Origin of the sequence: Pseudoxanthomonas sp. z9 (genome assembly GCF_006542425.1) — a bacterium.
Classification (GTDB): domain Bacteria; phylum Pseudomonadota; class Gammaproteobacteria; order Xanthomonadales; family Xanthomonadaceae; genus Pseudoxanthomonas_A.
In genome coordinates this window covers 1-57,671 of sequence record NZ_VFID01000001.1, presented here as the reverse complement: position 1 = coordinate 57,671, position 57,671 = coordinate 1, and the positions used below count along the sequence as shown (strand labels likewise).

Here is a 57,671-nt window from a genome sequence, read left to right as displayed (position 1 = left end):
TGGCCGCTGGCGTAGATCACGCAGCCGTCCAGGCGCGGCGTGCCCAAGCGTGCGCCGGCCTGGCGGATGGCCAGCAGTTCGGCGTGCGCGGTGGGATCGTGATCGCGGTGGATGCCGTTGGCGGCGCGGGCTACGATCTCGCCGTCCCGCACCAGTACCGCGCCGAACGGACGACCTCCGTCGGCGATGTTGGCCCTGGCCAGCGCGATCGCCTCGCGCATGAAGTGTTCGTGGTCCATGCCGCCTCCTGTCGCGGGTCGCGGAAAAAGCGAACCCCGCCTGGGCGGGGTTCGCGGGGATGGCAACGACGGGCGCGGAATCAGTCGCCCTGCTGCTTCTGCATGTGCTCCCAGCGCTCCTGCGCGTCGATGGTGCGCTCGGCGGTCAGGCGCGCCTCCAGGCGCTCCAGGCCGATTTCCTCGCCAGTGTCGACGCAGTAACCGTAGTCGCCGGCGTCCACGCGCTTGAGCGTGCTGTCGATCTTGCCGATCAGCTTGCGGTAGCGATCGCGGGTACGCAGTTCCAGCGAGTTCTCGGTTTCGCGGGTGGCGCGCTCGGCTTCGTCGCCGATGTCGCGGACCTCGTCCTTCAGGTTCTCGATGGTCTGCTTGGATTCCTCGACCAGGTCCGCACGCCACTGCAGCAGGCGCTGGCGGAAATATTCGAGCTGGAGCGGACTCATGTACTCCTCGTCCACGGCCGGCTTGTAGCCTTGGGGAACGATCGGGCGACCGGTGGCGTCATCGGTCTTGTAGGGCACCACTTTGAATTTTTCCCGGACGACGGGAGCCTGCGGCTTGGCGGCCACGGCCACGGCCACCTTGCCGGTGGAACGGGGAGCGATGGCAGGCTTGCTGGTCACGGGGGCGGAATTGGCGGTTTTGCTGGTCGATTTCGGTGCGGGCACTGGCTTTGCGGGGGATGGAGCCTTGGCCACCGGAGCCGGCGCGGGCTTGGCCTCCTGCCGGGGTGCGGCGGGAGCGGTCGAGCGCGGTGCGGGGGCCTTCGGGGGAGCAGTCTTGGCCGGAGCCGGCTTGGGGGCTGGCTTCGGTGCGGGTTTGGTCTTCGGTGCTGCGACGGGAGCGGTCTTCTTGGCCACGGCCTTCTTCGCCACCGGCTTGGCGGCCGGTTTTGCCTTGGCGGGCGCGGGCTTGGACGCCGCCTTCTTGGCCGCCGGCTTCTTGGCCACGGCTTTCTTGGCGACGGGCTTGGGCGCCGCTTTCTTGGCCACCGGCTTGGCGGCCGGTTTCTTGGCGACAGCCTTCTTCACGACAGGCTTCTTGGCGACGGGCTTGGCGGTTTTCTTGGCGGCCTTGGCGGCCTTCTTTGCAGGTTTCTTAGCAGCCACGAACAGCGCTTCCTTGTTCTTCCCGAGCATCGGGAAAGCGCGACTTTATAGCCTACCCGGCGGGCAGCGGCAACCCAACGCGGTTATCATCCGGACATGATCGGCCGGGTACTCATTGCTGTCCTGCGGGTATACAAGCGCTTCATCAGCCCGCTGCTGGGTCCGCGCTGCCGTTTCGTGCCATCGTGTTCGGAATACGCGATGGAAGCGATCGCCCGGTTCGGTCCGATGAAAGGCAGCTGGCTCGCCGCCCGCCGCATCGGCCGCTGCCATCCCCTGCATCCCGGCGGCCACGACCCGGTGCCGCCCGCCGGTGAAACCTCCGCCCCCTGCACAGGAAAGCACTGAATGCCCTCCACCCTCATCGTCAATGCCCGGATGGCCAGCGAAGGCCGCGAATTCGAGGGCGACCTGCGCATCGAGAACGGTCGCATCGCCCGCATCGGCAGCGGCCTGTCCGCCGGGGCGGATGAAAAGGTCGTCGACGCCGCCGGCCGCTGGCTGCTGCCGGGAATGATCGACGACCAGGTCCACTTCCGCGAACCCGGCATGCCGCACAAGGGCGACATCGCCACCGAGTCGGCCGCCGCCGTGGCCGGCGGGCTGACCAGTTTCATGGACATGCCCAACACGGTGCCGCCGACCCTCGATTCGGCCGCGCTGGAAGCCAAGTACCAGCGCGCGGCGGGCCGGGCCTGGGGCAACTACGGCTTCTACCTGGGCGCCAGCAACGACAACCTGGAAGCCATCCGCGCGCTCGATCCGAAGACCGCGCCGGGCATCAAGGTGTTCATGGGCGCCTCGACCGGCAACATGCTGGTGGACAACCCGGAGACCCTGGACGCCATCTTCCGCGAGGCGCCAACCCCGATCATCACCCACTGCGAGGACACGCCGACCATCGATGCCAACATGGCGGCGTTCCAGGCCCGTTACGGCGACGCGCTCGGTCCCGAGCACCACCCGGACATCCGCAGCCGCGAAGCCTGCATCAAGTCGACCCGGCTGGCGCTGGAACTGGCGCGCCGCCACGATACCCGCCTGCACGTGCTGCACATCTCCACCGCCGACGAACTGGCCCTGTTCACCCCCGGCCCCCTGATCGACGCGTCCGGCAAGCGCAAGCGCATCACCGCCGAGACCTGCATCCATTTCCTGCGCTTCGACCGCGCCGACTACGCGCGGCTGGGCAACTTCATCAAGTGCAACCCGTCGATCAAGGATGCCAGTGATCGCGAGGCGCTGATCAAGGCGCTGGCTGACGATGTCATCGACGTGCTGGCGACCGACCACGCCCCGCACACGCTGGAGGAGAAGTCCAAACCCTACGCGCAGGCACCGTCTGGCCTGCCGCTGGTGCAGTACGCGCTGGTGGCGGCGCTGGAACTGGTCCACGAGGGCCGCGCTACGATGACCGAGATCGTGCAGAAGGTGTCGCACGCCCCGGCGCAACTGTTCGACGTGCACGAGCGCGGCTTCCTGCGCGAAGGCTACTGGGCGGATCTGGTGCTGGTGGACGACGCCGAGTTCACCGTGCGTCGCGAGGACGTGCTGTCCAAGTGCGGCTGGTCGCCCTTCGAGGGCACCACCTTCCACTCCCGCATCGGCGCGACCTGGGTCAACGGCCGCCTGGTCTGGAACGGCGAACACCTGGTCGGCACGCCGAACGGCCAGCGGCTGGAGTTCGATCGGTGATGCGCCTGGCCGGCGCGACCTGCGCGCTGGGCCTGGCCTCACTGCTCTCCCCTGCCCGGCCGGCGCTGGCGCAGGAGGTGTTGTCAGAGGGCACCTATGGCCCCGCGCCCGCCGGTGTGCAGGACGAGCGCGTGGTGTTTCCGCCGCAGGTCTCGCAGGGCGCGCTGGTGTTCGGCAAAGTGCCGCCCGGCAGCCAGGTGCGTTATGCCAACCGCGCGTTGCGCACCAGCGGCTATGGCACGGTGGTGTTCGGGGTCGGCCGCGATGAAGCGGGCCCGCTGAGTGTCGAGGTGACGACGCCGTCCGGGCGCCGGGAAACCGCGCGCATCATGGTGACGCCGCGCGACTGGCCGGTGGAGCGGATCAACGGCGTGCCGCCGAAGACGGTCAATCCGCCACCGGCGATCGCCGAGCGGATCCGGCGCGAGCAGGCACAGGTCACCGCCGCGCGCGCGCGCGACGACGACCGCACCGATTTCACCCAAGCCTTCATCTGGCCGGTGCAGGGGCGCATCAGCGGCCGCTTTGGCAATGCACGCGTCTACAACGGGCAACCCGGTTCCGGCCATTCGGGCATGGACATCGCCGCGCCCAACGGCACGCCGGTCAAGGCGCCGGCGGCCGGCGTGGTGACCTTCGCCGGCCCGGATCTGTACCTGACCGGCGGCACCCTGCTGTTGGATCACGGCTACGGGGTCAGCTCCAATTTCCTGCACCTGTCGCGCATCGACGTGAAGGTCGGCGATCGCGTTGAACAGGGCCAGGTCATCGGCGCGGTCGGCGCCACCGGGCGCGCCACCGGCCCGCACCTGCACTGGGGCATGAACTGGTTCGACGTGCGCATCGATCCGCTGCTGGTGCTGGAGCGCGCGCAGCCTGCCGCGGCGAAGTGATTGTGGGTTCACCGGCTTTCGCGACTTACGTCGCTCCCACGAGAATTCCCCTTGTAGGAGCGACGTAAGACGCGAGCTTTTCGGTCCGATTGCGATGGAGTATTGGCAAGCAAGGCAGGCAGGCGTCGCCGATGACAGGTACGGGCAACGCGCAGGTTGCGGTCGCGACTGACGTCGCTCCTACAGGGGAAGCTTTTTGTGGGAGCGACGTGAGTCGCGAGCTTTTCCCGGTTTGCGCGGGAGACGGCTCAGCCGTTGCTGCCGCTGACGCGGGCCACCGCGTCGTGCGGGTGAAGGCTTTCGAAATGGGCGACGGTGGCGTCGTAACGGGCCACGTGCGGGTCCTGCGAGAGCGCGGCCGCCACGCGGCGCGCGGCATCCTCGCAGAACATCAGGTTCTCCGCGTTCAGGCGCGCGAAGGCCTGTTCGTCGACCCGCTTGACCGCGGTCTGCACCGGCGTGCCCAGCGCGGCCTCGATCGCATCGATCAGCGCCACCAGCGGTAGTTCCTCGAACTGCGGGCGCAATTCGACCCGCACGCTGGCGCGGCTGCGCTGCGCGTGCGGCGTCGCCGCCAGCCCACGCTCGGACGCCAGCCAGTCGCGGACCACGCCGACCGACAGCGGGTGGGCGGCGGCGAAATCCTCCGCGAACCGCTCGGCATTGGCCTGGCGCGACAGCGCCGCCGAGGCCGGGCAGGTGCTTGAGTATTCGACCGAGAACGACAGCGCCAGGTGCAGGTGACCGTCCGCCAGGGTGGCGTCGATCTCGACCGGATAGCGCTTCCAGCCGGAGTACTCGCTTTCCAGCGCGCGCCGGCGCAGCAGCGCGTCATAGCGCAGGCGGATGCGGGCCTGGTTCGCGAGCCCCTGCTGCGAAGCCACGCCTTCCTGCAACAGGTGGCGCAACCCGGCCGGGGTGATGGCCTCGCGCGACAGCCCGTCCTGCAGGTGCAGGTACAGGCGCGACATGTGGATGCCGCGGGCGTCCGGATTGGTCAGGTTGACGAACACGTCGATGTTCGCCGGCACCTGCAACTGCCCGCCCTCGCCATCGCCGATGCGCACCGGCAGGGCGATGCCTTCCATGCCCACCCAGTCCAGCGCGCGTGCCAGCGGCACGCTCTGGTGGGCGACGTCGGGAAGATCGGCGCGTGGCGCCACGGGAGGAACGGAGGCCATGTCGGTACGGGGGGAGAAAACAGGCCCGCATTGTACTCCCAGCCCTGAATCGCCAGATGAAACAGTCCGTTACGGCGAATCCGCGCGCCTATCGCAGCGATGGGCTGCGTCCATCGCGGGTTTTCCGTTCAGCCGCGCGCGGCGTTCCAGGCGCCCAGCAGCAGGCGCAGGCGGGACGGCAATGCGGTGGCCTCCCCCGCCTTGGCGAACCGGCGCAGGCGGGCATGGGCGAAGGCGTCGACGATGCGCCGTTCCCGGCTTGCGCCGGATGCCGCCGGCCAGCGCCGGTCCAGCGTGCGCGCCCAGTCACGCAACCGCGCGCGCTCGTCATTGCCTGCCACCGACTGCGGCAGCGCCGCGGTCGCGGTGTCGGCCAAGCGGGTTGCCAGGGTCCGGGCAATCACCGCCGCGGCGTCCGGCGCCCCGCCCAGGACCGCGGCTTCCACCGCGGCCACCGCCTCGCCATAAGCCCTCAGTTGGGCGAAGGCGGCATCGTTGTCGGTGGCGGCCTCACGCACCGCGATCAGCGTGGGCAGCGCATCGGCCAATCCCGCCCACGGCGCAGGCACCGGTTCCAGCCGCCGTCCCAGCGGATGACGCGAGCGGCGATCCGCCCAACTGCGCAATTCCTCGCCCCACCAGGCCAGCTTGGCGTCGGCCGGCATGGGATCGCCGGCAACGTTGAGGATGTCGTCGAACTCCTGCAGCAGCGAGAACCACGCTTCCGCCAGCGCGCGCCGTTCCGGGGTGACGAAGATCTCGGCGACCTGCCATTCCGGCCAGCGCTGGCGCCATTTGTCGAGGAAGCTTTCGAGAGCGGAGGAATCGGACACGGCGGACGGCTGCAAGAATCGGGATGGCGGGTCAGGCCGCGTCGGTGACCAACGGCCAGGCGTCGGCCACGGCGAGTTCGCCCGGCTCGGCGCACATGCGGTCGGCCTGCCAGCTTTCCGGATCATCGCCGTCCAGGCGATAGCCCCACAGCGCGGCGATCGACGGCATGCCGGCCGCGCGCGCGGCGACGATGTCGCGTTCGTCATCGCCGACGTAGACACAGTCGCTGCAAGCCACGCCCAGTCGCTCGGCGGCCACCTGCAACGGCAGCGGGTGCGGCTTGCGCTCGGCCAGGGTGTCGCCGCCGATCAGGACCGCACAGCGTTCCTGCCAGCCTTCGGCCGGCAGCACGTCGCGCGCGAGGTATTCGGGCTTGTTGGTGACGATGCCCCAGCGCGTGCCGGCGGCTTCCAGCGCGGCCAGCATCGCTTCCACGCCGTCGAACGGATGGCTGTGGCGCCCCAGTTCCTCCTGGTAGATCACCAGGAACTCCGGGACCAGCGCGTCGCGCGCGGCGACGTCCAGATCCGGGAACGCCGCGCCCACCATCGCCCGCGATCCCTTGGACACGTGCGGGCGCAGATCCGCCAGGGTCACCGGTGCGCGCCCGCGCGCGGCGAGCATGCGGTTGGCGGTGGCGACGAAGTCCGGCGCGCTGTCCAGCAGCGTGCCGTCGAGGTCGAACAGGGCCACCGCCGGGAAGCCGGAACGGACCGGCGGTTCGTCGCGATCGATCCGGCTCATGCCGCCTTCACCGCGCAGGCCAGGTAGTTGACGTCGGTGCGGCGCGCCAGTCGCGCGCGTTGCCGCCACGGCTCGTAGGCCAGGCCGCTGACATCCTCCAGTTGCAGGCTGGACCGGCGCAGCCAGGCGGCCAGTTCGGACGGCTTGATGAAGTCCTGGTAGTGATGGGTGCCGGTGGGCAGCAGGCGGGCCACGTACTCGGCCCCCACGATGGCCAGCGCGAACGCGGCCGGGGTGCGGTTGAGGGTGGACAGGAACAGCCGGCCGCCGGGTTTCAACAGGCGCGCGCAGGCCTCGATGATCGCCGCCGGATCCGGCACGTGCTCCAGCATTTCCATGCAGGTCACGACGTCGAAGCTGCCGGGACGCTCCTCGGCCAGCGACTCGACCGAACGCAATTGATAGTCGACCTGCACGCCGGATTCGAGCTTGTGCAGGCGCGCCACCTTGATCAGTTCCGGCGCCAGATCGATCGCGGTGACCTGCGCGCCGGCCTTGGCCAGCGCCTCGCTGAGCAGGCCGCCGCCGCAGCCGACGTCCAGCGCCTGCGCGCCGGCCAGCGACACGCGCTGGCGCACATAATCCAGGCGCACCGGATTGAGCGCGTGCAGCGCCTTCTGCGGGCCCTGCTCGTCCCACCAGCGGTTGGCGAGCGCGCCGAACTTGTCCAGTTCGGCCTGATCGAAGTTGTCGCTGGAGGGCGCGGATGAAGCGGTGGAGGTCATGGGGTCACCCCGGCTGTGGCCGTTGCCCGCCCCGGAAGGGCGGACGCCGGCGGAAAATCGGATATCAGCCGCCGTGCAGCAGGCGGATGCGCTCGCGCCATTGGCGCGCGTTGGCGATCAGGCCGGCCGTGTCCATGTCGACCAGTTCGCGCTGCACCAGCCGCGGCTGGCCGGCGATCCAGACATCGCTGACCTGGTGTCGGCCGGTGGCGTAGATGAGCTGGGAAACGACGTGGTGCAACGGCTGGGTTTCCAGCGCGCCCAGATCCACGCAGATCAGGTCGGCCTGCTTGCCCGGTTCGATCGAACCGATGCGGTCGCCGTAGCCCAGCGCGCGCGCGCCGCCGAGCGTGGCCGCATGCAGCGCGGTCGCGGCGTCAAGCGCGGTGGCGTCGTTCGCGACCGCCTTGGCCAGCTGCGCCGCGGTGCGGGTCTCGCTGAACATGTCCAGATCGTTGTTGCTGGCGCAGCCGTCGGTGCCAATGGCCAGGTTGACGCCCGCGCGTTGCAACGCGCAGGCCGGGCAGAAACCGGAGGCCAGCTTGAGGTTGGATTCCGGGCAATGCACCACCGACACGCCGCGCTCGGCGCACAGGTGGATCTCAGCCTCGGTCAGCTGGGTCATGTGCACCGCGATCAGGCGGTCGTTGACCAGGCCCAGGCGATCCAGGCGCGCCAGCGGGCGCTGGCCGTACTGCTTCAGCGAGTCGGTGATCTCCTGCGCGGTTTCGTGGGTGTGCAGGTGCACCGGCACGTCGAGCTGGTCCGACAGCATCCGCACCCGCTCGAAATTGGCGTCGTTGACCGTGTAGGGCGCGTGCGGCGCGAACGCGGTGTCCACCAGCGGATCGCCGCGCCACTGATCATGGACCTCGCCGGCGCGGTCGAAATACTCGTCGCTGGTCCTGGCCCAGGCGGTCGGGAAATCGATCACCGGCAGGCCCACCCGCGCACGGAAGCCATGGCGCTTGTAGACCGCGGCCTGCACGTCGGGGAAGAAATAGTTCTCATTGGCGCAGGTGGTGCCGCCGCGCAGCATCTCGGCGATCGCCAGGGTGGTGCCGTCGGCGACGAATTCCGGGCCGATCACCGCCGCTTCCACCGGCCAGATGTGGTTCTGCAACCATTCCATCAGCGGCAGGTCGTCGGCGATGCCGCGCAGCAGCGTCATCGGATTGTGGGTATGCGCGTTGACCAGACCGGGCAGCAGCGCCGCCTCCGGCCGCGACACCACCCGCGTCGGCGCGAAACGCTGGCGGGCGTCGGCGATCGGCAGGATGGCGAGGATGTCGCCGCCCTTCACCGCCACCGCATGGTCTTCCAGCACCACGCCGTGCGGCATCACCGGGATGACGAAACCGGCTTCAATGAGGAGATCGCAGGCTTCGGGGCGGGTGTCGTGGGTCATGCGTCCTCGTATCCGTGGTGCCGCGGGTAACCGGAATCAGGCCAGCGATTCACGGCGTCGGTGCTTCCGGTCGGAGGCGGCTCGGCTCGCATCGGTGCACTCACCTCGCCGCCGCCGGGTATTTCTCTCGTCGTCCCGGCGGAAGCCGGACCATCTTGCTGTTGCTCGTGCTTCGGGCTTGCAAACGCAAAAGCAACCACAAAAGCAAAATGGATCCTGGCTTTCGCCGGGATGACGCAACGGCAAGGGCGCCCGCTTGCGGGCGCGCCGTTGCGTCACTTCACGCGGCTGACGTAGTCGCCGGTGCGGGTGTCGACCTTGATGATTTCTTCCTGGCCTACGAACAAAGGCACACGCACGACCGCGCCGGTCTCCAGGGTGGCCGGCTTGCCGCCGCCGCCGGAGGTGTCGCCACGAACGCCCGGATCGGTCTCGACGATCTTCAGTTCGACGAAGTTCGGCGGGGTGACCTGGATCGGGGTGCCGTTGAACAGGGTCACCACGCACTCTTCCTCGCCCTTCAGCCACTTCTCGGCGCCGGCCATGCCGGCCTTGTCGGCCTGGACCTGCTCGAAGGTTTCCTGCTGCATGAAGTGCCAGTACTCGCCATCCGAATACAGGTACTGCATGTCGGTATCCACCACGTCGGCGGCCTCGACCGAGTCAGTGCTCTTCATGGTGACTTCCTGCACGCGGCCGGTGCGGATCTGGCGGTACTTCACGCGGGTGAAGGCCTGGCCCTTGCCCGGCTTGACGTATTCGGTGTCGGTGATGATGGACGGTTCGTTGTTGACCAGGATCTTCATCCCGTTCTTGACGTCGTTCATGCCGTAACTGGCCATGGGGTACTCCTTGGGGTAAGACAAACCCGCCGCGGGAGGCGGCTGGCCGGATAGAATGGGGAACCCGCCAGGACCGGCGGGCGTTTTGTTTTCAGACCCGCACATGATAACCGCAGCCCCCCTCCCCATGCAGCCCGCCCCCCTGCCCCGCGCCCGCTGGCAGGACGCCTGGCGCGACGCCGTGCGCGACCCGCATGAGCTGCTGGCGACGCTGGAACTGGAAGGCCTGGCCGGCCGCCTGTCGGAAGGCGCCGCCGCCCAGTTCCCGTTGCGGGTACCGCGCGGCTTCGTCGCCCGCATGGTGCCGGGCGACGCGAACGACCCGCTGCTGCGCCAGGTGCTACCCCTGGACGAGGAGATGCGGCCGGTGCCGGGCTTCGGCCTGGACGCCGTCGGCGACGCCGCCGCCCGCACCGCCACCGGGGTCCTGCAGAAGTACCGGGGCCGTGCCCTGCTGGTCGCCACCGGCAGCTGCGCGGTGCACTGCCGCTACTGCTTCCGCCGGCATTTCCCCTACGCCGAGGAAACCGCCGCCCGCGACGGCTGGCGCGAGGCGGTGGAGGCCATTCGCGCCGACGAAGGCATCGAGGAAGTCCTGCTGTCCGGCGGCGACCCGCTGTCGCTGGCCACGCCCAAGCTGGCCGAACTGACCGACGCGCTGGCTGGCATCCGGCATATCCGCCGCCTGCGCATCCACAGCCGCCTGCCGGTAGTGCTGCCGGAACGGGTCGACGAGGGGCTGGTCCGCTGGCTGGCCGGGCTGCCGTGGCCGGTCGCCTTCGTCATCCATGCCAACCACGCCAACGAGTTCGATGCCGGCGTCGATGCCGCCCTGGGCCGCCTGCGCGGGGCCGACGTGCAACTGCTCAACCAGGCCGTGCTGCTGCGTGGAGTCAACGACAGCGTGGATGCGCTGGCCGCCCTGGGCGAGCGCAGTTTCGCCGCCGGGGTCCTGCCCTACTACCTGCACCAGTTGGACCGGGTCGCGGGCGTGGCCCATTTCGAGGTCCCGGACGAGCGGGCGCTGGCCCTGCATGCGGAACTACGCGCCCGCCTGTCCGGCTACCTGGTGCCCCGGCTGGTCCGCGAGATCCCGGGTGACACCGGCAAACGGCCGCTCTGAGCCCGCGGCGATGGAGCGTCCGTCGCGCCTTTTTGCGACGCCCGCATTGGACGCTTCCGGCCCCTTCGTGTATTAAACGCGCTCCCAAGGCGGAACCGCTGCATGCAGATCGGCAAAGACTCCACCCTCCGTTTGATGATCGTCGATGACAGCGGCGAGGACGCCGAGGCGATCGTCAGTACGCTGCGGAATGGGGGCATCGCCGTGCGGCCGCTGCGCCCGCTGGACGCCGACGAGCTGGCGCAGATGGTGGCCGCGCAACCCATGGATCTGGTCCTGGCCGCCCGTTCGGCCCGCGGGATTCCGCTGGCCGGGGTCCTGTCCACGGTCGATGCCAGCGGCAAGGACATTCCGGTCATCGTGCTGGCCGACGCCATCAACGAAGCCGACTGGCTGAGCGATCAGGCCGGCGGTGCCCGCGGCCTGGTCCTGCGCGGCCGCTCCGACCACCTGCTGCACGTGCTGCGCAGCGAATGGTCGGATCTGGAAACGCGCCGCGCGGTCCGCCGGCTGGACGTGCAATTGCGCGAGATCGAGCGCCGCTGCGACGCGCTCATCTCCTCCTCGCGCGACCCGATCGCCTATATCCACGAAGGCATGCACATCCGCGCCAACGAGGCGTACCTGGACATGCTCGGCTTCGAGTCCTTCGACGAGGTCGAGGGCCTGTCACTGCTGGATCTGGTGGCCCCGCAATACGTCAACGATTTCAAGCAGCTGCTCAAGAACCTCAGCAAGGGCGAGCCGCCGCCGCCGCGCTTCGAACTTGAAGCGCGCAGCCTGGACGGCGACCAGTTCCCCGCCACGCTCGAGTTCGCCACCGCCACCTACGAGGGCGAGCCCTGTGTGCAGGTCGTGTTCCGCCGCCGCGAGGAGTTCGATCCGGAACTGGCACGCGAGGTCGAGGATCTGCGCCAGCGCGACGTGGTCACCGGCCTGTTCAACCGCCCGACCTTCCTGCAGGCGCTGGAGGAAGCGGTCAGCCAGGTCGCGCGTGGCGAGCATTATTCGCTGCTGCTGCTGGAGCCGGACCACTACCAGCGCCTGCTGCAGGACATCGGCATCGACTCGGCCGACGCCCTGATCGCGGCGATGGCGCAACGCCTGGCCGAGAAGCTGGACAGCCGCACCACCGCCGCCCGCTTCGGCGAGCGCACCTTCGCGGTACTGCTCAAGGGCAACCACGCCCAGACCGCCTCCCTGGCCGAGACCCTGCGCGCGGCCTTCGCCTCGCACGTGTTCAACGCCGGCGATCGCTCCACCGCGGTCACCGCCAGCATCGGCGGCGTCCAGATCGGCGAGAAGATCGCCAGCGTCGGCCTGGTGCTCACCCGCGCCACCGACAGCCTGCAGACCGCGACCAGCCTGGGCGGGAACCGCATCGAGATCTTCGATCCCGGCGCGGTCGATCGGGCCGAGGAAGAGCGAGTGCAGAACTGGATCGCGCGCCTGCAGGACGCGCTGGCCAATGATCATTTCCTGCTCTACTACCAGCCGGTGGTCAGCCTGCAGGGCGAGGCCGGCGAACTCTACGAAGCGCTGCTGCGCCTGGATTCGAACGGCGAAACGGTGATGCCGCCGGCGTTCATGGGCATCGCCGAGGAACACGGCCTGCTCGACGCCATCAATCGCTGGGTGGTCAACCGCGCCATCGAGGTGCTGGGCGAACGCCGCCGCAAGGGCTATCTGACCCGCCTGCTGGTCAAGGTCAGCCCCACCTCGTTCGGTGACGAACGCCTGCTGCAACTCATCGCCAGACAGCTGGCGGCGCACGACGTGCCCGGCGACTGCCTTTGGCTGGAAGCCTCCGAGGCCAAGGTGTTCACCCACCTGCGCCAGGCGCAGGCATTCCAGGCCGGCGCATCGAAGCTGGGCTGCAAGGTCGGCCTGGAGCATTTCGGCGCCGGCCTGGACTCGTTCCAGTTGTTGGCCCATTTCCAGCCGGCGTTCCTGAAGATCGATCGCGTGTTCAGCGCCGACCTGGCAAAGACCCCGGAACACCAGTTGAAGATCCGCGAGATTGCCGAGCGCGCGCAGTCGCAAGGCATCCTGACCATCGCCGACCATGTCGCCGACGCGGCCACGATGAGTTTCCTGTTCACTTCGATGGTGGACTACGTCGAAGGCGAGTTCCTGGCGCCGCCGGGTCCGCAGATGAGTTACGACTTCTCTTGATTCATGCATGGGGCAGGCCTTCCGGCCTCCCCGTCGCGCCCGACGTTTTGCCGTAGAGCGGAGCTTGCTCCGCTGCTCTTGCCCTGGTTTTTTCCGCTTCCCGTGAAAGCGAGACGCAAAGGCAAAAGGGCCAGAGCAAAGGCAGCGGATCAAGCTCCGCTCTACGGAAGGACAAAAAGAAACCCGCCTTGCGGCGGGTTTCGCGATGCTCTTGCGTGGCTACCTCAGGCAAACGTGCCCTGCGCGGCACGCAGCGCGGCGATGCGCTGCTCCAGCGGCGGATGGCTCAGGAACAGGCGCTTCATGCCCTGGCCGATGCCGCCGGCGATGCCGAATGCTTCCACCTGCGCCGGCAGCGTGCTCTGCGCGTGCTGCGCATTCAGGCGCTCCAGCGCGGCGATCATCTTCTGCCGGCCTGCCAGGTTCGCGCCACCCGCGTCCGCGCGGAACTCGCGACGGCGCGAGAACCACATGGCAATCATCGTGGCGAACAGGCCGAACACCACTTCCAGCACCATCACGATGATGTAGTAGCCGAAACCACGGCCCTCGCCCTCGCGATTGCCCGACAGGAAGCTGTCGACGATGCCGCCGACCACCCGCGCCAGCACGATCACGAAGGTGTTCAGCACGCCCTGCAGCAACGCCATCGTCACCATGTCGCCGTTGGCGACGTGGCTGACCTCGTGGCCGAGCACGGCTTCGGCTTCGTCGCGGTTCATCGCCCGCAGCAGGCCGGTGGATACCGCCACCAGCGCATTGTTGCGGTTGGCGCCGGTGGCGAAGGCATTGATTTCCGGCGCGTCGTAGACCGCCACCTGCGGCATGCCGATGCCGGCGCCCTGGGCCTGGCGCTGCACGGTGGCTAGCAGCCACTGCTCGGCCTCGTTGCGCGGCTGCTCGATCACCTGCGCGCCGGTCGCGCGCAGGGCCATGGTCTTGGACAACAGCAGCGAGATCAGCGATCCGCCGAAGCCGAAGATGGCGGCCATCACCAGCAGCCCGGACATCTGGTTCGGATTGACCCCGAGTATCGACATGACGACGCTCGCCAGGACGAGCACGGCCAGGTTGGTGGCGAGGAACAGGGCGATACGGCTGAACACGGGAGACTCCGCAGGCTTTCAGTGTGAAATGTTGAGCGAATCTGCGGCCGTGCGCGGTTGAATTCAAGCATGTTCCTGACCGACGATTCAGCTTTGGAAACGCACCGCACGCATGTCCGCACGCCCTGAATCCGCGCGCCCCTACCGGGGCCGCTTCGCGCCCTCGCCCACCGGCCCGCTGCACTTTGGCTCCCTGCTGGCCGCGCTGGGCAGTTGGCTGCTGGCACGCCATGCCGGCGGCGAATGGTGGGTGCGGGTGGAGGATCTGGATCCGCCTCGCGAAGTCGCCGGTGCCGCCGATCTCCAATTGGCCACGCTGGCCGCATTCGGCCTGGTCTCCGACGGTCCGGTGGTGCGGCAGAGCGAACGCGGCGTCCTGTACCAGGCCGCGCTGGACGAACTGCTGGAGCGGGGCCAGGCATTCTTCTGCCATTGCAGCCGCAGCGAACTGGCCGCCGCCGGCGGCGTCCACCACCGCTGCGTGGCGACCGAAACACGTGCGCATCCGGCGGTCCGGCTACGGGTCGGACCCGGCACGGTGATTGGCTTCGAGGATGGCCTGCAAGGCCATTTCGAACAGGACGTCCATGCCGAAGCCGGCGACGTGGTGCTGCGCCGGGCAGACGGCTACTGGGCCTATCAGTTGGCCGTGGTGGTCGACGATGCAGCCCAGGGTTTCACCGATATCGTCCGCGGCGCCGACCTGCTGGACTCCACGCCCCGGCAGATCCACCTGCAGCACGCCCTTGGCCTGCCGACGCCACGCTATCTGCACCTGCCGCTGGTCGTGGACGGGGAAGGCCAGAAGCTGTCCAAATCGATGGCCGCGCTGCCCATCGATGCCGCCGATCCCCTGCCCGCGCTGCGCGCCGCCTGGGCCGCGCTCGGCCAGCCGGCGGATCACCTGCCGGCCAGCGGCGGGGTGACCGGACTGCTGCGGGCGGCGGCCGATGAGTTCGTTCCGGAGCACCTTCCCCGCCAGGCGCGCCTCCCATTCGCTGCGCCGCACAACGCGCCTGACCCGCACGCTGTCTAGAATCCGGAGCAACCGCCTTTTGCGGGCGGCCCCCACAGGAGAAGCCCTACATGAGTTCTCGCGTCGCGTTGGTCACCGGCGGCACCGGCGGCATCGGAACCGCCATCTGCAAGAAGTTGGCCGACATGGGCCATCGCGTAGCCACCAATTACCGCAACGAGGAAAAGGCCCGGGCCTGGCAGCAGCAGATGAAGGCCGCGGGCTATGACATCGCCATCTTCCCCGGCGACGTCACCTCCGCCGAGGAAGCCGAAGCCCTCGTGCGCAAGGTCGAGGCCGAGCTCGGCCCGATCGAGGTCCTGATCAACAACGCCGGCATCACCCGCGACACCACCTTCCACCGCATGAGCGCGCTGCAGTGGAACGAGGTCATCAACACCAACCTCAACTCGGTGTTCAACATGACCCGCCCGGTGATCGAAGGCATGCGCGATCGCAAGTGGGGCCGGATCATCCAGATCAGTTCGATCAACGGCCTCAAGGGACAGTACGGGCAGGCCAACTACGCCGCCGCCAAGGCCGGCATGCATGGCTTCACCATTTCGCTGGCCCGCGAGAACGCCAAGCTCGGCATCACCGTCAACACGGTGTCGCCGGGTTACGTGGCCACCGACATGGTGATGGCGGTGCCGGAGGAAGTGCGCGCCAAGATCGCCGCGGACATCCCGACCGGCCGCCTGGGCAACCCGGACGAAATCGCCTATGCGGTGGCGTTCCTGGTCGCCGACGAGGCCGGCTGGATCACCGGTTCCAACCTGGACATCAACGGCGGCCACCACATGGGCTGGTGACCGATCCCGGCACCCCGCCACGATCCAAAAATGCTGCGGGTCCGGCCCGCAGCATTTTTTTTGCCGCGCGCCGTTCCTGAACAGGGCACCCCTGACCAGCGGCCTGTTGCAAGGGCTGCTGCGCTGCGTCATGCTGCCCGGCACTGCGTTTTAGAGTGATTGCTTCATGGCTGCGATCCGCATCATCAAGAAGTACCCGAACCGCCGTCTCTACGACACCGAGATTTCCAGTTACATCACCATCGAGGACGTCCGCCAGCTGATTGTCGACGGCGAGGACTTCGAGGTCCGCGACGCCAAGAGCGGCGAGGACCTGACCCGCACCGTCCTGCTGCAGATCATCAGCGAGCAGGAACAGGACGGCGAACCGGTGCTGTCCACCCAGTTGCTGAGCCAGATCATCCGTTTCTACGGCGACTCGCTGCAGGGCTTCATGGGCAACTACCTGGAGCGCAGCATGCAGATCTTCATGGAGCAGCAGCAGCAGTTCCGCAGCCAGATGGGCAACCTGCTGGGGCAGACGCCCTGGACCATGATGAACCAGCTGACCGAGCGCAACCTGGAGCTGTGGCAGGAATTCCAGCGCAACCTCAGCGGCGGCGGCCTGGGTCGTCCGGCCACCGCCAAGCCGAAGGAAGCCCCGCGCGAGACGCCGAAGACCCGCGCCCGCTGAATCCCGTTTCCGTGAGCAAGCCCGCGTCCCGTGGCGCGGGCTTTTTCATGCCATCCGATTTTCGAGGATCCCCTTCATGAACAAACGCGTCGCGGTCGTCACCGGCGGCATTGGCGGCCTGGGCACCGCCATCTGCAAGCAACTGGCCGGCGCCGGCCATACCGTCATCGCCGCCGACCTGCCCGCCGATGATGCGCGCCGGGCGTCGTTCGCCGACGCCACCGCCGGGCTGGACATCCACTTCATGCCGCTGGACGTCAGCGACTTTTCCGCATGCGGCGCGTTCGTGCGCGATGTGCAGGACGCACACGGCGGGCTGGACATCCTGGTCAACAACGCCGGCATCACTCGCGACTCCACCCTGCGCAAGATGGACGAGTCGCAGTGGGAAGCGGTCATCGAGGTCAATCTGGGCAGCGTGTTCAACCTCTCGCGCCACGCCATCGACGGCATGCAGGCGCGCGGCTTCGGCCGGGTCATCAACATCAGCTCGGTCAGCGGCCAGACCGGCAACTTCGGCCAGACCAACTACGCCGCCGCCAAGGCCGGCCTGCACGGGTTCACCATGTCGCTGGCGCGCGAAGTCGCAGCCAAGGGCATCACCGTCAACAGCGTCTCGCCCGGCTACATCGAAACACCGATGACCCGCGCGATGCCACCCGAAGTCCGCGATCGTACCGTCGCCTCGGTCCCGGTCGGCCGGATCGGCGCGCCGGAGGACATCGCACGCGCGGTGGCGTTCCTGGCCGACGATGCATCCGGCTACATCACGGGCGCCAACCTGCCGGTCAACGGCGGCCTCTTCATGAGCTTCTGAGCCGCGGCTATGCTGCGCATTCCACTGCACGATCGCACAACCAAGGAAACCGGATGAAACTCACCCCTCCCACCTTCGGCGTCTGGCTCATCGCGCTGCTGCTCGGCGGCGGCGGCATCGCCGCACGCTTCGGCTATATCCCGGTGCTGGCGCCGCATGCGTTCTGGCTGGTGGTGGCGGGATTCGGGTTGCTGGTGGCGGCGACGGTTTTCAGCAAGCTCTGAGGTAGAGCGGAGCTTGCTCCGCTGCCTTGGTTTTGGTTTCTCATGCGTCATCGGAAACGAAGGCAGACAACGTTGCAACACCCCAAAAAAGCAGCGGAGCAAGCTCCGCTCTACGCGGTTCCGATTCCAGTCGCCGGCGGCGAGCGTTTACCCGCCCTTGCGCAGATACTCCGCCAATCCACCCAGTTGCTGCGCCTGCACCCGGTCCACCACCGGGGCCAGGGTGCGCAGGTCGTCCGGCGTGTAACCGCCGGCGCGATACCACAGCGTGATACGGGTGCCGCCCTTCTCCTCGGCCAGGCGCCATTCCATCGCCCCCGACAATCCCATTCCCTGCAGCGGTCCAAGACCGCCGGTCAGGCGCAGGAGCTTGCCTGGCTCGGCGAACACCACCGTCATGTGCCGGGCTTGGCGCAGGCCGTCGATTTCGCAGAAGCAGCCGCCGGCGCGCGGCTCCAGGCTCAGGCGTGAGGCGTCACCCCACCAGGTGTGATCCTTCGGCCACCATTGCCCGATCTCGGCCAGTCCCTTCCACGCCGCTTCCGGCGTCACCGGCACCCATTGGCTGTTCTCGACGGTGAAGCCGTTGGCGGCCTGGTCCTTGACCGCCGCCTGCGCCGATACCGCCAGTCCGCCGGCCAGCAGCATCGCCGCCCACCGGCGCGCGATCATTGCGCCGCCGCCTCTTTGCAGTACCGATTGCGGTATTCCATCGCCTTGGGCATCAGCGCGGTCAGGTTCTGAATGCGGGTGCCGGGGTTGGGATGGGTGGAGGAGAACTCGGGCGGCGCCTGCCCACCGCTGGCCTCGCTCATGCGCTCCCACAGCGGCACCGCTTCCTGCGGATTGAAGCAGGCCGCGGCGGCGAGCATCAGCCCGACTTCATCGGCCTGGGTTTCATGCGTGCGCGCGTAAGGCAGCAGGTAGCCGTAGCCCATCGCTGCCATCACCATCTGCTGCTGCTGCGGATCCATGCCGCTCATCGCGCCGGCCATCTGCCCGATCTGGGTCAGTTTCTGCTGGGACATGCGCTGGGCGCCATGACGCAACAGGGCATGCGCGATCTCGTGGCCCATCACCACCGCCACCGCATCGGCGTTCTTGGCGACCGGGATCAACCCGGTGTAGACGGCCATCTTGCCGCCAGGCAGGCAGAACGCATTGGCCTGGTCTGACTGGATGACGTTGACATCCCAGTCGAAAGTGCGCCAGTTGCCGCTGGCCTGGGTGCCACGCTCCTGGGCGATCGCCGCTTCGACCTCCGGGATCTTGTCGATCAGGCGCTGCGCGATCGCGCGCACCTGCTGGGCGATCTGGGAGTCTGGATCGACCGGGCGTTCCTGCGAGAGGATTTCCTGGTAGGCCTGCAGGCCCAGCGCCTTTTCCTCCTCCACGCTGATCGAACTGTCGATCAACACCTTCTCGCCGGTGTAGGGATCCACCACCCGGTTGGAGAACCAGTAGAACGCCGCGTAGCCCGCGAACCCCAGCAGGATCAGCCAGCGCACATTGCCGAATAGGCCGCGCCGCCGGGGCGCGCCGCCCTGTTCGTACTGTCCCTGCCCGAACGGATCGTTCCTCATCGCCTTCTCCCAGTCGCCGGCTAGATGCCACGCACCACGCGGAAGCCCACCCGCGCATTAGTCATATCCGAATCCGAGGAGGAACGCCATGCCGCCCGCGCCTGCACTGGCGCGCTGGCCCAGGAGCCACCCCGCACCACCCGCGAGCGGCAACCGGGATTGAACCAGGCGGCGCCGTCGGCCGGCGCCCGCCGGTAGCTGGCGTGCCAGCAATCGGCCACCCACTCGCTGGTGTTGCCGCCCATGTCGTGCAGCCCCCAGGCATTGGGCCGGAAGCTGCCCACTGGCGCCGGTCCCCAGTAACCGTCGCCGTAGCCAACGAAGGCGTTGTTCCAATGGCGGCCGCTGGGCGAGGCGTCATTGCCGCCGGTCAGGTTCTCCACCTTGGCCGGTGGCACCCCGTTGCCCCAGGGATAGCGGCCCTGTACGCCCGCGCGCAGGGCATATTCGAACTCCGCCTCGCTGGGCAAGCGATAGCCATGCCCGGTCTGGCGGGTCAACCAGTCGGCGTAGGCCTCGGCGTCGTAGACGCTGACGTGCAGCACCGGCATGTCCTCGCGCGCCGGCGCCCCGCTATGGTCGGATTGCCAGTCCACGCCGCTGCGGCGGACGAAGTTGCCGCTGCGCTCGTCGTAGACGATGGAATGTCCGCGCCGGGTCGCGCGCGGGCGATAGCTGGTCGCCTGCACGAAGCGGCGGAATTCACCGACGGTCACCGCGTTGCGCGCCATCGCGAAACCGCGATCGAAGCGGACATAGTGGGCCGGTTTTTCCGCATCGGCGGAGCCCAGTTCGTTGTCGTCCGCGCCCATCCGGAACGCACCATGCGGCACGATCACCATTTCCGGCCCGCGGCCGCCATTGCCGAGCGCATCGGTGAATGCCTGCCCGGGACGGAAAAGCCCGTAATGGGTGGCCAGTTCAATCCGCTGGCGGAAATCGGCCGCGACCGGATCGCCGGGCGGCGCGATACGCAACACTTCCGCGAGCTTTTCGCGCGCGGCCTTCAGGCCCAGCGGCGACTGCAGGTCCTGCACGCCGGACTCGCGCAGCCCGGCGATGCGCACCGTGCGAATCGCCTCGATCCGCTGGCGCGCGTCAACCACCGTGATGGCCTCGTCGCCACCGCGCACCTTGCCCGCATGCGCCAGCCAGTTGCGCGCGCCGTCGAAATCGCCGGCCAGCGCCGCATCCTCGGCGCGCCGGATCAGCGCGCTCTCCACCGCCGCCACGCCCTGCAGCGCACGTGCCTGGCCCGGTTTCCACTTCAGCACTTCGCGAAATCCCGCCAGCGCGCCGCCCCCCTGCTCGCCCAACCGCCCGCCGTTGAGCGCGCGCTCACTGGCCAGGTTGAGACGGGTCAACTGTTCGACTTCATCCACCCGCGACAGGTAGGCCAGCACGGCCTCGTCGTCCGGATCGATGGCACGCGCCACCGCGGCGATCTGGGCCGCCTCGCGCGCGTCCTCGTCGCGGTCCTCGGCGGTTTTCAGCACCCGTTCGCCGCGTTCGAGCAGGCGATCCAGGGCCTGGTCCAGACCCTTGCGGGCCACGGCGTCTTCCGGGTCGAGCCGGCGGATGGCCAGGTAGAGCGGAATCGCATCGTCGGGACCGGCATACAGGCGTCCTTCCTCCAGCGCCCGCGCCGCGCGTCTGCGCGCGTCGGCGACGCCCTCCTGCGCCAGCAGGACCACCGGGGGCTGCCAGTTGAGCGCGGCGTTGACGCTGTCGTCACCGGTGACGGTGATCCGGGGCATGCGCACGTCGGCCGCATCGCCGCGCGCATTGCGCGACGCCGCGGGCTCGCGCGAGCAACCGCACAGCACCAGACCGGTCAGCACCAGCAGGCCAAACGCGCGCAAACCGCCCTCCACACTCACCGAAATCCGTCCCGCGACGGTAGGCTATTGTCTCCCGACTCGGCAACCAATGCATTCAGCGGAGATTTCGTGCCCCATTGGATTCAAACCCCGGACGCGCTCGCCGCGTTCTTCGCCACGCCTCCGGCCCGCATCGGCCTGGACACGGAGTTCGTCCGCGAGCGTACGTTCTGGCCCCAACTGGCGCTGGTCCAGATGGCGGTGGGCGAGGAAATCCTGCTGATCGATCCGCTGCAGCCCGGCATGCCGCAGGCGCTGGCCACGATCCTCGGCGATACCCGCATCCTCAAGGTCATGCATAGCGCCAGTGAGGATCTGGTGGCCCTGGGCTACACCTGCGGCGTCGCGCCGCAACCGCTGTTCGACACCCAGATCGCCGCTGCCCTGGCCGGCATCGCGGCCGGCATCGGCTACCAGAAACTGGTCGAACAGATCACCGGCGTCGCCCTGGCCAAGGGCGAAACGCGTTCGGACTGGCTGCGCCGTCCGCTCAGCGAATCGCAACTCAAGTACGCTGCGGACGACGTGCACTACCTGTTCGCGCTGCACGACGTCCTCGCCGCCCGCCTGCACGAAAGTGGCCGCAGCGACTGGCTGGTCGAGGACAGCCGGCGCCTGCTGGAGAACGCGACCCAGGAAGAAGGCGATCGCTGGCCACACCTGGCCATGCGCAGTGCGCAGTTCCTGGATGCGCCCGCCCAGCACCGCCTGCTGCGGCTGCTGCGCTGGCGCGATGCCGCCGCCCGCCGCAGCGACAAGCCACGCAGCTGGATTCTGGACAATGAAATGGCGGTCGCGCTGGCACGCACACCGCCGGCCGATCGCGCCGCGCTGGGTCGCTGGCTGGACGCCCAGCCCAAGGCGCCGCGCAAGCTGGCCGACGCCCTGTGGGAGGCCCTGTCCACCCCGCTGGTGGACGAGGCCGAAGCGCCGCTGGCCCGCGCCGCCACCGATCGCGACAAGGCCGCGCTGCGCAAGCTGCAGGACGCGGTGGCCCGCCGCAGCGCCGAACTCGGCCTGCCTGACGGCGTGCTGGCCTCGCGTCGTTACCTGGAAGTCCTGCTGGAATCCGGGCAGTGGCCCGGCGCCCTGTCCGGCTGGCGCCGGGCCGAGCTGGAACCGCTGCTTGATCGCGAAGCCGCCGCCACGACCGGATGACGCATCCGATGCGACGCGGTTTCAGGTCTTGACACGGCTGCAGGCGGCAATCGACCAACAATCCGGGCTGAACCCCTCCCGGTTGGCAACCGGAGCGCGAGGCGCTAGACTATTCGCTCCCTCGTGGGGGGGTAGCTCAGCTGGGAGAGCGCGTCGTTCGCAATGACGAGGTCGTGGGTTCGATCCCCATCCTCTCCACCAAAATACCGGAAGGGCCAGGCGCGAGCCTGGCCCTTTCTTTTTGCGTTCGTACTTTGCATCCCCGTTTGCGTCCACGGGTTTCCATCACGCCGACCACGCTGCGCCGGTTGCGCTTGTCCACAACCGGTGTGGATGAAACCTGCACAAAGATGTGGATAACCCGCGCGCGCCCAGTCCCCGCAAGGCTGTCAAGGTGGTTGGCGAAAATTTGACCACACCTGTCCCAATGAAACCGTGTCGTTTCGGCACCGCACAAAAAGAAACTGCCGGCTTGCGCCGGCAGTCTCCGTTTCCCTCGATGCGTGCCGGCATCAGAACCGGTAGTTCACACCGAACAGGTAGGTGCGGCCCCACTCGATGTATTCCAGCGGCCGGTCCTTGCTGCCGGCGTAGGTCTGGTACGGCGAGTTGGTCAGGTTGCTGACCTGGAACAGGATGCTCAGGCCGGCCAGCGCGCTGCCGTCGCCGAAGTTGTAGGCGACCTGGGCGTCGGTGATGTCCTCGCCGACCACGTAGCGCAGCGAGCGATCGCCGTCGAAGTTGCCGATTTCGCCGATGAAGTCGGACCGACGGCGCTGGCTGACCCGCGCCTCGAACCCGTTGCGCTCGTAGTACGCGGTCAGGTTGTACACCCGCTTGGACAGGCCCGGCAGCATGATGTTCTGGCTGCCCACGCTGCTCTGCGCATTCGGCGGCGGCGGGATGGTGATGTCGCTGTCGTTGAAGCCGGCGCTGGCGATGATGCCGAAGCCCTGCAGCGCGTCGCTGAACAGATCCAGCGGCAGCGAGGCGGTCAGCTCCAGGCCCTTCAGGGTGCCGCCCGTGCCGTTGTACGGCGCGGTGAACGGGCCGGTGGTCAGGGTCGGCGGTTCGTTCGGGCCGGGCACGTAGTCCACCAGGAAATCGGTGAAGTCGTAGCCATAGCGCTTCTCGGTGAAGATGTAGGTGCGCAGATCCTTGTAGAAGAACGCGGCCGAGACATACGCCTTGGTGCCGAAGTACTTCTCGTAGGACAGATCGAACGCGTAGGCGCGCCACGGATCCAGGTTCGGATTGCCGCCGCTCGCACCCGGCTCGCCGGTGGCGGTGTTGACGCCGAACTCCAGCGAGGAGCGCAGCTCGTCCACACGCGGACGCGCCACCTGCTTGGCCAGGCCCACGCGCAGGGTCTGCTCGTTCGGGAAGGAGAACGCCAGGTTCAGGCTGGGCAGCACGTCGGTGTAGGTCTTGCCGCCGTCCAATGGCTGGATGTTGCTGCCGGCCGGCTGGGTGCTGTCCCAGTAGCGCGCCTGCGAGGCCTGGTCGACGTGCTGGACCTGCACGCCGATATTGCCGCGCACCGGCACCCCGCCCCACTCGGTATCGATGTTGGCGCGGACGAAGGCGGTGGAGATTTCCTCGTCCACATCCCAGGCTTTCGGAATCAGGTAGGACAGGTTGTCGACGGGGTTGAACACCATGTAGCGCGCGACCGCGGCCGGCACGTTCCAGGACGGGATGTAGCCGACGCCGGCGAAGTTCAGGTCCACCAGGCCGTACTGGAGATCCGAACCGATCGCGGTGATGCCCTGCGCGCCGAGGTTGATGTTGCCTTCCGGCTGGCGCTTGAACTTGTGGCGATCCGCATAGTTCAGTCCCACGTCGAGATCGGAGAACCAGCCCCAGGACTCGGGCAGCGGCAGCGATGCCGCCAGCTTGATGGCCTTCAGCTCATCCTCGACCTTCGGGGTCTTGCCGTAGCCGGAGCCATAGATGGTGTTGGTCAGGAACAGCGTCTCGGGATTGGAATAGTCCAGGCCCGGGTTGAGCTGGGAGAAGTTGTTCTGGCGATAGGCCAGTGCGATCGAATCCAGTTGCGGCGCCGGCAGCAACTGGGTGTTGTTCTCCAGGTTGATTTCGTCGCGCTTGGTCTTGGAATAGCTGATGTCCGCGACCAGGCGGACCTGCCCCACGTTGAACTCGTTGTTCCAGCCGAACGCGTTGATCTCGTCCTCGCGGTAGTTGTACATGCCACGGACCAGCGGGTACACGTTGTTGGCGGTGCCACCGGTGAAGGTATTGTTGCCGTTGATGACCGGGTTGGTGACGTTCAACCGCCCGTAGCCACCGTTGTAATCGCCGATATGCACTTCGAACTGGTTCGCTGTGTTGACCTGTTCGGCCTCGGAGTGGAACAGGTCCAGCGTGCTGGTCCAGGCATTGGACGGGCGGAACTGCAGGGTCGCCATCACGCCATCGCGCTTGGTCTCGCCGGTACGGCGCAGCGCCTTGATGCCGTCCGAATAGAACGTGCCGGCCGGCACGCCCGGACGCCAGTTGTCTCCAATCGCCTGCCACGGCTCGTACAGGCCGACCTGGTTTTCCTGGATCGGGGTCTTGGAGTGCGAGTAGCCAATCGCGAAACCGAAGCGACGGTCCTTGGACTGGGTGATGTAGCTGGCGTTGACGCGTTCGCCGTAGGCCGACGCGTCCGCCGCCTTGCCCAGCGAGTTGCGCTGGCCACGGAAACCGATCGCACCGACCGGCTCGTCGAAACTCAGCGGGCGCACGGTCTGCATGTCCAGCGTGCCGGACAGGCCTTGCCCGACCAGGCCCGCATCGGGTGTCTTGTAGACGGTGACGCCGCTCATCAACTCGGACGGATACTGGTCGAACTCGACGCTGCGGTTGTCGCCGGTACTGACCATCTCGCGACCGTTGAGCAGCGTGGTGGAGAAGTCGGGCGACAGGCCGCGCACGCTGATCACCTGGGCGCGACCGGCAACGCGCTGCGCGGCCAGGCCGGGCAGGCGCGCCAGCGATTCGGCGATGCTGATGTCGGGCAGCTTGCCGATGTCTTCGGCGGAGATGGCCTCGACGATCGAGGTGGAGTCGCGCTTGACCGAGATCGCTTCCTCGATGCCACGGCGGATGCCGGTGACGGTGACCGTGTCGAGCTCGGTGGCCTCGGCCTGCGGATCCTGTCCGGTGGTGTTGGCGGTCTGGGCTTGTACGCCGGTCGCGGCCAGCGCGATGGCGGAAGCCAGCGCCGCGCTCAGCAGATTGCGCTTGTGTTGCAACATGTTCCCCTCTCCAAGGACGTTGTATGCGATGAACCGGATGCGTCGCGGGCGATCGTCCGGGTCTGGCGCGCCGGCGCGATGGATTGCATCGGAACGTGCGGCAATGGTAGTGGCCGGAAAGCCCGCACAAATCGGCCTGCATACGTATTCATCGCGTTTTCAACCGCGTGTAACCAGGGTTCCATCGGGACGGCGCGGGAATGGCTTGCGCGCGCGAACGCAGCGCACCTGAATGAGGGGCGCCGTGGATATCGCCAGGAAATCGAGGTTCTCTTTTCAGTCGGTGCGCGCGTAGAACACGCCGCGCGCGGGCAGCGCGATCCGGCGTTGCTCCAGTTGGCCCGGCACCACGCCCGGCGCGTCGATGGGCCGCACCGACAGATCGTCCGGCAAGGACCAATGCACGGACTGCGCGGACAGGTTGAACACCGCCAGCAGCGACTGTCCTTCGCCTTCGCGGCGGAAGGCGAGCACCGGTTCCGGCGCATCCAGGAAGGTAATGGAACCGGCGGTCAATGCCGGCTGTTCGCGACGCCACCCCAGGAAGGCGCGCACGCGGTTGAGCACGGATGCCGGATCGGCTTCCTGCGCGGCGACGCTGATCGCGCGATGCCCGGCGGGAATCGGCAGCCACGGCCGTCCGTCGCTGAAACCCGCGCGTTCCTGCGCGTTCCAGGGCATCGGCGTGCGGCAACCGTCGCGCCCCTTGAAGTTGGGCCAGAAGGTCTTGCCGTACGGATCCTGCAGATCCGCATAGGGCACGTCGGCTTCCGGCAGTCCAAGTTCCTCGCCCTGGTACAGGCATACCGAACCGCGCAGCGAACACACCAGCGCCACCAGTTGGGCCGCGAGTCCGGGCGAGGCATCGCCCTGCCCCCACCGCGTCACCGCCCGTTGCACATCGTGGTTAGAGACCGCCCAGCAGGGCCAGCCCTCGGTCATCGCCGCTTCCAGCCGCTCGACCGTGCCGCGGATGTAGCCGGCACTGTGATCGTCGGTCAACAGTTCGAAGCTGTAACCCATGTGGAGCCGGCGTTCGGTGACGTACTCGGCGGTGGTCGCCAGTGAATCCTCCGACGAGATCTCGCCCAGCGCGGCCACGTCCGGATAACGATCCATCAGCGCGCGCAGTTCCTCCAGGAAAGCGACGTTCTCCGGCTGGGTATTGTTGTGGTAGTGGTATTGGTAGGCGTAGGGATTGTCGGCGCTGAAACCACGCCCCACCCGCTTCTCCTTGGGCTTGGGCGGGTTGTCGCGCAGTTGGCGATCGTGGAAGCAGAAATTGATCGCGTCCAGGCGCAGGCCGTCCACGCCCTTGTCCAGCCAGAACTTCACATTGTCCAGGGTCGCGGCGCGCACGTCGGGATGGTGGAAATTCAGATCCGGCTGCGCGGCCAGGAAGTTGTGCAGGTAGTACTGCTCGCGGCGCGGTTCCCAGCGCCAGGCCACGCCGCCGAACAGCGACATCCAGTTGTTGGGGGCGGTACCGTCTTCCTTCGGGTCGGCCCAGACATACCAGTCGGCCTTGGGATTGTCGCGACTCTCGCGGCTTTCCTTGAACCAGGCGTGCTCGGCCGAGCAGTGGCTCAGCACCTGGTCGATCATCACCTTGATGCCGAGCGAGTGCGCCTTGTCCAGCAGGCGATCGAAGTCGGCCAGCGTGCCGAACAGCGGGTCCACGTCGCGGTAGTCGGCGATGTCGTAACCGAAATCGGCCATCGGCGACTTGAAGAACGGCGAAATCCAGATCGCGTCCACGCCCAGCCGGGCGATGTAGTCCAGCCGATCGACGATGCCGGGCAGATCGCCCACGCCGTCGCCATCGGTGTCCAGGAAGCTGCGTGGATAGATCTGGTAGATCACCGCGCCACGCCACCAATGCTTGTTGTCCATCGCTTCCCCGGAACTCGTGGTTTCGGCGTGCCGGCCGGTCACGCAACGGGCGCCACTATTCCACGTCCGCGCATCGGCGTTGCGCCGGCACGCGCCGGGACCGGCATGAATACGTATGCATGGATGCGCCGCGGCGGACCTCTCCCGGGCGCGTCCGCTCGCGGAAAGACTGCTCTTTCATACGCACCAGGCCGCTGAAAACAAGATGTTTCCGACAACTTCCTCCCGCACGCGTCGCGCCATCCGGAAGCATCCGCCAGCGCCATTTCCTGTTTGCAGTGCAGCATGGAACCGGCGGGCGATGCTGCAAGAATCGCCGCACCAGAAACGCACGCCGCCGGCGATGCGACCACCGTTCCCGCACAGGAATCCCGCATGACCCCGAAGCCGCGCCTGTCCTTCTGGCAGATCTGGAACATGTCGTTCGGCTTCCTCGGCATCCAGTTCGGCTTTGCCCTGCAGGGCGGTTTCATGTCGCGCATCTTCCAGACCCTGGGCGCGGAGAAGGATTCACTGCCGCTGCTCTGGATCGCCGCGCCGCTGACCGGCCTGCTGGTGCAGCCGGTGATCGGCTACTTCAGCGATCGCACCTGGCATCCGCGGCTGGGCCGGCGCCGGCCCTACTTCCTCGCGGGCGCGATCCTCAGTTCGATCGCGCTGGTGTTCATGCCGCACTCGCCGGCCCTATGGGTGGCGGCGGGCCTGCTGTGGGTGCTGGATGCCTCCATCAACATCAGCATGGAGCCGTTCCGTGCGCTGGTGGCCGACAAGCTGCCGGACAGCCAGCGCTCCTACGGCTTCGTCCTGCAGACCCTGATCATCGGCATCGGCACCTGGCTGGCCAGCAACCTGCCATGGCTGGTCACCCGCCTGGGTGTTCCCAACGAGGCCGGTCCCGGCGTGGTGCCGCCATCGGTGAAGATCGCCTTCGCGATTGGCGCGTTCGTGTTCCTCGCCAGCATCCTGGTCACGGTCCTGACCACGCGGGAGTATCCGCCGGAGGACGAAGCAGGGTTCCGGGCCAATCGAAACGCCCAGGGAGGCCTGGTCGCCGAAGTCCTGCACCACGTGATCCACATGCCGGCGCAGATGCGTCGCCTGGGCGCGGTCCAGTTCTTCAGCTGGCTGGCCTTCTTCGCCATGTGGAGCATGGCCACGCCCGGCCTGACCGAGCATGTGTTCAAGGCACCGGCACCGGACCCGGCCGCGTTCGACATGGCCGTCCCCGCGCAGGCGGCCGCCTTCCAGAGCGCCAACGCCGCGTTCCAGGACGCGGCCGACCTGGTCGGCTCCTACATGGGCTACTACGGCCTGTCGTCGATGCTGGTGGCGCTGCTGCTGTCGCTGTACGCCGCGCGCCTGCCGTTGAACCGCAAGGCGGTACACACCGGCTCGCTGGTCCTGGGCGGACTGGGCTTCCTGTCGATGTGGTTCGTGCCGCAGCCGGGCTGGCTGATCCTGTCGTTCGCGCTGGTCGGGGTGGCCTGGGCCAGCATCCTGTCGATGCCCTATGCGCTGCTGTCCAGCCATGTGCCGGCGGATCGGATGGGCATCTACATGGGCATCTTCAACATGTTCATCGTGATCCCGCAGATCGTCGCGGCCACCCTGCTGGGTCCGGCGCTGCGTGCGTTCTTCGGCAACCAGCCGATCTTCGCGCTGGTGATCAGCGGCGCCAGCCTGCTGCTGGCGGCACTGTCGCTGGTGCGCGTGCAGGAACACGTCGCTCCGACGGACTCTGCCTCCTTTTCTCCCCAGGTGCATTGATGCGACCTTCCGCATGCGCGCTGCTGGCGGCGCTGCTGCCCGTCCTGTCGTTTTCCGTCAAGGTCCGCGCGGACGATGTCTACGGCACCACCGAACCCTTCGCCCGCGAGGCGGTGTACTTCGTGCTGACCGACCGGTTCGTCAACGGCGATCCCGGCAACGATCACCGCGATCAGGGCGGGGCCCATCGCAGCTTCGACCTGCCGACACCCGGCGCGCCGGCCGGCGAGTCCGACAACGTCGGTTACCTGGGTGGCGACTTCAAGGGCCTGCTGGACAACGCCGGCTACATCCGCGACCTCGGCTTCACGTCGGTGTGGGTCACGCCAATCGTCGACAATCCCGACGAGGCGTTCACCGGCGGCGACCCGGTGATCTGGAACGGCGCCTTCACCGATCGCGGCAAGACCGGCTACCACGGCTACTGGGGCATCAACTTCTATCGCCTGGACGAACACCTGCCGAGTCCCGGGTTGGATTTCGCCGGCTTCACCCGCGCGATGAAGGGCCAGCAACTGGACGTGGTGCTGGACATTGTCGCCAACCACGGTTCGCCTTCCTACACCATGCCCGCGCCGCAGGCGCAGTACGGCAAGCTGTGGGACCGCGATGGCCAGCTGGTCGCCGATCACCAGAACCTGCGGCCGGAGCAGCTGGACCCCAAGGGCAATCCACTGCACGCCTTCTACAACACCGGCGGCGGCCTGGCCCAGTTGTCCGACTTCGACCAGGACAATCCCGCCGTGCTCGACTATCTGGTGGGCGCCTACGAACAGTGGATCGATCAGGGCGCGGCCGCGTTCCGGGTCGACACCATCGCCTGGATGCCGCACGGCTTCTGGAAGCGCTTCGCCGACCGCATCCGCGCCAAGCGACCCGGGTTCTTCATGTTCGGCGAGAACTTCAACTACGACGCCGCCAGCATCGCCGGGCATACCTGGCGCCGCAACGGCGGCTACAGCGTGCTCGACTTCCCGCTGAAGGCGAAGCTGGTGGAAGTGTTCGAGAAACCCGGCAGCGATTTCGCCGAATTGGGCAAGGCGCTGTACCTGGAGGACGGCCCGTACGCGAACCCGTACGAGTTGATGACCTTCTACGACAACCACGACATGGCGCGCATGAATGCCGCCGACAGCGGTTTCATCGATGCGCACAACTGGCTGTTCACCGCGCGCGGCATTCCGGTGATCTACTACGGCTCGGAAACCGGCTTCATGCGCGGCCGCGCCGAACACGCCGGCAACCGCAACTACTTCGGCCAGGAACGCATCGACGCCGCGCCGACGCATCCCATCCACGCGGCGCTGAAACGCATCGCCAGCCTGCGCCGCGATTCGATCGCCCTGCAACGCGGCCTGCAGTTGAACGTGTCGCTCAAGGGCGACGAGGCCGTGTTCTACCGCGTCTACGATCACGGCGGCCAGCGCCAGACCGCGCTGGTGCTGCTGAACAAGGCGGACCGGCCAGCGACGATGAAGGTGGACGACTACCTGCAACCCGGCGAATGGCGCGATGCGTTCACCGGTGATCGCCAACGGGTCGGCGACGAATTACGCGCCGAAGTGCCCGCCCACGGCGTTCGCGTGTTCTTCCACGATGGCGCCATCATCCGCGCCGACACCCGCGAGCGCCTGCGCGAACTGATGCGGCGCAAGGCGCCGAAGGCGGATTGACGGGTGGCCTGACGGGTCTTCCGGCAAGTGATCAGGCGCCGGTGGATCCGCGCAGGATCACCCGTGCGGGAATCGACTGGCTTTCCACCGCTTCGCCATTGATCAACCGGAGCAGGCTGTCGACCAGGATCTGGCCTGCCCGCTTGGTGTCCTGCTGCACGGTCGACAGTCCGGGGGTGACGAACGCGGCCAGCGGGATGTCGTCGAAGCCGGCCACTGCCACGTCCTGCGGAATCCGTCGACCGTGTTCGTGAAGCGCCTTCATCGCGCCGATCGCGATCAGGTCGCTGGCGGCGAAAATGGCATCGAAACGGACCTTGCGCCTGAGCAGTTCCTGCACCGCTTCATAACCGGACTGCTCGCTGGTCACCGCGTCCACCTGCAATGACGGCTGCGCGGGGCTGCCGACGGCCTGCAACGCCTGCGCGTAGCCGCGATAGCGCTCGAAGAACTCCGGGTAGTGGTTGGAGGCATGGCCGAGGAAGGCGATGTCGTGCCGCCCCTGCCCGATCAAATGCACGGTGATGTCGTGGCCGCCCTGGAAGTTGTCGCAGCCGATCGAGATGCCGGGCTGGCCCGGCAGTACCGCGCCCCAGCGCACGAAATGGGTGCCCTGCTGGACCAGTTGCTCCAGCCGCGACTGCGCTTCCAGGTAATCGCCGTAGCCCAGCAGGATCAGGCCGTCGGCCTTGTTGCTGTCCTCGTAGTCGGCCTGCCAGTTGGTCGACAGTTGCTGGAACGAGATCAGCAGGTCGTAGGATTGCAGCGCGCAGGCACGGGTGATCGAGCCCAGCATCGACAGGAAGAACGGATTGATCTGCGAGTCGTCGGGCGTAGGATCCTCGAAGAACAGCAGCGCGATGGTGCCGGAGTGCTGGCGGCGCAGGTTGGAGGCGTTCTTGTCGACCTTGTAGTTCAGCTCCGCCGCGATCGCCTGGATGCGCTTGCGGGTTTCCTCGTTGACCATCGGGCTGCCGCGCAGCGCGCGCGACACGGTCGGCTGCGATACGCCCGCCAGATGGGCGATGTCCAGCGACGTGGCCTTGCCTTTGATGGGAGCGATCACGAGGGTCGGGGCATGGTCGGCATACCCCCGCATCATGCCACGTGGCCGCGCCGGCGCCAGCGCGGGCCGACGGATAAGCGTTCGCGGCAGGTTCCGGCGATGCGCCGGCGGTGTTCAGGCGCCGACCGGAACCTCGATGCCGTGCAATTGCACGCCGTCGGCATCGCGGACGCTGACCGAAACCTCCACGCCGTGGCGGACGCTCTCGGTCACCGTGCAGAAGTTCTCGAACTGGGCCAGCAACCGTTCCAGCGACTGATACGCCTCGGCCGCCTCCGCCAACTGGATGTCCACCTGCACGTGGCCGACCCGCAACCGGCCCTGTTCGTTGCGCACCAGTTCGGTGGTCGCGGTGGTCACCAGCGGTCCGGGCTGGTTCTTGAACTTGCGCATCGCGAACAGCAGGCTGGCCGAGAGGCAGTTGGCGATCGCGGTGGTCAGCATCAGCGTCGGGCTGGGACCGGCGCCCTGCCCCAGCGGCTCGGATTCATCGGTCAGCAGTTCCGGAATGGCGGTGCCGTCGAAACGGACCCGGAACTGGAAATCCTGCTCCTGGTGCAGGGTGACGGTCAGGCGCGGGTTGTCGCTCATCGAAAGGGCTCCGGAAGGACATCAGGGTTGGGCGCGCGCGGCGGTGGTGCCGGCGGTGCCGCCTTCACAGGCCGCGCCGAGCAGCCGAGAATGCCGCAGCCAGTCCTGGTCGGGATAGTAGGCAAACACGAACGAACCGTTGCGAATCGTGTCGATCAGCGGCCGCGCCACCGCGGTGCGCACCGCCGGGCAGCCCAGGCTGCGGCCGAGCCGGCCCTGCTGGCGGATCAGGGTTTCGCTGACATACGGCGCGCCGTGGATGACGATGGCACGTTCGCGCGCCCGGTCGTTGATGCCTGGCTCCAGCCCTTCCAGCCGTAGCGAATAGCCATTGCCGCCCACGTAGGCTTCCTGGGTGCGGAATGCGCCCAGGCTGGACATGTAGCTGCCGTTTTCATTGGAAAAACGACTGGCCAGGTTTTCGCCAGTGTTGCGGCCGTGCGCCACCCATTCCTCGAACAGCAGGCGTTGCCGCGCCAGATCGAACACCCACAGGCGCGGCTGGGTGGACGGGCGCGAATAGTCGATGACGCTGAGGGTCGGCGGCAGCGCGGTGCCGCGCAGCGTGCAGGACATCGCCTGGGTGGCGAGCGAAAGCACCTTGCGATCCAGTTTCGGCGCGGTGCGCGCGAGCTGATCGACCAGGCTCGTGGCGGGCACGTTCTGCGCCTGTCCCGGCAAGGCGACGCTGGCGAGCAGGCTGGCGAGGGAAAGCAGGCGGAAACGGGGCGGCATACGGAACCACGGGGCAACGGAGGAAAGAAGCGAGCGCCGTTCCGCTGGCCATCGCGTCAGGGCTGGATGGGGCCGCCGGGATCCGATTCCAAGACGGGCTCGGCCGGCTGTTCGGCCGGCGTTGCGCGCACCCCGGGCAGATCCGAGACCAGCACGGTGGTACCGGGCTGAAGGATGCCATACAGGCGGCGCGAGAACGCCTCCGGCACCCAGAAGGATTGGCCCAACGCCTGCAACGTGGGCATCGCCGCGCCATCCTCGCCCAGCACCCGGTGGGCGACCCAGCGGTGCTGGTGACGCTGCGGATCCAGCAGGCTGGGAATGTCTTCCATCTCCGTGGTCATCACGAACAGCACGGTGCCGTTCAGTTCCAGATCGCCGACCCGCTGCAGCGGCGCCGATCCGATCAGGACGCCGTCGCGCAGCACCGATACCCGCCGGTCGTACAGGCTGACCAGGATGCTGACCGGTCCCTGCGGCGCCGCCGCCTCGTCCCAATAGACCTCGAACTCGCCCAACGGCGCCGCCACCGCCTGGCCGCTGCGGGTCACCGGCGCCAGCACCGCCGGGTGCACCACGCTGGCCGGAGCCGCCTTGGCATTGGCCACCACCACGGTGTCGCCGCGCTGGGTGATGCCGAACAGCTGTTCGGCGAAGGCCTGCGGCAGGCGCACGCAGCCATGCGAGGCCGGATAGCCGGGCAGATGGCCGCCGTGCAGGGCGATGCCGTCCCAGGTCAGCCGTTGCATGTACGGCATCGGCGCGTTGTTGTAGAGGTTGGAGCGGTGATCCTTGTTCTTCTGCAGGATGGTGAACACGCCGGTCGGCGTGTCCTTGCCCGGCTTGCCGGAACTGATGGTGGACACGCCAATCGCGATGCCGTTGCGATACACGTAGGCGCGCTGCTCGTCCAGGCTGACCACCAGCACCACCGGACCTTCGGGCGCAATCCGCGGTGCCCAGATGTATTCGCCCGGCTTCAGCCGGCTGGCATCCTGCGCGGTCTGGGCGCTGGCGGAGGTGGCCAGGCCCAGGGCGATGCCCAGGGCCAGGGAGAGCATGAAGGGTTTTCTCATGCCGCTCAGGATAGGGCCGCCAGCCGGTCGCGCAAGGCGTCATAGTCCGCCGGCATTGGATCCGCGTGGGCCGGGCGCGCCAGCAGATCCGCCAGCGCGGGCGGGACGTCGACCGGCCGGTCGATCAACGGCTCGACGATGCTTTCGAACTTGGCAGGATGCGCGGTCGCGGCGACCGCCCAATGTCCGCCCTCGCCCGCCGCGCGCAATTGCTCCAGCACCTTCACCGCGGTGGCGGTATGCGGGCAGAACACTTCGCCGAAATCGGCATGCCGGCGCGCGATGGTTTCGCGAATCGCGGCATCGCCCACGCTGCGCGCGGTGAATGCGGCGCGCAATGCGGCGTCATCGCCACGATACAGCCAGCGCAACCGCTCGAAATTGCTCGGCGCGCCAACATCCATCGCGTTGGCGATCGTCGCCACGCTCGCCTGCGGCGCGTAGTCGCCGCCGCCAAAGTAATCCGGCAGTACCCGGTTGGCGTTGGTCGCCAGCACGATCCGGTCCAGCGGCACGCCCAGTGCGCGCGCCAGGATCGCGGCCAGCGCGTTGCCGAGGTTGCCGGTCGGAATCACCAGGTTGAGCGCCTGCCCGGTGGCGGCGTGATGGCGCAGGGCGGCGTCGGCGTAGTAGCTCATCTGCGGCAGCAGCCGGCCCAGGCTGATGCTGTTGGCGGAACTGAGCGGTAGCTGCGATTGCAGATCGCCGTCGTTGAGCGCGCGCTTCACCAGTGCCTGGCAATCATCGAACGATCCGGCGACGCGCAAGGTGGCGATGTTGTCGCCGAAACAACCCAACTGGTGCGCCTGCCGTGGCGAGACCCGTCCGTCCGGATACAGCACCACCACGCGCAGGCCCGGCTGGCGATGGAAGGCTGCCGCGACCGCCGCACCGGTATCGCCGGAGGTCGCCACCAGGATGGTCAGCGGTTGCACGTCGTCGCGCCGCAGCCGGGTCAGGCAGGCGGCCAGGAAGCGCGCGCCGAAATCCTTGAACGCGGCGGTCGGTCCGTGGAACAACTCCAGCACGTGATCGCCCGGGGTGGCCAGCGGCTCCAGCGGCGCCGGAAAATCGAATGCCTCGCGGCAGATCGCCGGCAGCTCCGGTGCCAGCGCATCGCCTTCGAAGAACGGCGCCAGCAACCCGGTCGCGGTATCGGCCAGGTTCGCACCGGCGCGCAGCGTGCGCGACGCCGGCAGCTGCACGGGCACATACAGGCCGCCATCGGGTGCCAGGCCGGCGGCAATCGCCGCGCTCAGGCGGGCGGGTTCGGAAGCATCGCGGGTGGAGATGAAGTTCATCGTTTTTCCGTAGGGGAAGAGATTGCCGGTGGCCCAAGTGGCCGACCGCATGTTGGCGGTGATCGCGGGCGGAGGCGGACTAACACCGGCCACGCCGCCAGCGAAAGATCCACGCGCTACAGCAGCCGCGCCGCCGGCGCCGCGATCGGCGACACCCAGGCCTGGCTGCCGAAACCCGCGGCCGCGAACGCCGCCTGGATGCCTGGCGCCGCCGCTTCGGCCCGGGTGCGGGACTCGAACCAGGCGAACACGCTGGGTCCGGCGCCGGAAATGCTCGCGCCCATCGCACCGGCCGCCAGCGCCGCCGCCTTGGCCGCGTCGAACCCCCCGATCAGCGGCGCGCGGCGCGGTTCGATCAGCACGTCGTTGAGCCCTTCGCGTACCAGCGTCGCATCGCCGCGCTGGCAGCCGGCCAGCAGCAGCGCCAGATGCGCGCTCTGGGCGACGAACTCCTTCAGTTCGTAGGCGCCGGCCAGCGCCGCGCGCGCGCGCCGGGTTTCCAGCACCGCGTCCGGATGCACCAGCACGCAATGCCACGCCTCGGGCACCGGAATCGGCACCAGCCGATCCGCGGTCGACAGCACCAGGCCACCCAGCAGCATCGGCCCGAGGTTGTCGCCATGACGCCCGCCGCTGGCGACGGCTTCGCCGACCAGCGCATGCGGATACAGCGCTTCGCGCGACAGCGGCCGTGGCAGCAGCGCGTTGGCGGCCACCAGCGCGGCCACGCACGATGCGGCCGAACCGCCCATGCCGGATCCGAGCGGGATGCCCTTCTCGATCTCGATTTCGAATCCGAAGCCGGGGCGTTCCGCCTCCAGCAGCGAAATCAGCGCCGCGCCGGCGGTATTGCCGGGCGCGTCGCGCGGCAGATCCACGGTGGTGCCGCGGATGTCGGCGATGCGCACTTCCGGCGCGGCGATGCGCCGTACGTGCACGGTATCGCCCGCGCCTTCGATCACGTGGCCTAGGATGTCGAATCCCACTCCCACGTTGCCCACCGACGCCGGCGAGAACGCGCTCGCCGTGTCGGTCATTGCCGTTGCTCCCACCTGTTCCTCCTTCACAGCCTGGCTCCCTGTCCGGCGGCCACCCGCAGCAGATCGGCGAACACGCCGGCCGCGGTCACTTCCGGACCGGCGCCCGGCCCCTGCACGATGAGTGGATTGTCGCAGTAACGCCGGGTGGTGAACTGCACGATGTTGTCGGTCAGGCGCAGGTTGGCGAACGCATGCGCCGCCGGCAGCGCGACCAGCCCGACCCGCGCCCGGCCCTCGCCATCCAGCCGGGCGACATAGCGCAGCACCTGGCCGGCGGCCTTCGCCTGCGCCAGGCGCTCGGCGAACACGGCATCCACCTCCGGCAGCCGCGCCATGAAATCCTCCACGCTGGCGTTGCGCAGCGCTTCCGGCACCAGGCTCTCGATCGCCACGTCCTCCAGCGCCAGCGAGCGCCCGGCCTCGCGCGCCAGGATCACCAGCTTGCGGCCGACGTCGGTGCCGGACAGGTCGTCGCGCGGGTCCGGTTCGGTATAGCCCAGCCCGCGCGCCTCGGTAACCAGTTGCGAGAACGGCACGCTGCCGTCGTACTTGTTGAACAGCCACGCCAGGGTGCCGGAGAAGATGCCTTCGACCGACACCACCGCATCGCCGGTATCGAGCAGATCGCGCAGGGTCGAGATCACCGGCAGGCCGGCGCCGACCGTGGCCTCGTAGCGGAAGCGCGCGCCGCTGGCGGCCGTGGCTTCGCGGATGGCCTCGTAGCGGGCCAGCGGACCGGCGCCGGCCTGCTTGTTCGGAGTGACCACGTGGATGCCGGCGGCCAGCCAGTCGGCGTAGCGTTCGGCCACTTCCGGGCTGGCGCTGCAATCCACGATCACCGCGTGCGGGAGGTGTGCCGACAGCAGATGGGCGGTGAAGCGATCCAGATCCGCCGCCTGCGTGCCGGCCTCGAAGCGTTCGCGCCAGTCGGCACCGATGCCGCGCTCGTCCAGCAGCATCTTGCGGCTGGAGGCAATCGCGCGCAGGCGCAGATCCAGGTTGGCCTTGCCCAGCAATTGCGGCTGCGCCGCGCGCAGCTGTTCAATCAGGGTGGCGCCGACGTTGCCCGGTCCGATCACGCCGACCGAGAAGGTCTGCGGCGACAGCCAGAAGCCCGCGTGCGCGGCCCGCAGCGCCTTGGTCGCATCGGCGCTGTCGATGGCCACGGAGATGTTGCGCTCCGACGAACCCTGTGCGATCGCCAGAATGTTGACCCGCGCCCGTCCCAACGCCTCGAACAGGCGCGCGGCCACGCCGGGCTGGCCGGCCATGCCGTCGCCGACCGCGGCCAGCACGCTGACTCCATCGGTCCGCTGCACGCGCTGGACCTGGCCGATGGTCAGTTCATGCGCGAACGCATTGAGCAGCGCGTTCTGCGCCCGTTGCGCCTCGGCGCTCTTGACCACGCAGCAGATCGAATGCTCCGAGGACCCCTGCGAAATCATCACCACCGACACCCGCGCGTCGCGCAATGCGGCGAACACGCGCTCGGCGGTGCCAGGTACACCAATCAGGCCGGTGCCTTCCAGGTTCAGCACCGCCAGATCCGGGCTCAGGGTCAGGCCCTTCACCGGGCCATGCGCATCGCTGGCGGCGGTGATTCTCGTGCCCGGATGCTCGGGATGGAAGGTATTGCGGATGACAATCGGCAGGCCGCGCTCGATGGCCGGCGACATGGTCTGCGGATGCACGACCTTGGCGCCGAAGTAGGCCAGTTCGCAGGCTTCGTCGTAGCTGAGCGCGCTGAGCTGCACCGCTTCCGGCACCACCCGCGGGTCCGCCGACAGCACGCCGTCCACGTCGGTCCAGATGTGCAGTTCGTCGGCATTGAACAGGGCCGCGAAAATCGCGCCGCTGTAGTCGCTGCCGTTGCGGCCCAGGGTGGTGATGCGGCCGGAACGGTCGCGGGCGACGAAGCCGGTGACCACCAGCCGGCGCTGCGGATGCCCGGCGCGCCAGTCCGACAGCCGCTGCGCGCTCTGCAGCCAGTCCACGTCCACGCCCAGGTCGCCGCGATCCACCACCAGCACGTCGCGCGCATCCAGCACCGCGCAGTCCTCGCCGCGGATCCTCAGGTACTCACCCAGCAGGTGCGCGGAGAACACTTCGCCCAGGCCCTGCACCCGATCCAGCACTTCGCGCGGCAACTCGCCGATCACCGCCAGCGCGCCAAGGATTTCGGCCAGTTCGTCGAAGCGCGCGTCCATCCATTCCAGCGTGGGGCCGGCATTCTCGGCCAGCAGCGCGACCGCCGCGCCACGATGGCGTGCGCGCAGTTCGTGCCAGTGATCACGCCACTCGGCCAGGTTGCCGGACGCCCGTTCGGCCAGCGCAATCAGCGCGTCGGTGACGCCCTTCATCGCCGAGACCACGGTGATCTGCTGGACCTCCTCGCGCGCCAGCAACAACTGGGCGACGTGGCGATAGCGTTCCGCGTCGGCCACGGACGTGCCGCCGAACTTGTGCACGATCGTGGCGGACTGCGGCGTTCTGGAGGGGAGCTTGGGTGGAGCGGCGACGCTGGACGACATGGACGGAACCTCGATAGGAGGCCCGGTACACGGATCAGGCTTTGGGCTCCCCCGCATCCTGATTCGGGTGCGGGGCCGTGGTTTGCGAATTACGCGAACACAACCAGCCGCACCCTGCTAATCGGGGTGGTAATGGTGGTGGTAGTGGTGGCGGCCGACGCGACACCGGCCCAGGCGGAAGCCACCGCCGGCGACGGGGCCGGGCGTATGGAATCGACGGTGGACGGGGCGTTCGGGCGCATTCCCGTAGGGGACACGAAGAGCGGGCAGGCTGTCAAGTGCTGCGTTGCATCAATGGCCCCTGACCGCCCTGTCCCCTCCCGGCCACGCCGGGAGGGGCGGCTTTCCTCAATAGTTGTAGCGGAACTCGACACCGAAGGTGCGTGGCCGCAGGCGGGTCGCCGCGCCGGTCATGCTGCGGGCATCGGTGGCGCCATCCTCGTCGGTGAGGTTCTCGCCGAACAGGTAGGCGGCCCAGCCACTGGGCGACTCCAGGCCGATCCGCGCAGCCAGCCGGGTGATCGCATCGCCGCCTTCGGTACCGGCCGTGGCCGAGGTCTCGCGCCGCGAGTGGTACATCAGGTCGCTGCGGGCGATGCCCTTGAGCGAATCGCCGACCGGCCAGTTGTACGCCACACCCCCGCTGAGCGTGGTCCTGGGCACGTTGAACACCGGCGTGCCCTTGTGGAACTGGGTGCCTTCCAGATCCTCCTTGTAGACCGCGTCGATCACGCTGCCGCCGAAGTTGAACGCCCACGAGCGGTTCGGCATCCAGGTGATTCCCAGTTCCACGCCCTTCTGGGTGGAGCCGGCGGAATTGAGGATGCCGCTGTACAGGCCATCGGCCAGCGACATGTAGACCGGCACGTCCTTCCAGTCGCTGTAGAACACTGCGGTCTCCAGCAACAGGCGTCCTTCGTCGAACACCGCCTTGTAGCCCAGCTCGTAGCTCCAGATCGCATCCGGCTTGGTACCGACTGGCAGATCGATCCCGGCCTGCTCGGCCAGCTCGATGGAGGTGATCGGCTGCAACTGGCCGGAGCGGTAACCACTGGCCGCGCTCGCGTAAAGGGTTGAATTTTCGTTCAGCGCGTAGGACAGGCTGAAGCGTGGACTGGTGTTGGTGAAGGTCTTCTGCAGCGTATTGCGCGTGGTCGCGCTGACATCCATCGAATCGACCTTGTCCTCGAAGTAGCGGACGCCGGCGGTCGCGGCCCATTTTTCATTGATGTGCCAGGTCGCTTCGCCGAACAGCGAGAACGAGTCATTGGTCTGCGAGGAGCGGGTCGGCGACAGGCCGGTCATCGCGGACGAATCGCGGCGTATCGCCTTGCGCAGGTAGTAGCCCATCGTCCAGTCCACCGCGCGTTCGCCGGTCGATGACCAGCGCAGTTCGTGGGTGCGCACGCCGATGTCGACCGTGCCCGCATAGGCCGTCGTCGCGTTGATCATGCCGCTCAGCCCGCGCCACAGGCTGCCGTCCGAGAACACGTACAGCAGTTGCGAATCATCGAAAGCGTAGCTGGCCGTCAGGCTGCCGGAATCCCATTCATTGCGCACGTCGTAGTAGGCATCCACGCTCATGTCATCGTAGGCCGCTTCGAACCCGCCGGGCGAATGCGCCTTGAACTTCCAGTACGAAAGATCGAGGTTGAAGCGCTCGTTCGGCGCGAAGCGCAGCTTGGCGCGGCCGGTCCTGATGCGCTGTTCGTTGATGTTCTCCTCGCCGGTCTGGCGGTTTCTCAGCCAGCCCGACAGGGACTCGTCGGTGACGCCGAATCGCATCGCCAGGGTATCGTCCACCAGAGGCACGTTGACCATCGCCTTGACGCCCCAGCCATCGGTGCCGCCCTCGGTATTGCTGTACGAGGTTTCCACGCCCGCGCGGAAGCTGTTGAATTCGGGCTTGCGGGTGATGACCCGCACCGTGCCGCCCATCGATCCCTCGCCGAACAGGGTGCCCTGCGGGCCCTTGAGGATTTCGATGCGTTCGATGTCGAACGAGCGGGTTTCCGGATACCACGGCACGGTCACGCCGTTGAACGGCACTTCGTCCAGGTAGTAGCCGTTTTCGTTGCTGCCCTGGCGCGCGGACGCTCCGCGGATCTGGATGTAGGTGAACGCACCACCGGCATCGTAGGCCGCCGCGCCGGGCGAGAAGGAAATCGCATCGCCGACGTTGTCGATGCCCATCGCATCGATCTGCTCGCCGGTCATCGCGGTGACCGCGATCGGCACGTCCAGGTTGCGTTCGTCGCGCTTGCGCGCGGTGACCGTCACCGATCCCAGATCAACGGCCTGTTCGTCGCCCGCCTGGGCGGTGGCTTGCGCGTCGATGGATGCGGACGGGACGTCGGCCGCCTGGGCCAACGCCGGCAGCGGCGCGATGGCGATCGCCAGCGCGGCGGCGATACGGGTCAGCGCCGGTCCATGGCGAAGCGGTCCTGATGACGGATGGCAAAGGGATACCACGGCGACTCTCTCCTGGAATATCGAACGGAAGAACGGGAAGGCGTCAGGAGCCAATCACCCACCTGGGGCTCCTTCGCATGGCGGGTGCATTTGCTGCGCGTTTCGCGCTGCCCCGCTTTCAATATTCTTTTCGTCACGCATTCGACATCTAGTCGCCGATAACGGGATTGCACACGGAATTCGGCACAATTCGACGTGATCACTTTTTGTCCAGACACGGCTTCGCCTCGCAGCGAATCTTCGTTCGCTGCGAGGCGGAAAACCGGGTCCCGCACTTGGCATCCCTGCGCGAGAACACCGCGACGCTCGGCGGAGGAGAACGGACATCCGGATATCCACGGCACCGTGGTCGTGCCATGTGTGTGTCCCGCTTCCTCCCGTCAGGGAGTCGCTCGGCATTGAGACGAAGCAGGGCGCCATTTCTGAAATGCCCGTCGCGCCAGCCCGCGACGCACACACTGGCGAATCGCCGCGCTGGCCCCGAGTGCGTGGCCGCATCTCCAGGACCGTCGGCAGGCCGAGGCCCCGCCATGGCGGGGCCGGTCGCCCCATCCGCCCCTTCATGCGAGAATGCCGGCCATGGCCCCGTAGCTCAGCTGGATAGAGCGTCCCCCTCCTAAGGGGAAGGTCGTGCGTTCGAATCGCGCCGGGGCCGCCATCTTTCAAACACTTAGCGGCGCCATTCCGGCCCTGCCGGGGCGGGTGCGGCGATACTGGCAGATCGCGCGGTCACCGCACCCACAGGCAGGAAACCACTCCCGCCACTCCACTCGATGGCACCGCCACGGGGACATCGATCCCGGCAGGCCATATCGGGCCTGGATCGAAGCATCCGCTCCGCCTTGCGCCACCGGTCCGCATCGCAACGCCGTCGATGCTCCGTCATGATCGGCGAATCGCCGAAATCCGGGCTGCCGGAAGCCCGTGGATTCGGCGAATCGAACAGGCTGCTCAGCACATCCACGGAAGGCCCGGATCCAGGCGGACCGGCGGGATCGCTCTGCTAAAATCGGCGGCCCGCTGGCGCAGTCGCGCCGTGCCTTTTTCCGAATCTTTTCTGGAGCGCTCCATGCCCGCAGACATCCTCAAGGCACTCGGCCTTGGCAAGACCAACTCCGGCACCTACCTGGGCCGCGGCGAGTGGTCCACGACCACCGACGCCGGCCTGTTGCAGTCGATCAATCCGACCACCAACGAGGTGATTGCCGAGGTCCATGCCAGCAGCCAGGCCGACTACGAAACCGTGGTCGCGCGCGCGCAGGAAGCCTTCAAGGTCTGGCGCACCACCCCGGCCCCGCGCCGCGGCGAAGCCGTGCGCCTGTGCGGCGAAGCGCTGCGCAGGCACAAGGACGCGCTGGGTTCGCTGGTCGCGCTGGAAATGGGCAAGAGCAAGCCCGAGGGCGATGGCGAAGTGCAGGAGATGATCGACATCGCCGACTTCGCGGTCGGCCAGAGCCGCATGCTGTACGGTTACACCATGCACTCCGAGCGTCCCGGCCACCGGATGTACGAGCAGTACCAGCCGCTGGGCCTGGTCGGCATCATCAGCGCGTTCAACTTCCCGGTCGCGGTGTGGTCGTGGAACTCGTTCCTGGCCGCGATCTGCGGCGACGTGTGCATCTGGAAGCCGTCCAACAAGACCCCGCTGACTGCCATCGCGTCGATGAAGATCTGCAATGACGCGCTGAAGGCCGCCGGCTTCCCGGACATCTTCTTCCTGATCAACGACGCCGGCATCGAGCTGGCCCAGCAGTTCGTCGACGACAAGCGCATCCCGCTGATCAGCTTCACCGGCTCCACCCAGGTCGGCCGCACCGTCGGCGAGCGCGTGGCCCGCCGCATGGGCCGCAGCCTGCTGGAGCTCGGCGGCAACAACGCGATCATCCTGGACGAAACCGCCGACCTGAAGCTGGCGATCCCGGGCATCGTGTTCGGCGCGGTCGGCACCGCCGGCCAGCGCTGCACCACCACCCGCCGCCTGATCGTGCACGAATCCATCTACGACACCGTGCTGTCCACCCTCATCAAGGCCTACAAGCAGGTCGAGGGCAAGATCGGCGATCCGACCGACCCGGCCAACCTGATGGGACCGCTCAACAGCCAAGGCGCGGTGCAGCAGTTCCTCGCTTCGGTCGAGAAGGCCAAGGCCAGCGGCGGCAAGGTCGAGACCGGCGGCACCGCGATCGATCGCCCCGGCAACTTCGTCCTGCCGACCATCGTCACCGGCCTGAAGAACTCCGACGAGGTGGTCCAGCACGAGACCTTCGCGCCTATCCTGTACGTGATGAAGTACAAGACCCTGGACGAGGCCATCGACATGCAGAACGGCGTGCCGCAGGGCCTGTCCTCGTCGATCTTCACCCAGAACCTGAAGGCGGCCGAGCAGTTCCTGTCGGCGGCCGGCTCGGACTGCGGCATCGCCAACGTCAACATCGGCACCAGCGGCGCCGAGATCGGCGGCGCGTTCGGCGGCGAGAAGGAAACCGGTGGCGGTCGCGAATCCGGTTCGGATGCGTGGAAGGTCTACATGCGCCGCCAGACCAACACCATCAACTATTCCGACTCGCTGCCGCTGGCGCAGGGTATAAAGTTCGACCTCTGAGCCCCGAGAAAGGAAAAGGACGCCGATGAACGCACCCGCCCGCCAGACCAGCACCCTGGCCATCATCAGCCTGATCGCCGGCATCCTCGGCTGGAGCCTGCTGCCCTTCCTGGGCAGCATCGGCGCGATCATCACCGGCCACATGGCGCGGGCCGAAATCCGTCGCGAGCCGCAGCGCCTGGACGGCGACGGGTTCGCGGTGGCCGGGCTGATCCTGGGCTGGCTGTCGGTCGTCCTGTGGATCATCGGCATCCTGGTGTTCGTGCTGTTCTTCGGCGGCCTGGTGTGGCTGGGCACGCTGAGCCAGTGAGCCGGGCCCGGTGACCGGCGCCGGCGACAGCGCACGACGCTTCAGCAACCGGGTCGCGGACTATGTCCGCTACCGCCCCGGCTACCCGGACGCCCTGTTCGACTGGCTGCACGGCGAACAGGACGTCCCGCCCGGCGCACTGGTCGCCGACATCGGCGCCGGCACCGGTATCGCCACTCGTGCCTGGCTGCTGCGCGGCCACCCGGTGATCGCGGTGGAACCCAATGCCGCCATGCGCGAGGCGCTGGTGGCGGATCTGGCCGGCGAACCTGGCCTGCGCACGACCGACGGCAGCGCCGAAGCCACCGGACTGGAAGTGGCCAGCATCGATCTGGTATCCAGCGCCCAGGCCTTCCACTGGTTCGAACCCGAGACGACCCGCCGCGAATGGGCGCGCATCCTGCGCCCCGGCGGCCTGGCCTGCGTGTTCTGGAACAGCCGCCTGCCCGACGCCTCGCCGTTCCTGCGCGACTACGAAGCCCTGCTGCACGCCTACGGCCAGGACTATGCCCGGGTCGCCGAACGCCACCCGGACGACGATGCCATGCAGGCCTGGTTCGGGCCGGGTTTCCGCGCGATGGCGCGCTTCCCGCACGCCCAGCCGCTGGATTTCGACGCCCTGTACGGCCGCCTGCGCTCCTCCTCCTCCACACCCCCGCCCGGGGATCCCCGGCACGAGCCGATGCGGGCGGAATTGCGCCGGGTATTCGATAAACACGCCGAACAGGGCATGATCCGTTTCGACTATCTGACCCGCGTGTTCGTCGGCACCCTGCACTGATGTACAAACTCGCTCGCCCCTTCCTGTTCGGTTTCGACGCCGAGCGCGCCCATGGCCTGGGACTCATGGCCATCGAGACCGCCTACCGGACCGGCACGATGCCGCTGCTGGCGCGTTCCCCGCAGCCGCTGCCGACCAAGCTGCTGGGCCTGACCTTCCCCAATCCGGTCGGGCTGGCCGCGGGCCTGGACAAGAACGGCGCCCATGTCGAGGCCTTGTTCGGGCTGGGCTTTGGCTTCGTCGAGGTGGGCACGGTCACGCCGCGCCCGCAGCCGGGCAACCCGAAGCCGCGCATGTTCCGGCTGCCGGCCCACCAGGCGGTGATCAACCGGCTGGGCTTCAACAACGAGGGCGTCGACGCGCTGGTACGCAACATCGAGCGGATCCGCCGCCGCACCGGCGTGCTCGGCATCAATATCGGCAAGAACAAGGACACCTCCAACGAACGGGCCGCCTCGGACTACCTGTATTGCCTGGAACGGGTCTATCCGCTGGCCGACTACATCACCGTCAACATCTCCTCGCCCAACACCGCCGGCCTGCGCGAGCTGCAGGAGGAACAGGCACTGCGCCAATTGATCGGCAGCCTGCGCGAGGCGCAGGAGGATCTGGCCGCACAACACGGCCGGCGTGTGCCGATGCTGGTGAAGGTCGCGCCGGACCTGTCCGACGACGACATCGACGCGGTGGCGCGTGTGCTTGGCGATCTGGGCGTGGACGGGGTCATCGCCACCAACACCACCGTCTCGCGCATCAGCGTGCAGGACGATCCGCTGGCCCACGAGACCGGCGGCCTTTCCGGCGCGCCGCTGATGGGACAGTCGACGCTGGTGCTGCGCCGGCTGCGCACCCGCCTGCCAGACCGGATTCCGCTGATTGGCGTGGGCGGCATCCTCTCGGGCGCCGACGCGGTGGCCAAGATGGCCGCGGGCGCTTCGCTGGTGCAGGTCTATTCCGGCATGGTCTATCGCGGGCCGGAACTCATCGGCGAGTGCGTCGATGCCATCCGCCGCCGCCGCGAGGCGCCCAGCCGCGGCGCGGTGGCGCCGGAATGAGTGCGCCCTATCGCCTGACCCGCGATGCCTCGCTGCGCAATCGCAACACCTTCGGGGTGGAAGCGCGCGCGCCTTGGCTGATCGAACTGGACGACACCGCCGCGCTGCCGGAACTGCTGGCGCGGCCGGAAATCGCCGAGACATCCCTGCTGGTGCTGGGCGGCGGCAGCAACCTGTTGTTCGCCGGCGACGCCGAGGGACCGGTGCTGGCGCTGACCGCCGCCGCGACCCGCGTGCTGTCCCAGGACGCCACCCACGCGCGCGTGCGCGCCGAAGCCGGCGTGCCCTGGCACGCGCTGGTGATGTGGTCGTTGCAACAGGGGCTGTGCGGGCTGGAGAACCTCGCGCTGATTCCGGGCACCGCCGGTGCCGCGCCCATCCAGAACATCGGCGCCTATGGCGTGGAAGTCGGCGAATTCATCCACGCGGTGGAAGCCTGGGATCGCCGCGAAGGCGTCCTGCGCCGGCTGGACCGCAGTGCCTGCGCGTTCGGTTATCGCGACAGCGTGTTCAAGCACGAACCGGACCGCTACATCGTCACCGCGGTGGAGCTGGACCTGCTGCGCACGCCCGCGCCGCGGCTGGACTACGCCGGCCTCGGCGAGGAACTGGCGGCGATGGGCATCGCCCGGCCGGATGCGCGCGACGTCGCCGAAGCGGTGATCGCGATCCGCAGCCGCAAGCTGCCGGACCCGGCGGCAATCGGCAACGCCGGCAGCTTCTTCAAGAATCCAATCGTGCCGGCGGCGCTGGCCGAATCCCTGCAGGCCGCGCATCCGGGCCTGCCGGTGTTCCGCGGCGACGCGGCGGACACCCGCAAGATCTCCGCCGCCTGGATGATCGATGCCTGCGGCTGGAAGGGGCATCGCGATGGCGATGCCGGCGTGGCCGCCTCACACGCGCTGGTCCTGGTCAACCACGGCAACGCCAGCGGCATGCAGTTGCTGGCGCTGGCCCGGCGCATCGCCGAATCGGTGGAGCGCCGTTTCGGCGTCGCCATCGAACCCGAGCCACGCATCATCGGCGCGCGCTGGTAGCCATGCGCGTCGCCGCTCCCGCCCTGTCCCGCTTCCGCCCGCCCGTCCACGGCGCGCGGAATGGACGGCGGGGCGGAAGCCGCGTTCCCTGCCGCTTCGCGCGCGCGATGCGAACGCATTCCCTTCATTGCCTTCCGTGCACGCTGGCCATCGCGCCACCGTGCCCGTCCGCCGTGGAAACCTGATGCCCGCCATTCCCGTCCACTTCCGCGCCGCCGCGCTGATGCTGGCCAGCACGATGTTCTTCGCGATGATGGTGGTCGCGATCCGGCTGGCCTCGGCCAGCCTGCACACCTTCGAGATTGCGTTCTTCCGCAACTTCTTCGGCCTGCTGGCGGCGCTGCCGCTGCTGGTCAAGCACGGGCCGGGGCTGCTGAAGACCCAGCATTTCCCGCGCTACCTGTTCCGCTGCGTGATCGGCATCTGCTCGATGCTGGCCGGCTTCTGGGCCATCGGCCACCTGCCGTTGGCGCAGGCGGTGTCGCTGTCCTACTCCACCCCGCTGTTCGTCACCCTGGCCGCGGCCGCGATGCTCAATGAAAAGGTCCGCGCCCGCCGCTGGACCGCGGTGGTGCTGGGTTTCCTGGGCGTGCTGATCATCGTGCGTCCCGGCACCGCGGAGTTCAGCATGGACGCCATGATCGCGGTGCTGGCGGCGGTGATGAGCGCGCTGGTGGCGATCCAGATCAAGCAGCTGTCGCAGACCGAGCCGGCCGACCGCATCGTGCTCTACACCACCCTGCTGTGGGTGCCGATGTCGCTGGTACCCGCGCTGAGCGTGTGGGAGTGGCCGCAGGGCATCACCTGGCTGTGGGTGATCGCCGCCGGCGTGATGGGCACCGGCGGACACATGCTGTGGACGCGTGCACTGAAGCTGGGCGAGGTTTCAGCGCTGACACCGATCAGCTTCATGCAGTTGCCGGTGGTGGCGGTGTTCGGCTGGGTGCTGTTCGACGAAAGCCTGGATCGCTGGACCCTGCTGGGCGCGGCGATCATCTTCGGCGCCAACGCCTATATCGCCCATCGCGAGGCGGTGCTGTCGCGCAAGGCGGCCTCCGAGGCGGCGACCTCGGCCGCCAAGCCGGGCGAGTGAGGTCGCGTCCGCAACGACCCGACGCGCCCCGTCCCGCCCTTACTTGAACCCCGTCGGCGGTCGCCCCTCGCGGATGGCATCGGCCAGCGCGGCCAGCGGTTCACTCAGGGTGTCGGGTCTGGCCGACAGCAACGGCTCCAGGTATTGCCGACGCAGGGCCTGTGCCTGTGCTTCATGGCCAAAGCCCGCTTCGGCGGTGGCCAGCGTCCAGATCGCATGCAGCGTTTCCGGATGTTGTTCCCCGAGCAGGCGCCGGCGGACCTCGACCACTTCGCGATAGGACGCCAGCGCCAGCGAGTTATCGCCCAGCGTGCGCGCGGCGTCGCCGCGGATCAGCAGGGCGCGCTGGGTCTGCGGATGCTTCATCCCCAGCACGTCACGCGCCAGCGGCAGGCCATCGCGCAACAGGGCCAGGCTCTGCTGCGGATGCCCATCGCGCAGCAGCGTGCCGGCGTGGTTGATCAGGATCGACAGCGTGTCCGGATGATTGGCGCCGAGCAGCCGTGTCCGCTGTTCCAGCACCTGCCGCTCCAGCGGCAGCGCGGCGGCATAGTCGTCCAGCCTTGCGTAGGTCGTGGCCAGGTTGAGGCGCGCGCGGATGGTCTGCGGGTGCAGCGGCCCGAGCACGCGTTCGCGGCCGGCCAGCACCGCCTTCATCATCGGCAGCGCTTCCCCGGCGGCGTTGGAGTCCGCCAGCATGCTGGCCAGGGTGCCGCGCGCATGCAGCGTCAGTGGATGATCGTTGCCGAGCCGGCGGGTCTGTATCGCCAGCAGTTCGCGCTGCAACTTGACCGCGCCTTCCTTCTCGCCGGTGATCATCCGCATCACCGCCAGATTGCCGGTGGCCGCCAGGGTGTCCTTGTGTTCGGCACCCTGCACCGCCACCCGCAACGGCAGCAGCTTTTCCATGTTCGCCCGCGCCTCGGCCATCTCGCCGACCGCGCGTTGCATGTCGGCCAGCGCGTTGAGGGCGTCCATCGCCGCGGGATCGCGATCGCCCGCCTGCTTCGCCAACCGCTCGTGCAGCGACTGCAGCAGGGTCTTGGCCCGTTCACGCTCGCCGCGCGCGGACAGCAGGCTGGCCTGGGCGATCTCCAGTCCGGCGCGGGTGGGATCGTTCAACGGCAGCGGCCGCGCCAGCGGTTGCGCGCGTTCGATGATGGCCGCGGCGGCGTCCACCTCGGCCGCGCCGAGCAGCGCCTCGGCCTGTTCCAGGCGCGCGGCCAGCGTCGCCCGGTCGGCTTCGCCGGACTGCCCGGCGCGGTAGTCGGCGACCTTGCCGAATTCCCGCGCGGCCTGCGGGCTCATGCCCAGGGCGGCATAGACGCGTGCGACCGATTCACGCAGGTTGGCGGCCAGCGCCGGTTGCCGGGCGAAGTCGCGATCAATGGCGGCCTCGGCGCTGGCCAGCAGATCACGATCGATCATGCCGCGTGCCAGATCGGCGGTGTTGATTCCGGCCAGCAGTTGTTCCAGCGAGGCGCGGACGGACGGATCGGCTGCGGCGATCTGCGCGCGCATGCCACCGGCCAGACCGCCGCCCATGGCCTCGATATCGATGCCTTCCAGCATCGATTGCTGAAACGCGGCGACCTTCTCCAGCTCCGCGCTGCGCTGCTCGGCGATCGCCCGTTGCGCCCGCGCCTGCATCAGGCCGTACACCGACACCGCAAGACCACCCAGCAGCGCCAGCCCGACCACCGCCGCGGCGATCAGGGCCGTGCGATGGCGGGCGAAGAAGCGCGACCAGCGGTAGCGACGGGTCGGCGGCACCGCCGCCAGCGGTGCGCCCTCCAGGAACCGCTGCAGATCCGCGGCCAGTTCGGCGACCGATGCGTAGCGCGCATTGCGATCATGGGCCATCGCCTTGGCGACCACCCAGTCCAGTTCCTCGCGCAACGCGCGCCTCAGATGGCGATCGTCGCCGGCCCGCGCGGCCGCGGTCGGCTGCGCGGCGAGCTGCTCGGACGGCAGGCGCAGGACGCTGCCATCGGCGGTGCCGCCGTCGCGCACGCCGGGTCGGCTGCCGGTCAGCAGTTCGTGCAGCAGCACGCCCAGCGAGTAGACGTCGCTGCGCGTATCGAGGGTGGCGAGGTCGCCCCCGGCCTGTTCCGGGCTCATGTAGTCCGGGGTGCCGGCGCGCTCCTGCATGCCGGCCAGCGCGCGCGAAGTGGCGGTGGCGATGCCGAAGTCGATGATCTTGGGCGCGGCGCGGCCGTCGATGCGATCGACCAGAATGTTGCCGGGTTTCAGATCCCGGTGGATCACGCCCTTGTGGTGGGCGTGCTGGACGCCTTCGCAGATGCGGATGAACAATGCCAGCCGTTCGCGCAGATCCAGTCCCTCCTCCGCGCAGAACACGGTGACCGGCCGCCCCTCGCTGAACTCCATGGCGAAGAACGGCACGCCGTCGTCGGTGGCGCCGGCGTCGTAGATCTGGGCGATGGCCGGATGCTGCATCTGTGCCAGCAACTGCCGTTCGATCTCGAAATAGGCCAGGTGGCGCGCTTCCACGCGATGGCCGCGCAACAGTTTCAGCGCCACGGTCCGGCGCACCGGCTCCAGTTGTTCCGCCCGGTACACCTCGCCCATGCCGCCACGTCCGAGCAGGCCCTCAAGCCGGTAGCGTCCCAGCCGCGCGCCCGGCGCGAAGGTCTGTCCGTCCGCGGGCATGTGCCCGGACAGGCGCGTCGCCAGAAGCTCGGTGGCTTCCGGGTCCGCCGATGGCGGTACTGGATTCATGGCGCATCCCCCTGGAGTGCCGCCATGGTAGCGGAAGCGCCGGCAGCCGCCACGCGGACCCGCTACACTCGACGCCTTCCTTCCCCGCGGCCGCAGCATGGCGCCCGATCACGAGACCACCCAGCGCACGATCCTGAGCGACGGACCCCGTCCGTCCGGCTCTCGCTCGGCGTGCGTGGTGGTGATCCAGGGCGAGGGCCTGGGCAGGCGCGCCGACATCGACGCGCAGCCGGTGGTGGTCGGGCGTTCGCGCGAGGCCGACCTGCACATCCCGCACCGGAGCGTATCGCGCCTGCATTGCCGGGTCTGGCGCGAAGGCGACGAATACCGCGTATGCGATCTGGATGCGACCAATCCCACCCGCCTCAACGACCGGCCGATCCAGGAGGCGACGCTGGCCGACGGCGATCACCTCACCTTGGGCGAGTGCATCCTCAAGTTCATCAGCCACGCCAGCGTCGAGGCGCACTACCACGAGGAGATCTACCAGCTCGCCACCCACGACGCGCTGACCGATCTCTACAACCGCCGCCACTTCATCGAGGCGGTCGAGCGCGAAATCGCCCGCGCCATGCGCCACCAGCGCCCGCTGACGATGTGCATCATCGACGTCGATCTGTTCAAGCCCATCAACGATCGCTACGGGCACATCTCCGGCGACAACGTGCTGCGACAGATCGCCGGCATCCTGCGCCGGCACGTGCGCAACGACGATTCCGCCGCGCGCATCGGCGGCGAGGAGTTCGCGGTGCTGCTGCCCGAATGCGATGGCGACGCCGCGTTCGGTTTCGCCGAGCGCCTGCGCCAGGCGGTGGCCGAGGCGGTGTTCAAGCCCGGCGGCGACGAACAGTCGATCACCGTCAGCATCGGCATCGCCGCGCTCACCCCCAGCCGCGACACCTGCAGCCGGATGATGGCCGCGGCCGACGCCGCGCTGTACCGGGCCAAGAGCGAAGGCCGCAATCGCGTCTGCATCCAGTATTGAATTTACGGGTGCGTTGATTTTTCGCGGGCGTCGGGGTCAAGAGCCCGCGCCGGGGACGGTGCTCCCGCCTGTTCCGTCATCCCGGATCCCCAATCCCCCATCCCGGACCCCGCTTCACCGCCGATCGCCACGACCGGCAATCCCGCCCCGCGCCAGGCGTCGATGCCACCGCGCAGCGGAACCGCGTCGAGATAGCCGCGTCGGCGCAGCTGGCCGGCCAGCCACGCCGCGGACACCTCATCCGGGCAGGCGCAGTAGATGACAACCCTGCGATCACGCGGCACGGTCGCCATGATGGCGTCCAGCCTGCGCTCATCGGCGAAGACCGCGCCGGGAATGATGAAGGGATCGACATCGCGGAAACCCGGCGCGCGGATGTCCAGGATCGCCGGTGCCTGCCCCGCACGCACCAGCGCATCCAGCGCGGCCGGTTCGATGCGCGCGGCTTCCAGCATCCGGAACAGCGCGCGCCGGCGCCACCAGCGATAGCCGACGTACAGGATCAGCCCCGCCACCACCAATGCCAGCGCGCCGACGCCCAGTTGCGACAGGGCCAGCAGCACGCCCTCCACCTGGCGGGAGAAGATCACGCCCAGCGCCAGTCCCACCGTCGCCCACAGCGCCGCGCCCAGCCCGTCATAACGCAGGAACCGCGGCAAGCCCGCCTGCATCGCCCCGGCCAGCGGCACCGCGACCATCGACAGGCCAGGCACGAACTTGGCCACCGCCAGCACGCGGATGCCGAAGCGGCCGTAGACACGTTCGGTTTGTTTCATGCAACTGTCGCGCGACAGCGACAGCCGGCACAGTGACTGCAGGGTGCGATTGCCGTAGCGGCGACCGGCGTAGAACCAGGCCGCGTCGCCCAGCAGGCTGGCCGAGACGGAGACCGCGAGCACGCCGAGCAACGCCGGCCACGCCGGATCCGCATGCAGGGCGATGCCCGCTCCCACCACGATCAGGGTCGGCATCGCCGGCACCGGCAAGCCCAGCGACAGCGCCAGCACGTTGACGAACACCAGTCCGATACCGAAACGCTCGACCAGCTCCTGCATATCCGTTCCATCCGCGCCCACGCGGCCTCCGCACCAGCGGCCATCGTCCCGCCGCGCGCGGACAACCACAAGCCGGGCGGATCGCAACAATCCGTTACGTTCTGCGGCCGCCCGCTTGCGACGCCGCCAGCGGTTCTCCTAGTCTGGGCCGGTCAGCAGGGAGGGAGCGCCGATGACCACCCGATTCGCGAGCGTCACCCCCATGGTGCCGGCCGGGCCATCGCTGGCCGAAGCGCTGGATTTCTACGTCGGCCGGATGGGCTTCCACGCGCTCTGGCAGGAAGGCGACATGGCCGGCATCGAGCGCGACGGCATCGGCTTCCATCTGGTCCGCAACAACGAGCCGCTGTGGGCGCACAACGCCAGTTTCAGCATCGGGGTGGCCGGACTGGACGCGCTTTACGCGGAATACCGGGACCTGCCCGCGCAGATCGGGCCGCTGGAAATGAAGTCTTGGGGCCGGCGCGAATTCCACCTGATCGTGCCGCCGGGGGTGTGTTTCCAGTTCTACGAGTTCGCCTGAGGGGCGCGCTTCCACGGCCCGCCGTTGCGATACAGAACGATATACAGGCCCGCCACCCAGGCCATGCCCGCGGCCCAGCCGCCGAGGATGTCCGAGGGATAATGCACGCCCAGGTAGACCCGCGACAGGCCGACCAGCAGGACGAAGGCGAGCGCGGCCAGCGCCGCCGGCCAGCGCCAGCGGGTGCGCCAGGCCAGCAGGAACACCACCATCGCCAGGGTCATCGACCCCATCGCGTGGCCGCTCGGGAAACTGAAGGTGTGCTCGGGCGCGACCGAATCCCACAGCGACGGCCGGTCGCGCTGGAAGAACTGCTTGGTCGCCAGGTTCAGCAGCGCCGAACCGATGAACGAGGCCGCCGCGAACAACGCCTCGCGCCAGCGCCGCCAGGCCAGCAGGCCGAGCACGACAACGATGTCGACCGGGATTACCCCGTATTGGTAGCCGGCCGCCGACACCCCGACGAAGAAGCGGTCCAGCGCCGGCGAGGCCAGCGCATGCATCCGCCACAGCAGCGGATCATCGAAGAAGAAATCCTCGAGTTCGTGGACCTCGTCGGCCAGTTCCACGAACAGCCAAAGTGGCGCCAGTACGCCGGCGAACAGCAGCAGGATCCGCAGGCCGCGTTCGCGCAACAATCCAAGCAGGGCGTTCAGCCCCTGGGCCAGGACCTCAGACGGCGCCACGCGTGTACTTGCGCTCGACGTAGCCGTCGATCAGGGCGATGAACTCCTGGGCGATGTTCTCGCCGCGCAGGGTCACCGCCTTTTCGCCATCAATGAATACCGGCGCGGCCGGCGCCTCGCCGGTGCCCGGCAGGGAAATGCCGATGTTGGCGTGGCGTGATTCGCCGGGACCGTTCACCACGCACCCCATCACCGCCAGGGTCATGTTCTCGGCGCCGGGGTGGCTGATCTTCCATTCCGGCATCTTGCCGCGGACGTGGTTCTGCACCACCTTGGCCAGTTCCTGGAAGAACTCGGAGGTGGTGCGGCCGCAGCCCGGACAGGCGGTGACCATCGGAGTGAAGGCGCGCTGGCCGGTGGTCTGCAGCAGTTCCTGCGCCACGATCACTTCCTGCGTGCGCGGCTGCCCCGGCTCGGGGGTGAGCGAGATGCGGATGGTGTCGCCGATGCCTTCCTGCAGCAGCACCGCCAGCGCCGCCGACGAGGCGACGATGCCCTTGCTGCCGATGCCGGCCTCGGTCAGGCCCAGGTGCAGCGCGAACTCCGAGCGCTGCGACATGTCGCGGTAGACCGCGATCAGTTCCTGCACGCCGCTGACCTTGGCCGACAGCACGATGCGATCGCGCGGCAGACCCAGTTCCACCGCGCGCTCGGCCGAGTCGACCGCCGAGCGGATCAGCGCTTCGCGCAGCACCCGGCCGGCGTCCCACGGCTGCTCGCGCTGGTGGTTCTCGTCCATCAGCTGCGCCGCCAGCGCCTGGTCCAGCGAGCCCCAGTTGGCGCCGATTCGCACCGGCTTGCCGTAGCGGATGGCGAATTCGATCAACTGGGCGAACTGGGTGTCCTTCTTCTTGCCGAAGCCGACGTTGCCCGGATTGATGCGGTACTTGGCCAGCGCCTCGGCGCAGGCGGGTTCGCCGGCCAGCAACTGGTGCCCGTTGTAGTGGAAATCGCCGATCAGCGGCACCGCGATGCCCATCATCTCCAGCTTCTCGCGGATGCGCGGGATCGCGGCGGCGGATTCGGGATTGTTGACGGTCAGCCGGACCATTTCCGAGCCGGCGCGCCAGAGCTCGGCCACCTGGCGGACGCTGGCGGCGATATCGGCGGTGTCGGTGTTGGTCATCGACTGCACCACCACCGGTTGCCCGCCGCCGACCTTCACCCCGCCGATGTCGACGATGTGGGTGATGCGGCGGGGCCAGGCGGCGGCGTTGGCGGGGGGCGTGGGGCGGCTGACGGCATCGTGCATGGCGCCCATTTTAGACTGGGAACCGGGCCGGGCAGCGCCGGTCGGCACGCTGCCGTTCACCCGAAGCGCTCCGGGCCGTCGTCCACCGGATGGCCGCGCTTGCCGCATCGTCTAGCATGTACGCATGCCCATCTCTTCTCCCAGCTTCCTGCGGACCCTGTGCAACCTGCGCTGGGTGGCCATCATCGGCCAGGCGGTGGCGGTCCTGGTCGCCACCGAGCTGATGCACATACCGCTGCCGGTCGCCCCGCTGTGGGGCGGCATCGGCCTGCTGGCCGCGTTCAACGTCTATGCCACCTGGCGCAGCCATCGGCTGGCGCCGGATTCGGCCGGGGTGGCGTTTCTGCACATGCTGGTCGACGTGGCCGTGCTGGCTTGGCTGGTCGGCTGGAGCGGCGGCATCACCAACCCCTTCAGCCCGATGTTCCTGCTGCTGATCGCGGTGGCCGCGCTGGCCCTGCCGCTGCGCTGGGTGCTGGCCACCGCCGCCGCCTCGCTGGTCGGCTATGCGCTGATGGCGGTGTTTGGCCGGCCCCTGCCTGCTTTCCACGGCAATGCGTTCAACCTGCACCTGTGGGGCATGGCGGTGAATTTCCTGCTGTCGGTCGGTGTGGTGCTTTACTTCTCCACCCGTCTGGTGGCCGCGCTGCGCCAGCGCGAACGCGAACTGGCGGTGCTACGCGAACGCTTCGCCCGCAACGAGGGCATCGTCGCCCTGGCCACCCACGCCGCGGCGGTCGCCCACGAACTCAACACGCCGCTGGCGACGATGACCCTGCTGAGCGAGGACATTGCCGAGCAGTGCGACGACGAGGCCATCCGCGAGGACGCCACCACCCTGCGCGAACTGGTCGACATCTGCCGCGACCGCGTGCGCGAGCTGGCCGCCTCCGCCGAGATGGGCCGCAACACCGGCGTGGACCTGGAGCGCGTCATCCACCGTTGGCAACTGGTGCGCCCGACCATCGAACTGCAGCGCGAGGGCGAACTGCCGCCACGGCTGCGGGTGGACCCCTCGATCGGCCACCTGTTGCAGGCGCTGCTCAACAACGCCGCGGACGCCAGCCAGCAGGCCGGTTCCACCCGGGTGGAACTGCGCCTGCGCTGCGATGGCGGCGAACTGATTGGTGAAGTGCGCGACGAGGGCGACGGCTTCCAGGACACCCTGCGCTTCCAATCCGATACCCTGTTCCGCAGCAGCAAGCCCGACGGCATGGGCGTGGGACTGGCGCTCTCGCACGCGACGGTCGAACGCCTGGGAGGTTCGCTGACCCTGCAGACCGCGTCGCCACGCGGCGTGCGGGTCAGGTTCCGCCTGCCGTTGCGCGGCACCCGGGATTTTCCATGAACGGCCTGTTGATCGACGACGACGAACTGTATGCCCGCACCCTCCAGCGCAGCTTGGCCCGGCGCGGCATCGAGACCCGCATCGCCCTGGATCCCCGCGAGGCGCTGCGCCTGGCGCGCGAGCAGGCGCCCGACTTCGCCCTGGTCGATCTGAAGCTGGGCGAATCCTCGGGCCTGACCCTGATCGAACCCCTGCGCGCACTGCGGCCGGACATGCGGATCCTGCTGGTGACCGGCTACGCGAGCGTGGCCACGGCGGTGGAGTCGATCAAGCGCGGCGCCGACGACTATCTGCCCAAGCCGGCCTCGCTGTCGTCCATCCTGCGCGCGCTCGGCATCGAGCAGAAGAGCGAGCCGCTGGAGCCGGAGGAAACCATGACGCCCCTGCACCGGCTGGAATGGGAGCACATCCAACAGGCGCTGGCGGAGACCGATGGCAATATTTCCGCCGCGGCGCGACTGCTGGGCATGCATCGACGATCGTTGCAGCGCAAGCTGCTGAAACGCCCCGGCCCCGAGCGTCGACAGGTCGACGAGTAGAGCGGAGCTTGCTCCGCGA

The 57,671-nt window shown here is 68.2% G+C and carries 48 protein-coding genes, 2 tRNA genes and 1 pseudogene (1 of these 51 running past the window's edge); 25 read left to right on the top strand and 26 right to left on the bottom strand.

The annotated features are described in order from the left end of the window. Together FG323_RS00250 and dksA are read right to left on the bottom strand one after the other, a co-directional pair. Positions 1-239 carry the 5' portion of a nucleoside deaminase gene (locus tag FG323_RS00250; protein WP_141452429.1) on the bottom strand. Its footprint begins 211 nt before the window's first position, so the window shows 239 of its 450 coding nt (coding positions 1-239); the start codon lies at positions 237-239; its stop codon lies off the left edge, out of view. 80 nt (positions 240-319) lie between these two features. Beyond that, the gene (gene dksA / locus FG323_RS00245; protein WP_141452553.1) at positions 320-1,348 is read right to left on the bottom strand and encodes an RNA polymerase-binding protein DksA; all 1,029 of its coding nucleotides are present in this window, start codon (positions 1,346-1,348) and stop codon (positions 320-322) included. A gap of 96 nt (positions 1,349-1,444) precedes the next feature. On the opposite strand from dksA, the gene yidD reads away from it, so the two are divergent. Genes yidD through FG323_RS00230 form a run of 3 tightly spaced genes read left to right on the top strand, consistent with a single transcriptional unit; the run spans position 1,445 to position 3,936 of the window. Next, positions 1,445-1,696 (top strand): membrane protein insertion efficiency factor YidD, encoded by a 252-nt coding sequence (gene yidD, locus FG323_RS00240; RefSeq protein ID WP_141452428.1) that lies wholly within the window; start codon positions 1,445-1,447, stop codon positions 1,694-1,696. Then, on the top strand, positions 1,697-3,043 hold the full coding sequence (locus tag FG323_RS00235) for a dihydroorotase (protein ID WP_141452427.1): 1,347 nt from the start codon (positions 1,697-1,699) through the stop codon (positions 3,041-3,043). It abuts the gene before it with no gap. After that, positions 3,043-3,936 carry a M23 family metallopeptidase gene (locus FG323_RS00230; RefSeq protein WP_141452426.1) on the top strand — a complete coding sequence of 298 codons (894 nt, stop codon included), beginning with the start codon at positions 3,043-3,045 and terminating at the stop codon, positions 3,934-3,936. Before FG323_RS00235 ends, FG323_RS00230 begins: the two co-directional genes overlap by 1 nt. 248 nt (positions 3,937-4,184) lie before the next feature. Here FG323_RS00230 and folE2 read toward each other — a convergent pair whose 3' ends face one another. The 6 genes from folE2 to efp all read right to left on the bottom strand — a co-directional run bounded on the left by folE2 (position 4,185) and on the right by efp (position 9,670). After that, positions 4,185-5,117, bottom strand: coding sequence for a GTP cyclohydrolase FolE2 (gene folE2 / locus FG323_RS00225; protein ID WP_141452425.1), 933 nt, complete (start codon positions 5,115-5,117; stop codon positions 4,185-4,187). A gap of 128 nt (positions 5,118-5,245) precedes the next feature. Continuing rightward, complete coding sequence (locus tag FG323_RS00220; protein WP_141452424.1) at positions 5,246-5,950, bottom strand: phytoene/squalene synthase family protein; 705 nt, start codon at positions 5,948-5,950, stop codon at positions 5,246-5,248. A 31-nt stretch (positions 5,951-5,981) separates the two neighbouring features. After that, positions 5,982-6,695, bottom strand: a complete 714-nt coding sequence (locus FG323_RS00215; RefSeq protein WP_141452423.1) for a phosphoglycolate phosphatase — start codon at positions 6,693-6,695, stop codon at positions 5,982-5,984. Then, positions 6,692-7,420: a bifunctional 2-polyprenyl-6-hydroxyphenol methylase/3-demethylubiquinol 3-O-methyltransferase UbiG gene (gene ubiG, locus FG323_RS00210; protein ID WP_141452422.1), complete on the bottom strand. Its 729-nt coding sequence runs from the start codon at positions 7,418-7,420 to the stop codon at positions 6,692-6,694. The genes FG323_RS00215 and ubiG overlap by 4 nt, the downstream gene beginning before the upstream one ends. 64 nt (positions 7,421-7,484) lie before the next feature. Continuing rightward, positions 7,485-8,828 (bottom strand): TRZ/ATZ family hydrolase, encoded by a 1,344-nt coding sequence (locus FG323_RS00205; RefSeq protein WP_141452421.1) that lies wholly within the window; start codon positions 8,826-8,828, stop codon positions 7,485-7,487. 275 nt (positions 8,829-9,103) lie between these two features. Then, a complete protein-coding gene (gene efp / locus FG323_RS00200) occupies positions 9,104-9,670 on the bottom strand; it encodes an elongation factor P (RefSeq protein ID WP_141452420.1) in 567 nt (188 codons plus the stop codon). Positions 9,671-9,773: 103 nt separating this feature from the next. Between efp and epmB the strand changes: the two genes are divergently transcribed. Both epmB and FG323_RS00190 read left to right on the top strand, forming a co-directional pair. Continuing rightward, positions 9,774-10,793 (top strand): EF-P beta-lysylation protein EpmB, encoded by a 1,020-nt coding sequence (epmB, locus tag FG323_RS00195; protein WP_141452419.1) that lies wholly within the window; start codon positions 9,774-9,776, stop codon positions 10,791-10,793. A gap of 102 nt (positions 10,794-10,895) precedes the next feature. After that, positions 10,896-12,968, top strand: a complete 2,073-nt coding sequence (locus FG323_RS00190; RefSeq protein ID WP_141452418.1) for an EAL domain-containing protein — start codon at positions 10,896-10,898, stop codon at positions 12,966-12,968. A 224-nt stretch (positions 12,969-13,192) separates the two neighbouring features. Here FG323_RS00190 and htpX read toward each other — a convergent pair whose 3' ends face one another. Then, positions 13,193-14,074, bottom strand: a complete 882-nt coding sequence (htpX, locus tag FG323_RS00185; protein WP_141452417.1) for a protease HtpX — start codon at positions 14,072-14,074, stop codon at positions 13,193-13,195. Positions 14,075-14,186: 112 nt separating this feature from the next. On the opposite strand from htpX, the gene gluQRS reads away from it, so the two are divergent. The 5 genes from gluQRS (at position 14,187) to FG323_RS19565 (ending at position 17,615) form a co-directional block, all read left to right on the top strand. Then, positions 14,187-15,110, top strand: a complete 924-nt coding sequence (gluQRS, locus tag FG323_RS00180) for a tRNA glutamyl-Q(34) synthetase GluQRS (protein WP_141452416.1) — start codon at positions 14,187-14,189, stop codon at positions 15,108-15,110. 50 nt (positions 15,111-15,160) lie between these two features. Next, positions 15,161-15,901: a beta-ketoacyl-ACP reductase gene (locus FG323_RS00175; RefSeq protein ID WP_141452415.1), complete on the top strand. Its 741-nt coding sequence runs from the start codon at positions 15,161-15,163 to the stop codon at positions 15,899-15,901. A gap of 166 nt (positions 15,902-16,067) precedes the next feature. Then, a complete protein-coding gene (gene phaR / locus FG323_RS00170) occupies positions 16,068-16,574 on the top strand; it encodes a polyhydroxyalkanoate synthesis repressor PhaR (RefSeq protein ID WP_141452414.1) in 507 nt (168 codons plus the stop codon). Positions 16,575-16,650: 76 nt separating this feature from the next. After that, positions 16,651-17,391 (top strand): acetoacetyl-CoA reductase, encoded by a 741-nt coding sequence (phbB, locus tag FG323_RS00165; protein WP_141452413.1) that lies wholly within the window; start codon positions 16,651-16,653, stop codon positions 17,389-17,391. A 53-nt stretch (positions 17,392-17,444) separates the two neighbouring features. Continuing rightward, positions 17,445-17,615, top strand: a complete 171-nt coding sequence (locus tag FG323_RS19565; RefSeq protein WP_181444031.1) for a hypothetical protein — start codon at positions 17,445-17,447, stop codon at positions 17,613-17,615. A gap of 147 nt (positions 17,616-17,762) precedes the next feature. On the opposite strand, the gene FG323_RS00160 is transcribed toward FG323_RS19565, so the two are convergent. Genes FG323_RS00160 through FG323_RS00150 form a run of 3 tightly spaced genes read right to left on the bottom strand, consistent with a single transcriptional unit; the run spans position 17,763 to position 20,955 of the window. Further along, entirely contained in the window at positions 17,763-18,287 is a 525-nt protein-coding gene (locus FG323_RS00160; RefSeq protein WP_141452412.1) for an SRPBCC family protein, read from the bottom strand. Next, complete coding sequence (locus FG323_RS00155; RefSeq protein ID WP_141452411.1) at positions 18,284-19,198, bottom strand: M48 family metallopeptidase; 915 nt, start codon at positions 19,196-19,198, stop codon at positions 18,284-18,286. The genes FG323_RS00160 and FG323_RS00155 overlap by 4 nt, the downstream gene beginning before the upstream one ends. A 20-nt stretch (positions 19,199-19,218) precedes the next feature. Next, positions 19,219-20,955 (bottom strand): formylglycine-generating enzyme family protein, encoded by a 1,737-nt coding sequence (locus FG323_RS00150; RefSeq protein WP_141452552.1) that lies wholly within the window; start codon positions 20,953-20,955, stop codon positions 19,219-19,221. A gap of 192 nt (positions 20,956-21,147) precedes the next feature. Here FG323_RS00150 and rnd point away from each other — a divergent pair, with 192 nt between their 5' ends. Together rnd and FG323_RS00140 are read left to right on the top strand one after the other, a co-directional pair. After that, positions 21,148-22,236 (top strand): ribonuclease D, encoded by a 1,089-nt coding sequence (rnd, locus tag FG323_RS00145; protein ID WP_141452410.1) that lies wholly within the window; start codon positions 21,148-21,150, stop codon positions 22,234-22,236. A gap of 125 nt (positions 22,237-22,361) precedes the next feature. Continuing rightward, positions 22,362-22,437 (top strand) — tRNA-Ala (locus tag FG323_RS00140). 311 nt (positions 22,438-22,748) lie between these two features. Here FG323_RS00140 and FG323_RS00135 read toward each other — a convergent pair. Both FG323_RS00135 and FG323_RS00130 read right to left on the bottom strand, forming a co-directional pair. Next, complete coding sequence (locus tag FG323_RS00135) at positions 22,749-25,499, bottom strand: TonB-dependent receptor (RefSeq protein WP_141452409.1); 2,751 nt, start codon at positions 25,497-25,499, stop codon at positions 22,749-22,751. Positions 25,500-25,775: 276 nt separating this feature from the next. Then, complete coding sequence (locus tag FG323_RS00130) at positions 25,776-27,392, bottom strand: alpha-glucosidase family protein (RefSeq protein WP_141452408.1); 1,617 nt, start codon at positions 27,390-27,392, stop codon at positions 25,776-25,778. Between the two features lie 375 nt (positions 27,393-27,767). On the opposite strand from FG323_RS00130, the gene FG323_RS00125 reads away from it, so the two are divergent. Both FG323_RS00125 and FG323_RS00120 read left to right on the top strand, forming a co-directional pair. Further along, on the top strand, positions 27,768-29,159 hold the full coding sequence (locus FG323_RS00125) for an MFS transporter (protein WP_141452407.1): 1,392 nt from the start codon (positions 27,768-27,770) through the stop codon (positions 29,157-29,159). Next, positions 29,159-30,832 carry an alpha-amylase family glycosyl hydrolase gene (locus FG323_RS00120; protein ID WP_141452406.1) on the top strand — a complete coding sequence of 558 codons (1,674 nt, stop codon included), beginning with the start codon at positions 29,159-29,161 and terminating at the stop codon, positions 30,830-30,832. Before FG323_RS00125 ends, FG323_RS00120 begins: the two co-directional genes overlap by 1 nt. 31 nt (positions 30,833-30,863) lie before the next feature. Here FG323_RS00120 and FG323_RS00115 read toward each other — a convergent pair whose 3' ends face one another. The 8 genes from FG323_RS00115 to FG323_RS00080 all read right to left on the bottom strand — a co-directional run bounded on the left by FG323_RS00115 (position 30,864) and on the right by FG323_RS00080 (position 41,644). Beyond that, positions 30,864-31,898 (bottom strand): LacI family DNA-binding transcriptional regulator, encoded by a 1,035-nt coding sequence (locus tag FG323_RS00115; RefSeq protein WP_255469959.1) that lies wholly within the window; start codon positions 31,896-31,898, stop codon positions 30,864-30,866. Positions 31,899-32,012: 114 nt separating this feature from the next. Continuing rightward, entirely contained in the window at positions 32,013-32,489 is a 477-nt protein-coding gene (locus FG323_RS00110; protein WP_141452405.1) for an OsmC family protein, read from the bottom strand. A 21-nt stretch (positions 32,490-32,510) separates the two neighbouring features. Continuing rightward, on the bottom strand, positions 32,511-33,224 hold the full coding sequence (locus tag FG323_RS00105; RefSeq protein ID WP_141452404.1) for a murein L,D-transpeptidase catalytic domain family protein: 714 nt from the start codon (positions 33,222-33,224) through the stop codon (positions 32,511-32,513). Positions 33,225-33,280: 56 nt separating this feature from the next. Next, positions 33,281-34,285 carry a L,D-transpeptidase gene (locus tag FG323_RS00100; RefSeq protein ID WP_255469958.1) on the bottom strand — a complete coding sequence of 335 codons (1,005 nt, stop codon included), beginning with the start codon at positions 34,283-34,285 and terminating at the stop codon, positions 33,281-33,283. Between the two features lie 20 nt (positions 34,286-34,305). Continuing rightward, positions 34,306-35,601, bottom strand: coding sequence for a threonine synthase (gene thrC, locus FG323_RS00095; protein ID WP_141452402.1), 1,296 nt, complete (start codon positions 35,599-35,601; stop codon positions 34,306-34,308). Positions 35,602-35,717: 116 nt separating this feature from the next. After that, positions 35,718-36,638 carry a homoserine kinase gene (locus FG323_RS00090; protein WP_141452401.1) on the bottom strand — a complete coding sequence of 307 codons (921 nt, stop codon included), beginning with the start codon at positions 36,636-36,638 and terminating at the stop codon, positions 35,718-35,720. Positions 36,639-36,664: 26 nt separating this feature from the next. Then, entirely contained in the window at positions 36,665-39,172 is a 2,508-nt protein-coding gene (thrA, locus tag FG323_RS00085) for a bifunctional aspartate kinase/homoserine dehydrogenase I (RefSeq protein WP_141452400.1), read from the bottom strand. Between the two features lie 348 nt (positions 39,173-39,520). Beyond that, positions 39,521-41,644 (bottom strand): TonB-dependent receptor, encoded by a 2,124-nt coding sequence (locus tag FG323_RS00080; RefSeq protein ID WP_141452399.1) that lies wholly within the window; start codon positions 41,642-41,644, stop codon positions 39,521-39,523. A 581-nt stretch (positions 41,645-42,225) separates the two neighbouring features. On the opposite strand from FG323_RS00080, the gene FG323_RS00075 reads away from it, so the two are divergent. The 7 genes from FG323_RS00075 (at position 42,226) to FG323_RS00045 (ending at position 48,522) form a co-directional block, all read left to right on the top strand. After that, positions 42,226-42,302 (top strand) — tRNA-Arg (locus FG323_RS00075). A gap of 411 nt (positions 42,303-42,713) precedes the next feature. Continuing rightward, positions 42,714-44,246 (top strand): aldehyde dehydrogenase family protein, encoded by a 1,533-nt coding sequence (locus FG323_RS00070; protein WP_141452398.1) that lies wholly within the window; start codon positions 42,714-42,716, stop codon positions 44,244-44,246. A gap of 25 nt (positions 44,247-44,271) precedes the next feature. Further along, positions 44,272-44,556 (top strand): DUF4190 domain-containing protein, encoded by a 285-nt coding sequence (locus FG323_RS00065; protein ID WP_141452397.1) that lies wholly within the window; start codon positions 44,272-44,274, stop codon positions 44,554-44,556. A 10-nt stretch (positions 44,557-44,566) separates the two neighbouring features. Then, positions 44,567-45,337 (top strand): class I SAM-dependent methyltransferase, encoded by a 771-nt coding sequence (locus FG323_RS00060; protein ID WP_141452396.1) that lies wholly within the window; start codon positions 44,567-44,569, stop codon positions 45,335-45,337. Continuing rightward, complete coding sequence (locus tag FG323_RS00055; protein ID WP_141452395.1) at positions 45,337-46,392, top strand: quinone-dependent dihydroorotate dehydrogenase; 1,056 nt, start codon at positions 45,337-45,339, stop codon at positions 46,390-46,392. Before FG323_RS00060 ends, FG323_RS00055 begins: the two co-directional genes overlap by 1 nt. Beyond that, the gene (gene murB / locus FG323_RS00050; protein WP_141452394.1) at positions 46,389-47,429 is read left to right on the top strand and encodes a UDP-N-acetylmuramate dehydrogenase; all 1,041 of its coding nucleotides are present in this window, start codon (positions 46,389-46,391) and stop codon (positions 47,427-47,429) included. The genes FG323_RS00055 and murB overlap by 4 nt, the downstream gene beginning before the upstream one ends. Positions 47,430-47,613: 184 nt before the next feature. Next, a complete protein-coding gene (locus FG323_RS00045) occupies positions 47,614-48,522 on the top strand; it encodes a DMT family transporter (RefSeq protein WP_141452393.1) in 909 nt (302 codons plus the stop codon). A 39-nt stretch (positions 48,523-48,561) separates the two neighbouring features. On the opposite strand, the gene FG323_RS00040 is transcribed toward FG323_RS00045, so the two are convergent. After that, positions 48,562-51,264: a serine/threonine-protein kinase gene (locus FG323_RS00040; protein ID WP_181444030.1), complete on the bottom strand. Its 2,703-nt coding sequence runs from the start codon at positions 51,262-51,264 to the stop codon at positions 48,562-48,564. A gap of 97 nt (positions 51,265-51,361) precedes the next feature. On the opposite strand from FG323_RS00040, the gene FG323_RS00035 reads away from it, so the two are divergent. Beyond that, positions 51,362-52,249: a GGDEF domain-containing protein gene (locus FG323_RS00035; RefSeq protein ID WP_141452391.1), complete on the top strand. Its 888-nt coding sequence runs from the start codon at positions 51,362-51,364 to the stop codon at positions 52,247-52,249. Between the two features lie 122 nt (positions 52,250-52,371). Here FG323_RS00035 and FG323_RS00030 read toward each other — a convergent pair. Next, positions 52,372-53,304: pseudogene (locus tag FG323_RS00030) on the bottom strand (DedA family protein/thiosulfate sulfurtransferase GlpE); the annotation flags it as partial. Positions 53,305-53,476: 172 nt separating this feature from the next. On the opposite strand from FG323_RS00030, the gene FG323_RS00025 reads away from it, so the two are divergent. Beyond that, the gene (locus tag FG323_RS00025) at positions 53,477-53,827 is read left to right on the top strand and encodes a hypothetical protein (protein WP_141452389.1); all 351 of its coding nucleotides are present in this window, start codon (positions 53,477-53,479) and stop codon (positions 53,825-53,827) included. Here FG323_RS00025 and FG323_RS00020 read toward each other — a convergent pair. Further along, on the bottom strand, positions 53,812-54,495 hold the full coding sequence (locus FG323_RS00020) for a phosphatase PAP2 family protein (RefSeq protein ID WP_141452550.1): 684 nt from the start codon (positions 54,493-54,495) through the stop codon (positions 53,812-53,814). The genes FG323_RS00025 and FG323_RS00020 overlap by 16 nt on opposite strands. Positions 54,496-54,499: 4 nt before the next feature. Then, on the bottom strand, positions 54,500-55,765 hold the full coding sequence (gene ispG / locus FG323_RS00015; protein ID WP_141452388.1) for a flavodoxin-dependent (E)-4-hydroxy-3-methylbut-2-enyl-diphosphate synthase: 1,266 nt from the start codon (positions 55,763-55,765) through the stop codon (positions 54,500-54,502). A gap of 124 nt (positions 55,766-55,889) precedes the next feature. On the opposite strand from ispG, the gene FG323_RS00010 reads away from it, so the two are divergent. Next, a complete protein-coding gene (locus FG323_RS00010) occupies positions 55,890-57,113 on the top strand; it encodes an ATP-binding protein (protein ID WP_141452387.1) in 1,224 nt (407 codons plus the stop codon). Beyond that, on the top strand, positions 57,110-57,652 hold the full coding sequence (locus FG323_RS00005) for a response regulator transcription factor (protein ID WP_141452386.1): 543 nt from the start codon (positions 57,110-57,112) through the stop codon (positions 57,650-57,652). Before FG323_RS00010 ends, FG323_RS00005 begins: the two co-directional genes overlap by 4 nt. Positions 57,653-57,671: the final 19 nt, after the last annotated feature.

Coding starts and splice junctions, on each gene's coding strand:
- FG323_RS00035 (WP_141452391.1), top strand. CDS start 51,362: ATGGCGCCCGATCACGAGACCACCCAGCGCACGATCCTGAGCGACGGA.
- FG323_RS00125 (WP_141452407.1), top strand. CDS start 27,768: ATGACCCCGAAGCCGCGCCTGTCCTTCTGGCAGATCTGGAACATGTCG.
- FG323_RS00230 (WP_141452426.1), top strand. CDS start 3,043: ATGCGCCTGGCCGGCGCGACCTGCGCGCTGGGCCTGGCCTCACTGCTC.
- murB (WP_141452394.1), top strand. CDS start 46,389: ATGAGTGCGCCCTATCGCCTGACCCGCGATGCCTCGCTGCGCAATCGC.
- FG323_RS00040 (WP_181444030.1), bottom strand. CDS start 51,264: ATGAATCCAGTACCGCCATCGGCGGACCCGGAAGCCACCGAGCTTCTG.
- FG323_RS00025 (WP_141452389.1), top strand. CDS start 53,477: ATGACCACCCGATTCGCGAGCGTCACCCCCATGGTGCCGGCCGGGCCA.
- epmB (WP_141452419.1), top strand. CDS start 9,774: ATGATAACCGCAGCCCCCCTCCCCATGCAGCCCGCCCCCCTGCCCCGC.
- FG323_RS00190 (WP_141452418.1), top strand. CDS start 10,896: ATGCAGATCGGCAAAGACTCCACCCTCCGTTTGATGATCGTCGATGAC.
- folE2 (WP_141452425.1), bottom strand. CDS start 5,117: ATGGCCTCCGTTCCTCCCGTGGCGCCACGCGCCGATCTTCCCGACGTC.
- FG323_RS19565 (WP_181444031.1), top strand. CDS start 17,445: ATGAAACTCACCCCTCCCACCTTCGGCGTCTGGCTCATCGCGCTGCTG.
- FG323_RS00150 (WP_141452552.1), bottom strand. CDS start 20,955: ATGCCCCGGATCACCGTCACCGGTGACGACAGCGTCAACGCCGCGCTC.
- ispG (WP_141452388.1), bottom strand. CDS start 55,765: ATGCACGATGCCGTCAGCCGCCCCACGCCCCCCGCCAACGCCGCCGCC.
- FG323_RS00010 (WP_141452387.1), top strand. CDS start 55,890: ATGCCCATCTCTTCTCCCAGCTTCCTGCGGACCCTGTGCAACCTGCGC.
- FG323_RS00120 (WP_141452406.1), top strand. CDS start 29,159: ATGCGACCTTCCGCATGCGCGCTGCTGGCGGCGCTGCTGCCCGTCCTG.
- FG323_RS00105 (WP_141452404.1), bottom strand. CDS start 33,224: ATGCCGCCCCGTTTCCGCCTGCTTTCCCTCGCCAGCCTGCTCGCCAGC.
- FG323_RS00155 (WP_141452411.1), bottom strand. CDS start 19,198: ATGAGGAACGATCCGTTCGGGCAGGGACAGTACGAACAGGGCGGCGCG.
- efp (WP_141452420.1), bottom strand. CDS start 9,670: ATGGCCAGTTACGGCATGAACGACGTCAAGAACGGGATGAAGATCCTG.
- FG323_RS00205 (WP_141452421.1), bottom strand. CDS start 8,828: ATGACCCACGACACCCGCCCCGAAGCCTGCGATCTCCTCATTGAAGCC.
- FG323_RS00160 (WP_141452412.1), bottom strand. CDS start 18,287: ATGATCGCGCGCCGGTGGGCGGCGATGCTGCTGGCCGGCGGACTGGCG.
- thrA (WP_141452400.1), bottom strand. CDS start 39,172: ATGTCGTCCAGCGTCGCCGCTCCACCCAAGCTCCCCTCCAGAACGCCG.
- FG323_RS00235 (WP_141452427.1), top strand. CDS start 1,697: ATGCCCTCCACCCTCATCGTCAATGCCCGGATGGCCAGCGAAGGCCGC.
- FG323_RS00070 (WP_141452398.1), top strand. CDS start 42,714: ATGCCCGCAGACATCCTCAAGGCACTCGGCCTTGGCAAGACCAACTCC.
- FG323_RS00045 (WP_141452393.1), top strand. CDS start 47,614: ATGCCCGCCATTCCCGTCCACTTCCGCGCCGCCGCGCTGATGCTGGCC.
- FG323_RS00135 (WP_141452409.1), bottom strand. CDS start 25,499: ATGTTGCAACACAAGCGCAATCTGCTGAGCGCGGCGCTGGCTTCCGCC.
- yidD (WP_141452428.1), top strand. CDS start 1,445: ATGATCGGCCGGGTACTCATTGCTGTCCTGCGGGTATACAAGCGCTTC.
- FG323_RS00110 (WP_141452405.1), bottom strand. CDS start 32,489: ATGAGCGACAACCCGCGCCTGACCGTCACCCTGCACCAGGAGCAGGAT.
- FG323_RS00215 (WP_141452423.1), bottom strand. CDS start 6,695: ATGAGCCGGATCGATCGCGACGAACCGCCGGTCCGTTCCGGCTTCCCG.
- FG323_RS00005 (WP_141452386.1), top strand. CDS start 57,110: ATGAACGGCCTGTTGATCGACGACGACGAACTGTATGCCCGCACCCTC.
- thrC (WP_141452402.1), bottom strand. CDS start 35,601: ATGAACTTCATCTCCACCCGCGATGCTTCCGAACCCGCCCGCCTGAGC.
- ubiG (WP_141452422.1), bottom strand. CDS start 7,420: ATGACCTCCACCGCTTCATCCGCGCCCTCCAGCGACAACTTCGATCAG.
- phbB (WP_141452413.1), top strand. CDS start 16,651: ATGAACAAACGCGTCGCGGTCGTCACCGGCGGCATTGGCGGCCTGGGC.
- gluQRS (WP_141452416.1), top strand. CDS start 14,187: ATGTCCGCACGCCCTGAATCCGCGCGCCCCTACCGGGGCCGCTTCGCG.
- FG323_RS00175 (WP_141452415.1), top strand. CDS start 15,161: ATGAGTTCTCGCGTCGCGTTGGTCACCGGCGGCACCGGCGGCATCGGA.
- FG323_RS00065 (WP_141452397.1), top strand. CDS start 44,272: ATGAACGCACCCGCCCGCCAGACCAGCACCCTGGCCATCATCAGCCTG.
- FG323_RS00100 (WP_255469958.1), bottom strand. CDS start 34,285: ATGCTCTCCCTGGCCCTGGGCATCGCCCTGGGCCTGGCCACCTCCGCC.
- FG323_RS00055 (WP_141452395.1), top strand. CDS start 45,337: ATGTACAAACTCGCTCGCCCCTTCCTGTTCGGTTTCGACGCCGAGCGC.
- FG323_RS00130 (WP_141452408.1), bottom strand. CDS start 27,392: ATGGACAACAAGCATTGGTGGCGTGGCGCGGTGATCTACCAGATCTAT.
- FG323_RS00090 (WP_141452401.1), bottom strand. CDS start 36,638: ATGACCGACACGGCGAGCGCGTTCTCGCCGGCGTCGGTGGGCAACGTG.
- phaR (WP_141452414.1), top strand. CDS start 16,068: ATGGCTGCGATCCGCATCATCAAGAAGTACCCGAACCGCCGTCTCTAC.